This is a genomic window from Exiguobacterium sp. QJM3NY_9, from assembly GCF_056173545.1.
In genome coordinates this window covers 728,313-785,562 of record NZ_CM149679.1, presented here as the reverse complement: position 1 = coordinate 785,562, position 57,250 = coordinate 728,313, and the positions used below count along the sequence as shown (strand labels likewise).

The 57,250-nt window shown below is 44.0% G+C and carries 58 protein-coding genes (2 of these 58 only partly in view); 25 read left to right on the top strand and 33 right to left on the bottom strand.

The genetic code is table 11. The features are described 5' to 3' along the window. From AC0VYQ_RS03925 to AC0VYQ_RS03895, 7 genes are all read right to left on the bottom strand, one after another. A protein-coding gene (locus tag AC0VYQ_RS03925; protein WP_159172707.1) for an SDR family oxidoreductase crosses the window boundary here: on the bottom strand, positions 1-376 show its beginning. It extends 512 nt beyond the left edge of the window; only the first 376 of its 888 coding nucleotides appear in the window; its start codon is at positions 374-376; its stop codon lies off the left edge, out of view. 51 nt (positions 377-427) lie between these two features. Beyond that, the gene (locus AC0VYQ_RS03920) at positions 428-1,417 is read right to left on the bottom strand and encodes a lipoate--protein ligase (RefSeq protein WP_029332843.1); all 990 of its coding nucleotides are present in this window, start codon (positions 1,415-1,417) and stop codon (positions 428-430) included. A gap of 33 nt (positions 1,418-1,450) precedes the next feature. Beyond that, positions 1,451-2,134, bottom strand: a complete 684-nt coding sequence (locus AC0VYQ_RS03915) for a DsbA family oxidoreductase (RefSeq protein WP_475404286.1) — start codon at positions 2,132-2,134, stop codon at positions 1,451-1,453. 561 nt (positions 2,135-2,695) lie between these two features. Continuing rightward, positions 2,696-4,369 carry a glycerol-3-phosphate dehydrogenase/oxidase gene (locus AC0VYQ_RS03910; protein WP_475404285.1) on the bottom strand — a complete coding sequence of 558 codons (1,674 nt, stop codon included), beginning with the start codon at positions 4,367-4,369 and terminating at the stop codon, positions 2,696-2,698. A 137-nt stretch (positions 4,370-4,506) separates the two neighbouring features. Beyond that, entirely contained in the window at positions 4,507-5,997 is a 1,491-nt protein-coding gene (gene glpK / locus AC0VYQ_RS03905; RefSeq protein WP_029332840.1) for a glycerol kinase GlpK, read from the bottom strand. A 28-nt stretch (positions 5,998-6,025) separates the two neighbouring features. After that, complete coding sequence (locus AC0VYQ_RS03900) at positions 6,026-6,850, bottom strand: MIP/aquaporin family protein (RefSeq protein ID WP_214802676.1); 825 nt, start codon at positions 6,848-6,850, stop codon at positions 6,026-6,028. Between the two features lie 189 nt (positions 6,851-7,039). Then, positions 7,040-7,603: a glycerol-3-phosphate responsive antiterminator gene (locus tag AC0VYQ_RS03895; RefSeq protein WP_088836476.1), complete on the bottom strand. Its 564-nt coding sequence runs from the start codon at positions 7,601-7,603 to the stop codon at positions 7,040-7,042. 155 nt (positions 7,604-7,758) lie between these two features. On the opposite strand from AC0VYQ_RS03895, the gene AC0VYQ_RS03890 reads away from it, so the two are divergent. Then, the gene (locus tag AC0VYQ_RS03890) at positions 7,759-8,400 is read left to right on the top strand and encodes a YczE/YyaS/YitT family protein (protein ID WP_251137150.1); all 642 of its coding nucleotides are present in this window, start codon (positions 7,759-7,761) and stop codon (positions 8,398-8,400) included. 44 nt (positions 8,401-8,444) lie between these two features. On the opposite strand, the gene AC0VYQ_RS03885 is transcribed toward AC0VYQ_RS03890, so the two are convergent. Continuing rightward, entirely contained in the window at positions 8,445-9,188 is a 744-nt protein-coding gene (locus AC0VYQ_RS03885) for an ABC transporter permease (protein WP_088836474.1), read from the bottom strand. Further along, positions 9,166-10,083: an ABC transporter ATP-binding protein gene (locus tag AC0VYQ_RS03880; protein WP_214810688.1), complete on the bottom strand. Its 918-nt coding sequence runs from the start codon at positions 10,081-10,083 to the stop codon at positions 9,166-9,168. Before AC0VYQ_RS03880 ends, AC0VYQ_RS03885 begins: the two co-directional genes overlap by 23 nt. 155 nt (positions 10,084-10,238) lie before the next feature. On the opposite strand from AC0VYQ_RS03880, the gene AC0VYQ_RS03875 reads away from it, so the two are divergent. From AC0VYQ_RS03875 to AC0VYQ_RS03865, 3 genes are all read left to right on the top strand, one after another. Beyond that, entirely contained in the window at positions 10,239-10,730 is a 492-nt protein-coding gene (locus AC0VYQ_RS03875) for an N-acetyltransferase family protein (protein ID WP_475404284.1), read from the top strand. A gap of 42 nt (positions 10,731-10,772) precedes the next feature. Then, on the top strand, positions 10,773-12,371 hold the full coding sequence (locus tag AC0VYQ_RS03870; protein WP_475404283.1) for a cache domain-containing sensor histidine kinase: 1,599 nt from the start codon (positions 10,773-10,775) through the stop codon (positions 12,369-12,371). Between the two features lie 86 nt (positions 12,372-12,457). Beyond that, the gene (locus tag AC0VYQ_RS03865; RefSeq protein ID WP_214892906.1) at positions 12,458-13,921 is read left to right on the top strand and encodes a glycoside hydrolase family 32 protein; all 1,464 of its coding nucleotides are present in this window, start codon (positions 12,458-12,460) and stop codon (positions 13,919-13,921) included. A 167-nt stretch (positions 13,922-14,088) separates the two neighbouring features. Here the strand turns inward: AC0VYQ_RS03865 and AC0VYQ_RS03860 are convergent, their stop codons facing one another. Then, positions 14,089-14,586, bottom strand: coding sequence for a GNAT family N-acetyltransferase (locus tag AC0VYQ_RS03860; RefSeq protein WP_088836469.1), 498 nt, complete (start codon positions 14,584-14,586; stop codon positions 14,089-14,091). Between the two features lie 266 nt (positions 14,587-14,852). Here AC0VYQ_RS03860 and AC0VYQ_RS03855 point away from each other — a divergent pair, with 266 nt between their 5' ends. After that, entirely contained in the window at positions 14,853-17,015 is a 2,163-nt protein-coding gene (locus AC0VYQ_RS03855) for an ATP-dependent helicase (RefSeq protein ID WP_088836468.1), read from the top strand. A gap of 75 nt (positions 17,016-17,090) precedes the next feature. Here the strand turns inward: AC0VYQ_RS03855 and mscL are convergent, their stop codons facing one another. The 7 genes from mscL to AC0VYQ_RS03820 all read right to left on the bottom strand — a co-directional run bounded on the left by mscL (position 17,091) and on the right by AC0VYQ_RS03820 (position 23,883). Next, the gene (gene mscL / locus AC0VYQ_RS03850) at positions 17,091-17,477 is read right to left on the bottom strand and encodes a large-conductance mechanosensitive channel protein MscL (RefSeq protein ID WP_029332829.1); all 387 of its coding nucleotides are present in this window, start codon (positions 17,475-17,477) and stop codon (positions 17,091-17,093) included. A gap of 12 nt (positions 17,478-17,489) precedes the next feature. Then, positions 17,490-18,374: a Cof-type HAD-IIB family hydrolase gene (locus tag AC0VYQ_RS03845; protein WP_159172715.1), complete on the bottom strand. Its 885-nt coding sequence runs from the start codon at positions 18,372-18,374 to the stop codon at positions 17,490-17,492. 116 nt (positions 18,375-18,490) lie between these two features. Beyond that, the gene (cls, locus tag AC0VYQ_RS03840; protein ID WP_088836467.1) at positions 18,491-19,954 is read right to left on the bottom strand and encodes a cardiolipin synthase; all 1,464 of its coding nucleotides are present in this window, start codon (positions 19,952-19,954) and stop codon (positions 18,491-18,493) included. A 111-nt stretch (positions 19,955-20,065) separates the two neighbouring features. Then, positions 20,066-21,472, bottom strand: coding sequence for a protoporphyrinogen oxidase (gene hemG, locus AC0VYQ_RS03835; RefSeq protein WP_029332826.1), 1,407 nt, complete (start codon positions 21,470-21,472; stop codon positions 20,066-20,068). Next, entirely contained in the window at positions 21,462-22,394 is a 933-nt protein-coding gene (gene hemH / locus AC0VYQ_RS03830; RefSeq protein ID WP_029332825.1) for a ferrochelatase, read from the bottom strand. The genes hemG and hemH overlap by 11 nt, the downstream gene beginning before the upstream one ends. Next, entirely contained in the window at positions 22,391-23,437 is a 1,047-nt protein-coding gene (gene hemE, locus AC0VYQ_RS03825; protein WP_029332824.1) for a uroporphyrinogen decarboxylase, read from the bottom strand. The genes hemH and hemE overlap by 4 nt, the downstream gene beginning before the upstream one ends. A gap of 143 nt (positions 23,438-23,580) precedes the next feature. Continuing rightward, entirely contained in the window at positions 23,581-23,883 is a 303-nt protein-coding gene (locus AC0VYQ_RS03820) for a MerR family transcriptional regulator (protein ID WP_088836463.1), read from the bottom strand. Between the two features lie 117 nt (positions 23,884-24,000). Here AC0VYQ_RS03820 and AC0VYQ_RS03815 point away from each other — a divergent pair, with 117 nt between their 5' ends. Beyond that, entirely contained in the window at positions 24,001-25,296 is a 1,296-nt protein-coding gene (locus AC0VYQ_RS03815) for an ammonium transporter (protein WP_475404282.1), read from the top strand. A gap of 97 nt (positions 25,297-25,393) precedes the next feature. Here AC0VYQ_RS03815 and AC0VYQ_RS03810 read toward each other — a convergent pair whose 3' ends face one another. After that, a complete protein-coding gene (locus AC0VYQ_RS03810; protein WP_475404281.1) occupies positions 25,394-26,530 on the bottom strand; it encodes an ABC transporter permease in 1,137 nt (378 codons plus the stop codon). Then, a complete protein-coding gene (locus AC0VYQ_RS03805) occupies positions 26,527-27,261 on the bottom strand; it encodes an ABC transporter ATP-binding protein (protein WP_088836461.1) in 735 nt (244 codons plus the stop codon). Before AC0VYQ_RS03805 ends, AC0VYQ_RS03810 begins: the two co-directional genes overlap by 4 nt. A gap of 338 nt (positions 27,262-27,599) precedes the next feature. On the opposite strand from AC0VYQ_RS03805, the gene AC0VYQ_RS03800 reads away from it, so the two are divergent. From AC0VYQ_RS03800 to AC0VYQ_RS03780, 5 genes are read left to right on the top strand one after another with little or no spacing between them, the layout of a single operon-like run. Then, positions 27,600-27,848 (top strand): GlsB/YeaQ/YmgE family stress response membrane protein, encoded by a 249-nt coding sequence (locus AC0VYQ_RS03800; RefSeq protein ID WP_088836460.1) that lies wholly within the window; start codon positions 27,600-27,602, stop codon positions 27,846-27,848. 44 nt (positions 27,849-27,892) lie between these two features. Further along, positions 27,893-28,144 (top strand): GlsB/YeaQ/YmgE family stress response membrane protein, encoded by a 252-nt coding sequence (locus AC0VYQ_RS03795; protein ID WP_159172722.1) that lies wholly within the window; start codon positions 27,893-27,895, stop codon positions 28,142-28,144. A gap of 44 nt (positions 28,145-28,188) precedes the next feature. Further along, on the top strand, positions 28,189-28,440 hold the full coding sequence (locus AC0VYQ_RS03790; protein WP_475404280.1) for a GlsB/YeaQ/YmgE family stress response membrane protein: 252 nt from the start codon (positions 28,189-28,191) through the stop codon (positions 28,438-28,440). 42 nt (positions 28,441-28,482) lie between these two features. Further along, positions 28,483-28,734 (top strand): GlsB/YeaQ/YmgE family stress response membrane protein, encoded by a 252-nt coding sequence (locus AC0VYQ_RS03785; protein WP_159172723.1) that lies wholly within the window; start codon positions 28,483-28,485, stop codon positions 28,732-28,734. 51 nt (positions 28,735-28,785) lie between these two features. After that, a complete protein-coding gene (locus tag AC0VYQ_RS03780; RefSeq protein ID WP_475404279.1) occupies positions 28,786-29,037 on the top strand; it encodes a GlsB/YeaQ/YmgE family stress response membrane protein in 252 nt (83 codons plus the stop codon). 65 nt (positions 29,038-29,102) lie between these two features. Here the strand turns inward: AC0VYQ_RS03780 and AC0VYQ_RS03775 are convergent, their stop codons facing one another. Further along, positions 29,103-30,179, bottom strand: a complete 1,077-nt coding sequence (locus AC0VYQ_RS03775; RefSeq protein ID WP_475404278.1) for a TcaA second domain-containing protein — start codon at positions 30,177-30,179, stop codon at positions 29,103-29,105. Between the two features lie 114 nt (positions 30,180-30,293). On the opposite strand from AC0VYQ_RS03775, the gene AC0VYQ_RS03770 reads away from it, so the two are divergent. The 4 genes from AC0VYQ_RS03770 (at position 30,294) to AC0VYQ_RS03755 (ending at position 33,020) form a co-directional block, all read left to right on the top strand. Further along, positions 30,294-30,719 carry an HIT family protein gene (locus AC0VYQ_RS03770; RefSeq protein WP_214765547.1) on the top strand — a complete coding sequence of 142 codons (426 nt, stop codon included), beginning with the start codon at positions 30,294-30,296 and terminating at the stop codon, positions 30,717-30,719. 127 nt (positions 30,720-30,846) lie between these two features. Then, entirely contained in the window at positions 30,847-31,188 is a 342-nt protein-coding gene (locus AC0VYQ_RS03765) for a hypothetical protein (RefSeq protein ID WP_029332814.1), read from the top strand. Positions 31,189-31,272: 84 nt separating this feature from the next. Then, positions 31,273-31,842, top strand: a complete 570-nt coding sequence (locus tag AC0VYQ_RS03760) for an HTH-type transcriptional regulator Hpr (RefSeq protein WP_029332813.1) — start codon at positions 31,273-31,275, stop codon at positions 31,840-31,842. Between the two features lie 263 nt (positions 31,843-32,105). Beyond that, positions 32,106-33,020, top strand: coding sequence for a peptidylprolyl isomerase (locus tag AC0VYQ_RS03755; protein WP_475404277.1), 915 nt, complete (start codon positions 32,106-32,108; stop codon positions 33,018-33,020). A 161-nt stretch (positions 33,021-33,181) separates the two neighbouring features. Here AC0VYQ_RS03755 and namA read toward each other — a convergent pair whose 3' ends face one another. Further along, positions 33,182-34,204, bottom strand: coding sequence for an NADPH dehydrogenase NamA (namA, locus tag AC0VYQ_RS03750; RefSeq protein WP_214767934.1), 1,023 nt, complete (start codon positions 34,202-34,204; stop codon positions 33,182-33,184). Positions 34,205-34,226: 22 nt separating this feature from the next. Beyond that, positions 34,227-35,147, bottom strand: a complete 921-nt coding sequence (locus AC0VYQ_RS03745; RefSeq protein ID WP_029332810.1) for an HD domain-containing protein — start codon at positions 35,145-35,147, stop codon at positions 34,227-34,229. 103 nt (positions 35,148-35,250) lie between these two features. Here AC0VYQ_RS03745 and AC0VYQ_RS03740 point away from each other — a divergent pair, with 103 nt between their 5' ends. From AC0VYQ_RS03740 to AC0VYQ_RS03730, 3 genes are all read left to right on the top strand, one after another. Then, on the top strand, positions 35,251-36,156 hold the full coding sequence (locus AC0VYQ_RS03740; protein WP_214807433.1) for a magnesium transporter CorA family protein: 906 nt from the start codon (positions 35,251-35,253) through the stop codon (positions 36,154-36,156). 62 nt (positions 36,157-36,218) lie between these two features. After that, positions 36,219-37,298: a DNA polymerase IV gene (gene dinB / locus AC0VYQ_RS03735; protein WP_251132114.1), complete on the top strand. Its 1,080-nt coding sequence runs from the start codon at positions 36,219-36,221 to the stop codon at positions 37,296-37,298. 56 nt (positions 37,299-37,354) lie between these two features. Beyond that, entirely contained in the window at positions 37,355-37,576 is a 222-nt protein-coding gene (locus AC0VYQ_RS03730; RefSeq protein ID WP_088836449.1) for a YhzD family protein, read from the top strand. Between the two features lie 135 nt (positions 37,577-37,711). Here the strand turns inward: AC0VYQ_RS03730 and AC0VYQ_RS03725 are convergent, their stop codons facing one another. Together AC0VYQ_RS03725 and AC0VYQ_RS03720 are read right to left on the bottom strand one after the other, a co-directional pair. After that, positions 37,712-38,089: a YlbF/YmcA family competence regulator gene (locus AC0VYQ_RS03725; RefSeq protein WP_029332804.1), complete on the bottom strand. Its 378-nt coding sequence runs from the start codon at positions 38,087-38,089 to the stop codon at positions 37,712-37,714. 20 nt (positions 38,090-38,109) lie between these two features. Continuing rightward, positions 38,110-39,246 carry a DUF445 domain-containing protein gene (locus AC0VYQ_RS03720; RefSeq protein WP_475404276.1) on the bottom strand — a complete coding sequence of 379 codons (1,137 nt, stop codon included), beginning with the start codon at positions 39,244-39,246 and terminating at the stop codon, positions 38,110-38,112. 73 nt (positions 39,247-39,319) lie between these two features. Here AC0VYQ_RS03720 and AC0VYQ_RS03715 point away from each other — a divergent pair, with 73 nt between their 5' ends. The 5 genes from AC0VYQ_RS03715 (at position 39,320) to AC0VYQ_RS03695 (ending at position 43,276) form a co-directional block, all read left to right on the top strand. Then, a complete protein-coding gene (locus tag AC0VYQ_RS03715; protein ID WP_475404275.1) occupies positions 39,320-40,150 on the top strand; it encodes a helix-turn-helix domain-containing protein in 831 nt (276 codons plus the stop codon). A 119-nt stretch (positions 40,151-40,269) separates the two neighbouring features. Next, complete coding sequence (locus tag AC0VYQ_RS03710; protein WP_029332801.1) at positions 40,270-41,376, top strand: ABC transporter ATP-binding protein; 1,107 nt, start codon at positions 40,270-40,272, stop codon at positions 41,374-41,376. Positions 41,377-41,536: 160 nt separating this feature from the next. Next, positions 41,537-42,298 (top strand): transporter substrate-binding domain-containing protein, encoded by a 762-nt coding sequence (locus AC0VYQ_RS03705; RefSeq protein ID WP_475404274.1) that lies wholly within the window; start codon positions 41,537-41,539, stop codon positions 42,296-42,298. Further along, the gene (locus AC0VYQ_RS03700; protein WP_088836445.1) at positions 42,295-42,945 is read left to right on the top strand and encodes an amino acid ABC transporter permease; all 651 of its coding nucleotides are present in this window, start codon (positions 42,295-42,297) and stop codon (positions 42,943-42,945) included. The genes AC0VYQ_RS03705 and AC0VYQ_RS03700 overlap by 4 nt, the downstream gene beginning before the upstream one ends. A 142-nt stretch (positions 42,946-43,087) precedes the next feature. Then, a complete protein-coding gene (locus tag AC0VYQ_RS03695) occupies positions 43,088-43,276 on the top strand; it encodes a hypothetical protein (RefSeq protein ID WP_014969669.1) in 189 nt (62 codons plus the stop codon). A 359-nt stretch (positions 43,277-43,635) separates the two neighbouring features. Here AC0VYQ_RS03695 and AC0VYQ_RS03690 read toward each other — a convergent pair whose 3' ends face one another. Then, positions 43,636-44,532 carry an aldo/keto reductase gene (locus AC0VYQ_RS03690; protein WP_475404273.1) on the bottom strand — a complete coding sequence of 299 codons (897 nt, stop codon included), beginning with the start codon at positions 44,530-44,532 and terminating at the stop codon, positions 43,636-43,638. A gap of 147 nt (positions 44,533-44,679) precedes the next feature. Beyond that, on the bottom strand, positions 44,680-46,416 hold the full coding sequence (locus AC0VYQ_RS03685) for a phospho-sugar mutase (RefSeq protein WP_475404272.1): 1,737 nt from the start codon (positions 46,414-46,416) through the stop codon (positions 44,680-44,682). 91 nt (positions 46,417-46,507) lie between these two features. Between AC0VYQ_RS03685 and AC0VYQ_RS03680 the strand changes: the two genes are divergently transcribed. After that, positions 46,508-47,320, top strand: a complete 813-nt coding sequence (locus AC0VYQ_RS03680) for a sulfurtransferase (protein ID WP_475404271.1) — start codon at positions 46,508-46,510, stop codon at positions 47,318-47,320. Between the two features lie 39 nt (positions 47,321-47,359). On the opposite strand, the gene AC0VYQ_RS03675 is transcribed toward AC0VYQ_RS03680, so the two are convergent. Genes AC0VYQ_RS03675 through AC0VYQ_RS03660 form a run of 4 tightly spaced genes read right to left on the bottom strand, consistent with a single transcriptional unit; the run spans position 47,360 to position 53,551 of the window. Then, positions 47,360-49,783 (bottom strand): glycogen/starch/alpha-glucan phosphorylase, encoded by a 2,424-nt coding sequence (locus AC0VYQ_RS03675; protein ID WP_475404270.1) that lies wholly within the window; start codon positions 49,781-49,783, stop codon positions 47,360-47,362. Between the two features lie 28 nt (positions 49,784-49,811). Beyond that, the gene (glgA, locus tag AC0VYQ_RS03670) at positions 49,812-51,263 is read right to left on the bottom strand and encodes a glycogen synthase GlgA (RefSeq protein ID WP_214767946.1); all 1,452 of its coding nucleotides are present in this window, start codon (positions 51,261-51,263) and stop codon (positions 49,812-49,814) included. Positions 51,264-51,276: 13 nt separating this feature from the next. After that, positions 51,277-52,377 (bottom strand): glucose-1-phosphate adenylyltransferase subunit GlgD, encoded by a 1,101-nt coding sequence (gene glgD, locus AC0VYQ_RS03665; protein ID WP_029332793.1) that lies wholly within the window; start codon positions 52,375-52,377, stop codon positions 51,277-51,279. A 13-nt stretch (positions 52,378-52,390) separates the two neighbouring features. Further along, the gene (locus AC0VYQ_RS03660; protein ID WP_029332792.1) at positions 52,391-53,551 is read right to left on the bottom strand and encodes a glucose-1-phosphate adenylyltransferase; all 1,161 of its coding nucleotides are present in this window, start codon (positions 53,549-53,551) and stop codon (positions 52,391-52,393) included. A gap of 207 nt (positions 53,552-53,758) precedes the next feature. On the opposite strand from AC0VYQ_RS03660, the gene AC0VYQ_RS03655 reads away from it, so the two are divergent. Next, complete coding sequence (locus AC0VYQ_RS03655) at positions 53,759-55,540, top strand: transglycosylase domain-containing protein (protein WP_475404269.1); 1,782 nt, start codon at positions 53,759-53,761, stop codon at positions 55,538-55,540. 3 nt (positions 55,541-55,543) lie between these two features. Here the strand turns inward: AC0VYQ_RS03655 and AC0VYQ_RS03650 are convergent, their stop codons facing one another. From AC0VYQ_RS03650 to AC0VYQ_RS03640, 3 genes are all read right to left on the bottom strand, one after another. Next, entirely contained in the window at positions 55,544-56,110 is a 567-nt protein-coding gene (locus tag AC0VYQ_RS03650) for a DUF5366 family protein (protein WP_029332790.1), read from the bottom strand. A gap of 246 nt (positions 56,111-56,356) precedes the next feature. Continuing rightward, a complete protein-coding gene (gene trmL / locus AC0VYQ_RS03645; protein WP_029332789.1) occupies positions 56,357-56,830 on the bottom strand; it encodes a tRNA (uridine(34)/cytosine(34)/5-carboxymethylaminomethyluridine(34)-2'-O)-methyltransferase TrmL in 474 nt (157 codons plus the stop codon). Continuing rightward, positions 56,830-57,250, bottom strand: partial view of a methylated-DNA--[protein]-cysteine S-methyltransferase gene (locus AC0VYQ_RS03640; protein ID WP_475404268.1) — the 3' portion only. 65 nt of this gene lie beyond the right edge of the window; the window shows 421 of its 486 coding nt (coding positions 66-486); its start codon lies off the right edge, out of view; it ends in the stop codon at positions 56,830-56,832. Before AC0VYQ_RS03640 ends, trmL begins: the two co-directional genes overlap by 1 nt.

The window sequence follows — 57,250 nt, the reverse complement described above, 5'->3', positions numbered from 1 at the left end:
TGTCGATTGTTTTTTGAACGAGTTCTTCACAATAAGCTGCGTCTCCAATGTCTCCTTTAGACAGGAGCACTTCCCCACCAAGCTCTTCGACACGCGCTTTCGTTTCTTCCGCGCCCTCTTGGTCGCCATAGAAGGCGATCACGATTTTCGCACCTTCAAGCGTATAGGCAAGCGATACGGCACGTCCGATTCCGGAATTACCACCAGTGATGATTGCGACCTTGCCTTTTAATTTCCCGGCCGCACGATAATCGTCACGTTCATAGTAAGGGAGCGGTTGATTATCCTCTGTTTTTGGTAACCCTTCTGAGACCTGTTCAAAATTGATGAAATCCTCTAACGTACCTTCTAAAAAGTTATCTTTATTGTAGCCCATAAAAAAAGCTCCCCCTATGCAAGTTGATAGAGAGAGTTTTCCCAAAAAAGCTTATGCTAAAACGTCGAGTACTTCGTCTAGTTCGACAGCACCAAAATATTTTTTTAATTCATACTGACTTAATACTTCCCGTAGTGACGCACGGTCGTATCGTTTTCCTTCTAATGCTTGAGCAATTTCCGAGGCGTCCGCGACACCAAAGAAATCTCCATAGATTTTCGCTTCTTGAATGATGCCCTTCGTAACATTAAGCCGGAAATCAATCGTTCCGATCGGGAAACGTTTTTTATGGATGACATCAAACTTCGGAGACTTGCCGAAGTTCCAGTCCCAGTTGCCATACCGTTCTGCTGAAATCGCATTAACCTTTTCCCAGTCTGCTTCCGTCAACGTATAACGCTCGATTTCTTTTCCTTCATAAATCGAAGCGAGCAGATGATCAACGAATTGATCCATCGTCAACGGTTCAGTTAAGAATTCAGAAATATTGGCGACACGACTACGAACTGATTTGATTCCTTTTGATCGCATTTTTTCTTCGCTGACGACTAACGCATTGACGACTTCTTCAATATTCGAATCAAGCATCAATGTCCCGTGGCTAAACATCCGCCCACGGGTCGTAAACTGAGCATTCCCACTAATCTTACGCGTTCCGACATGAATATCGTTTCGCCCAGATAGCTCAGCTTCCACGCCCAGTTTGTGAAGGGCTTGCACGACAGGCTCCGTGAACTTTTTGTAGTTATTAAACGAATCACCGTCATCTTTCGTCAAGAAACTGAAGTTCAAGTTTCCTTCGTCGTGATAAACCGCTCCACCACCAGATAGACGACGCACGACGTGAATGCCATGATCCTCGACGTACTTCAAGTTGACTTCTTCATTCGTGTTTTGATTTTTTCCGACGATGATGGAAGGACCATTGATATAAAATAAAAAATAGTCTTCTTCATTGACGTTCAAGTTATTCAAGATGAATTCTTCGACAGCAAGGTTAATCCGCGCATCTCGAATTTCAGGGTGAAAGATAAGTTTCATGTAGGGTACGTTCTCCTTTTGTTAGCCTAGATTTTAGTTACAACCATCGACTCCGCAAGCATCACCATCTGCTACGACTTCAATCTTTTGTTCCGCTTGAATCCGGTCCATCACTTGGCTAAACGCTTCAACGGGTTGCGCACCTGAAATCGCATATTTACGATCAAATACGAAGAAGGGAACGCCTGTCACACCAAGTTCGCGTGCCATATCTTCTTCTTCCCGGACTTCAGTTGTTGAAGTATCTGATGCAAGGAATGCCTCAACCTCTTCTGAGTCGAGTCCGACTTCCTGCGCAACGCGCGTCAAGATTGACGGATCGTTCAAGTTCTCCCCTTTCATGAAGTAAGACTGAAAGAGTGCTTCCGATATCTCATCCATTTTACCATGTTTTTTCGCGAGTTGAGTCAAGCGATGAGCTTCAAATGTATTGGCAGGAACGACACGATCCATTTCGTACATTAATCCGTCAGCTTTCGCTGACTCAACGATGCCTTGTGACATATTGCGTGCTTCATCGACTGTCGTCCCGTATTTCGAAGCAAGAATTTCATATAATCCTTTCGTCGGTTCAGCCGGTGCATTCGGATCGAGTTCAAAACTTTTAAATTCGACCTCGACATTTTTCATTCCATTCGCTTCAATTGCTTTTTCTAGACGTTTTTTCCCGATATAACAAAACGGACACGCGTAATCTGACCATACTTCTACTTTCATTTCATTCCAACTCCCTTTGATTTTTCAGTATGGACTAAGCATAATCCTCAGCGACACCTCTTGCAATTAATCTGATTTCAAGTCATGGAAAAATGCCCCCGACGTATTGTAGGGAGCATTACAACGTGTAGATAAAGTAATCTCGAGAGATAAAAGCGTCTTTTTTCGTTGCTTTCCTCGGGTGAGGCGCAAGCCATTGCGCCTTGATCCTAACGGACAACGAGAAGGGTCTTGCCTGCCTCTGAAAGTGCGTTAAACACGCACTTTCACCCGTAGGAGTCAACGACACGTGACGCTTTTTAGGTGATACCGTGAGGGAAAGGCATGCATACGGTTTAGAGCACAATCCGTCTTGAATCGCTTTAGACCGCGAAAAGCAATCGGTCGCGCTCCTGCAACTTTGCTGTAGCGGCGCGACCGATTGCCACTTGGAAGACGAGGCGGGACAGGGAATCGCGAGTTGATAGCATCTCGATATCGCATGTTCACGCTTCATAAGCGTTTGTCTACAACCTCAAATGCCCCCGACATCTCGTCGGGGGCATTACACACTTATTTCATTCAGTTAGCGGCAGAAGCTTTTTCAGTAACGAGTGCGTGTGACGCATCGTTAATTTCAATTTCTAATTCTTCTGTATACTGTTTCGTTTGTTCTTCCGTCCAGTTCAAGTGTTGTTTCATCTCTTCGATGACTGCGTCTTTATACTGACGTGCCCAAGCGATATTGAAGAAAACAGCTCCGGTCCGACGAATAAAGAAATCGATTGGACGTGCGACCATTTCTTGCTCAATTCCATAATGGAGCTGTGCATAGACATCACGCGGAAGTTTTGTTTCTGCTTGATCGTAAGCTGCAGCATACGTCAATACTTCAGAGATGTTTGATCCGTAACGTTGCGCAAGGAACAAGACTTCTTCTGAAGTGAGTCCGTTTGCTGGTGCTTGCGATTTCAAGAACCGTTCGAAACCTTTTGCTCCGTCGACATGTCCACCTGAGATCGGCATATTTTTTGTTGAACAACGCGCATAGGCACGGTTCGTTTCTTCTTTTAATAGTTTCGCGACCAGGTTGACAACATGCTCTGCCATTTTGCGGTATCCTGTCAATTTACCACCTGCGATTGTGATGAGTCCTGACTCTGACTGCCATACTTCATCTTTCCGTGAAATTTCAGAAGGATCTTTCCCTTCTTCATAAATCAATGGACGAACACCAGCCCAGCTTGACTCGACGTCTTCCGCCGTGACTTTGACTTCTGGGAACATGTAGCGAATCGCGTCTAAGACATAATCTTGATCTTCGACAGTGAATTTCGGATGCGCTGTATCTTTATCGAAGAACGTATCGGTTGTTCCGACATATGCTTTACCGTCACGTGGAATCGCGAAAATCATCCGACCGTCTGGTGTGTCAAAATAGACTGCTTGTTTGAGTGGGAACTTAGATTGGTCGATGACAACGTGAACCCCTTTTGTCAGACGAAGTTGTTTCCCGACTTTTGAACCATCTTTCTCACGTAACTCATCGACCCATGGTCCTGTTGCATTCACAACTTTTTTAGCACGGATTTCATGAACATCTCCTGTTAAGAGATCTGTCACACGCATCCCGACGACTTTACCTGCTTCGTAGATGATTTCTTCAGCTTTCGTATAGTTGACGACACGTGCTCCGTGACTGACGGCTTCTTTCATGACTTCAATCGTCAATCGTGCATCATCTGTCCGGTACTCGACGTAATAGCCGCCACCTTTTAATCCGTCTTGTTTGACTAACGGTTCTTTTGCGAGTGTTTCTTTTGCAGATAACATCGAACGCCATTCTGAACGTTTGACACCCGCTAGGAAATCGTAGACACGGAGTCCGATTGACGTACTGAACGGTCCGAATGTACCACCTTTATGCATCGGTAGTAACATCCACTCCGGTGTCGTAACATGTGGTCCGTTCTCATAGACGATTGCTCGTTCTTTCCCGACTTCAGCGACCATTTGAATTTCAAATTGTTTCAGGTAACGTAAACCACCATGGACGAGTTTCGTTGAACGACTTGACGTCCCGGCTGCAAAGTCTTGCATTTCAACGAGACCGATTTTCATGCCGCGTGACGCAGCATCGAGTGCGATTCCTGCGCCTGTAATTCCGCCACCGACGACGAGTATGTCAAGTTCTTCACGTGTCAATCGATTGTAGACGTCTGTACGGTTTTTGCTTGAAAAAGATTGGTTAGCCATGAATAGTTCCTCCTGTTAGGTTCGAAAAAGAAAAAAAGAGACCACAACGAACAAGCTGACTATGCCAACTGCTGTTGTGGTCTCTCCATATTCTCCGACCGGTTTATTAACTTATACCCAATATAACATATGTCACATCATTTAAACAACATCGTAGCTTGGACAGCTTTTTTCCATCCGTCATATAATGCATCGCTTTCTGTTTCATCCATCTCTGGTTCGAAACGACGATCCATTTTCCAATGTGCCGCGATTTGCTCTTTGTCCTTAAAGAATCCGACTGCGAGTCCTGCAAGATATGCAGCACCAAGTGCCGTCGTCTCATTGATTTCCGGACGTTCAACTGGTGCATTGATGATATCGCCTTGGAACTGCATTAAGAAATCATTTTTAACAGCACCACCATCAACACGAAGTGCCGACATTTCAATTCCTGAATCTTGCTCCATCGCCGTCAAGACGTCGCGTGTCTGATACGCAAGCGACTCGAGTGTCGCACGAATGAAGTGTTCTTTTTCTGTTCCACGCGTCAGGCCGAAGACTGCTCCACGGACGTCGCTATCCCAGTAAGGTGTCCCGAGTCCGACGAATGCCGGAACGACATAGACGCCGTCTGAAGAAGTGACACGTTTTGCGTAAGCTTCCGTTTCCTTCGCATCATTAATGAGACGTAAGCCGTCGCGCAACCATTGAATTGCTGATCCGGCAACGAAGATGCTTCCTTCGAGTGCATATTCGACTTTTCCGTCGACACCCCAAGCGATCGTCGTCAATAAGCCGTGATCCGAAACGACTGGTTTTTCTCCTGTGTTCAACAACATGAAGCATCCTGTACCATATGTGTTTTTCGCCATTCCTTTTTCAAAACAAGCTTGACCAAATAATGCCGCTTGCTGATCGCCTGCTGCTCCAGCGATCGGAACCGACTCACCGAAGAAATGATAACCTGCTGTATTCGCATAAATTTCAGACGACGGACGGACTTCAGGAAGCATGGCTTTAGGCACATCAAGAATCTCAAGTAATTCGTCATCCCACTTCAGTTCATGAATGTTGTACATCAATGTCCGACTGGCATTTGAATAGTCTGTCACGTGCGCTTTTCCACCTGACAACTTCCAAATCAACCACGTATCAATCGTTCCGAATAAGAGTTCTCCTCGTTCTGCACGTTCTCGTGACCCCTCGACGTGATCGAGGATCCACTTGACTTTTGTACCTGAGAAGTAAGCGTCAATTAAAAGACCAGTTTTTGAACGGAACAATTCACCATGACCCGCTTCACGTAACTCTTCACAGATTTCAGCTGTCTGTCTGGATTGCCAAACAACTGCGTTGTGAATTGGCTTACCCGTTTCTTTTTCCCAAACGACTGCTGTTTCACGTTGGTTCGTAATCCCGATTCCAGCGATTTGATTCGCTTTTACGTTCGCTTCTGTTAAACATGTTGCGACAACTGCAAGGACTGTACCCCAGATTTCATTCGCATTATGCTCGACCCAACCCGGTTTTGGAAAATACTGCGTGAATTCACGTTGGGCGGAATGAACGATTTCCCCTGCTTGGTTAAACAGAATCGCTCGTGTACTCGTTGTTCCTTGGTCTAATGATAAAATGTAGTTCTCCATCTCTTCCCCATCCTTTGTATCTAGTAAGTTAAGCTGACTTTGACGCTACTGACGTTTCTTTATTCGGACGAATACCGAATTTATAGCATAAACCTAAAATGACAATTGTCACAAGTCCGACGATAATGAAGGCCGGTGTATCCTTGCCTGAGAAAACAGACCGATAAAATAATCCACCTAAGCTTCCGCCTAATACGGGACCGAGTACTGGAATCCAAGCGTAACCCCAATTCGATGATCCTTTTCCTGCAATCGGTAAAATGAAGTGTGCGATCCGCGGTCCTAAATCACGTGCCGGATTCATTGCATAGCCTGTCGTTCCCCCGAATGACATACCGAGACTAACAATCAAAAAGCCGACGATGAGTGGATTCAAACCATCTGAGAACGTATTAGCACCAATCGATAAGATTCCGACGACGAGCAGGAACGTAGCAATCAATTCGCTGACAACGTTTGCGAATGTATGTGGAATAGCGGGTGACGTTGCGAAAACACCCAATTTTGTTGCCGGGTCTTTTGTTTCTGCCCAGTGCGGTAAGTAATGAAGATAAACGATACTGGCACCGACGATTCCACCTAAGACCTGCGCGATCATGTATCCTGGTACATCTGCCCAAGCGAATGAACCGTCAAAGGCTAATCCGAGTGTGACGGCAGGGTTCAAGTGGGCTCCACTGAACTGACCGACGGCATAGACGGACAACGCTACCGCAAATCCCCAAGCAAACGTAATGACAATCCATCCAGCGTCTTTAGCATACGACTTTGATAGCGAAACCCCTGCCCCGACTCCGTTACCTAACGCAACAAGTAAGGCTGTTCCTAAAAATTCTGCTAGTACTGCTGACATGTTCTATTCCCCCTTTTATAAAAATAGCAACAAAAAAAGAGATTCACACTTCCTCCCTCTTGAGAATTACTCAAAGGGAATAAAAGCGTGAATCTCCGATTTCTCCGTCACTGTGTATTAACTTAATGTCACTATAACAATCGATGAAAACGCTGTCAAACACTTTTTGTGCGTTTTATCATAGCGCTTTCATCGTTCAGGTTCAAAATGTCGCCACAACTCTTTATTGGACGTCGTAATACTCGACGCACCCGCTGCGATCGCTTGTTCTACTTCCTCGACCGTATCAATCAACCCACCCGCAAAAACGAGTCGTCCCGTTTTTCGTTTAACTTCTTCAATGTATTTTGGCATCAATCCGGGTAACACTTCGATATAATCAGGCTGAGTCCGCTCCATCAATTGATAACTTTTTTCGAGTGAACTGGAATCGAGCAGGAACATCCGTTGCATCGTTTTAACTTTCTTTTGACGCGCCTTTAAGATGACGCTCGCTTTCGTCGAAATGACACCATATGGCTTTAATTCCTGACAGACGTACTCCGTCGCGTATTCATCATTTTTTAGTCCTTGAACTAAATCCATATGCAAAAACATTTTTTTATCATATCGATTGGCTAATTCATAAACCGACTTTAAACGCGAGACGTGCATCTCGAGTAACACCCCGTATTCATACGGACTTTTCAGCATTTTTTCAAAGTCCTCAAGTTTCCTGACGGACGGTAAAATTTTCTGACCAAAATAAGTCATCGTCTCTCCCCATTTCTTTGAATTGTTTTCAGTATGTCGTGTCCAGTAAGGGTTTCGCAATGGGATTTCCTGAATTTCCATGAAAAGAATCAACACTTTTAGGGTATACCTTAACGTAAAACTGTCTGAAAAGGAGGTGAGAAGCGTAGCATCACTTGCTACGTTCCACCATGAGTCAACAAAAACGAATTACGATTTACTTATTTTCCATCATCATCAACGCCTTAGGGAACAGCTTTATGGTCACCGCCGCAATCGGGAGTGCTCCTTGGACTTCCGCCAGCGAAGCTTTAGCGAGAATTTCACCTTTAACGGTCGGGTTAGCAATCGTTTGTCTGCATATCTTCGCGCTCGGCAGCGCTCTCGCTTTAGGAAGTCGTTTTAGTTGGTGGACAATTATTTTAAGTTTTTCGCTCGTCGTTTTATTTGGTGTTGCGATTGACTTTTTCTTAGCTATTCATCAGCTACTCTATGTGCCATCGAACCTTGTAACCCGTTCGGTTTATATGATAATCGGGATGCCGATGATTTCATTAGGTCTCGCCCTTTATCTACAAATCGGTTTCGTCTTAATGCCGCCTGATTACTTGATGAAATCGTTAATCAGTCGTTTCAAGAGTACGACAATCGGTGCGACGATCAGCTTAGCAATCCCTTTCCTCATCGCAAGTGTTCTTTCCATCGTCGAACACGAATTGATTGGGATTGGCGTCGGAACCTTTGTGTTCTTATTATTGAATGGTCCGTTAATTGAATTTTTCCAGCGGATTTTCCCGATTTCCAATCGAGTGAAGTAATTAAAAAATCCCGCCCTCGCGAATCATTTGAGGACGGGATTTTTTTACGTATATGATTTCTTTTGGAAGATTAAAATTGATCCACCGAGCAATACTAAGATATGCGCAAGTACAAAGAGCACGGAGAATGTCAATGTCGTATCCATTTGATTAGCCATCTCTGCCATTAGTGAACCATCGAAGTACATCGACCAATCGAGGTGCATGAAGACGATCCATTTCGCGATTTCTGGTTTAAAGGCAAGCAAGACGTTCCCGGCAATCGAAGTAAAGAACTGAGCAAGTACAGTAAAACCGATGATCATTCCGACGGAGCGGAAAACGAGCGAAAAGAATAACGTCATGAAAATCGTAAAGATTGGACCTACCAGTTGTAACCAGGTATCCCGCATGACGAGTGGGTCTCCAGCTTCAGAGAACGTAAATGACAATGCGTATGAAAGCAGGACGATAAACAGGAACTGACCGAGCATGATGAGAACGGAAAACGCTAATTTCGAGAAATAAATCGTCATCCGGGAATATGGACTCATCAATAAATGTTTCATCGTATCATACCGGACTTCATTACCGATCGCTTCAGCTGTGAAGACGATTGTGATGATACCAAGCAGTGCAATTAAAACCATCGACGTGATTGAATAAAATTCACTTCGCGTAAAATCGATATCATTTGTCTTTGCGATTATGATGATTCCAATCGTAACGAGTACATACAAGGCCAATACGATTTTCGATTTTTTCATCGTCCACCATTTCATCCATTCATTTTGTATGAGTGAAAGCATGTGAATCCCCCTCTTTTTTCGTGACTTGCAAGAATTGTTCTTCTAACGTCATCCGTTTAATGGTTAACTCGTGTAAATCAGCAATCGGAACGACTAGGCGAGCAATTGCCGGGCATGCCGTTTCAGGAGCCGTAACGACGATTCGATCATTCCACAGATCCGCTTGATAGTTTGCTGCTTTAAGTGCTTCAAGTACGTCTTCCGTTTCTTCCGTCGCAACACGTAATAAAATTTTCGATCCCGTCTCATTGCGGACGGATTCGACAGATTTGATGACACCTTGATCGATGATGGCATACCGGTCGCTAATCTGCTCCATTTCACCCAACATATGACTCGATATTAAAATCGCAATCTGTTGATCCCGAGCCATCGCCCGTAAATATTCACGCAGTTCTGCGATTCCGGCTGGGTCAAGCCCGTTCGTCGGTTCATCGAGAATGAGAACACGCGGATTATGTAATAAAGCGCGGGCAATTCCTAAACGTTGTTTCATCCCAAGAGAATACTCGCCGACTTTTTTCGACAGCTTCCCTTCCAGCCCAACGAGACGGGAAAGTGCCTCGTAGTCGACTTCACCTAAACCTGGAATTAAGTTTTTCGCATGAACGAGGTTTTGCTTCCCTGTCATATATGGATAAAATGCCGGATTTTCGACAATCGCTCCAATTTGCGTCAATGCTTTCGAACGCTCCTCGACGACATCGTGTCCATTCACGGTCACTTTACCTTCGTCCTGCTCTAACAACCCTGTAATGATTCGAATTGTCGTCGTTTTCCCTGCACCGTTCGGACCTAAAAATCCAAAGACTTCTCCGGGTGCAACTTCAAAGCTGACATCTTTTAAGATTTGCTCTTTTCCGAGCCGCTTCGAGATATGTTCAATCTTCAACATTTTTTTCGCCTCCTCATTTCTTTCACTCTACCTTTACATTGTACGGGAAATAAAAGAAAAAGTTCCTTTTCTTACAATTATGTAATCAAAACCCACTTGCTCTTTGTATAATAAAAGCATTGAGCGTTACGAGATTGATGAAAGAGAGGTTCGACATGGACGTTACGTTTATTGAAATCACCCCAGAGCACTTTAAAGATGTTCAAACCATTTTTAATCACAACCTGGCATATGCTCAGCTAGAAAATCGTCAACTTCCTTTAACTCGTCAAGCATTCACAGAAGAGTTCCTTAACCCCGAAACCGTCAGTCTTCTATATCGAAGTGATGTGGGACCTTTTGCAATTATCGACTATTTGCCTGAACATCCACGGGACGGATCAACTTGGATTGGTCTCTTTTTGATTGATGGCCGCTATCATCACCAGGGAGTCGGTACAATCCTTTATCATACTTTTCATGAACGTTATTTAAAGAACAAAGACGTCATTCGTTTAGCTGTTCTTCCAAAAAATCAAATCGGACAATCTTTTTGGCGGAAACTAGGTTATATTTTCGAACAGAAAAGTATTTCTAATACGAACCAGGAGGTCGAAGTTTTCGTCAAATTTCAAGACACGTCGAGGAACTATGATAAAATAAAGTAGAATACGTCATCGTATATTTACAGGTGAAATGGAGCTCACTAGATGCAAAAGTTATCAATTCGTTTTGATGTGTTACTTGCAATGCTAATTGCCCTACTCTTTTTTACAGTGACCTTATGTTTGACCTTTTTTATTAGTGACCGTGCAACAGATCGCCTAAAAGAAGAAGTCGGAATGACGTTGTCTGCGACTGCCTACCAGTTGTCTGATAAACTCGACCATTACATGTGGTCACGGGCAGCAGAAGTTAATCTACTTGCTACGCTTCCGACGCTTAAAAATTCAGCAGACGTTCCTGTCACGCGAACGACGTTAGAACAACTCCAGCAACAAATTCCTGATTTCTCTTGGATTGGTCTACTCGATGCGAACGGTACAGTGCGTGCTTCGACGGATCAAATCTTAGAAGGGCAATCGATTCAATCACGCCCCGTCTTCCAAGAAGCGACAGAACGCCCATTCATTGGTGATGTCCATGATGCCGTCTTGCTTGCAAAACTGCTTCCCAATCCGAGTAATGAACCTTTACAGTTCGTTGATATCAGCACCCCTTTATTCACTGATGGTCGATTGACTGGCGTCCTTGCAGCGCACCTGAGCTTCGCCTGGGCAAAAGAAATCGAACAAAGCTTTAAGAGTTCAACCAAACAAATCGAGGGTTTAGAATTTTTCATCGTCAGCGAAAATCAACGGACTGTTTTACTCGGACCGAATGAGTGGCGCGGTAAAGCGCTCCCACAGAATCTCGTCGAACCCGTCGAGTCCGGTTATCATGTATCGGAATGGTCTGATGGAAATGTCTATTTGACCGGCTCGACTAAAAGCCAAGGCTACAAAAACTACGATGGTCTCGGCTGGACGATTCTTGTCCGTCAACCAAGTGAAATCGCCTTTAACGACGCCATCCTATTGAAGAAATTTATTTTTTTCGCTGGACTGATTGCTTCCATCGTTACTGCCGTCATCGGTTGGTTCATCGCGCAACTCATTACGAAACCACTCAAGAAAATTACACTGGCTGCTGAGCAGATGCAACACGATCATTCAATCTCAATCCCGTCCCATAAAGGAATTCGAGAAATCACCGTTCTATCGGTTGCCTTACGTCAACTGATTGCTCAGCTGTCTGATACAGAACAGCAACGAACGACGTATGAGACGTTAGCGCTCATCGATCCGCTGACCGGTTTACCGAACCGAAACGGACTGTCGAACTACTTACATGCGATTTCTTTAAATGAAACGCCCGAAATCTATCTCTATATTGATTTAGATGGCTTCAAAGCAATCAATGATCGATTTGGACATCAGACAGGTGACTTATTATTAAAAGAAGTAGCTGAACGTTTGAGCCAGATGAGACGCCCGAACAGTATGATCGCACGACTTGGCGGAGATGAATTTTTAATCGTTTTGAACGATGTCGTATCCTTCGATTTACTCGATCAGTACGGAACAGAAATCATAGCGTATCTTTCAGATTCCTATGTCATCGATCAATCCACACTTCAGATTGGGGTAAGTATCGGAATTGCGACGCGACGATTAAACGAATCGGTTGAACAAGTCATCCACCGTGCTGATATTGCACTATATGATTCTAAAAAACTTGGTAAAGGTCGATTGACGTTCCATCGCTAACATTAGACATTGACAAGAGGGAACGCTCTCCGTAATGTAAGCAAATAGAAGAAAAAATATAAATAAATGCATAAGGAGCTGTCAGCATGAATCAGTGGACACGCGAGGCACGCTATCGCCCCCTCTCAGATATCGCACCGGAAGTTTATCAAACAATGAAGGAAGAAGTAAGAAATTCTCCTTGGCGGTTTTCTTACCATATCCAACCTCCAACCGGTCTCCTAAACGATCCGAACGGTTTTGTATATCACGACGGAACGTATCATTTATTTTATCAGTGGTTCCCACTTGGCCCTGTTCATGGTCTAAAGTATTGGTATCACATGACATCAAAAGATTTAGTCCATTGGTTTGACGAAGGCGCGGCACTTATTCCGAACGATGATGCAGATTCCCATGGTGCATACTCAGGTAGCGGCTTCATTAAGGATGGTGCTGTCCATATTATGTATACAGGAAACAAACGCGATGCAGATTGGGTACGGCATCCAAGTCAAATCGTTGGTCATTTGCGTTCGGATGGTCGCATCGACAAGCACTTACCTCCTGCGATCCCGAACGTTCCTGCAGGTTACACAGAACATTTTCGCGACCCGAAAGTCTTCCAGGAAGCGTCTGGTACATGGTATTGCATCATCGGAGCTCAGCGCGACGATTTAACGGGATGCACCGTCCTCTATCAGTCGGAAGATGCTGAAACATGGACGTTCCTCGGAGAGTTGAAGACACAATACCCTGACTTTGGCTACATGTGGGAATGTCCTGATTACTTCGAGCTCGACGATAAAGGTATTTTATTATTCAGCCCACAAGGCATTGAGCCGGACGGGGACGCTTATCAAAACATTTTCCAATCCGGATACATGATTGGGGAAAAACTAGCTTTGCCTGAGTTAACGTATCAACACCATGCCTTCTCAGAACTCGATTTCGGGTTTGATTTTTATGCCCCCCAAACGACGCAAGCAGCAGATGGACGCCGGATTTTAGTCGGATGGATGGGCTTACCAGACATTTCATATCCGAGCGACATGTATAACTGGGCTCATGCATTAACACTTCCACGTGAACTGACGTTGCAGGAAGGACGTTTGAAACAACTGCCTGTCCGTGAACTCGATCTTCTTAGAAAACGTACAATTTACGCGCAATCTACTGAAATTAATCATGCGATGGTGATTGCCCAAGCAGAGACATTTGAACTCGATCTATCAAACTTAGCACTTCAAACAACGCAGTTCGAGATACATGTTCGAGCCGCTGACCAGGAAGCAACCGTCCTAACTTATGATGCGATGACACAACGCTTTACGCTTGATCGTAGTCGTTCTGGCGCTGAAGTTCCTGCTGTCGATTACGGTACGACACGTACTGTTCAATTAGAACAACCGTTACATCAACTACGGCTATTCGTTGATCGCTCATCAATCGAAATCTTTTTGAATGACGGTGAAGCTGTCGCTTCCACTCGCATTTTCCCGAAATCAACGAGTCAGGATATTACGTTAATCGGTGATTTGACAGCGGATATTGCGATCTACGAATTGTAAATATAAAAAGCACAGCACTTTTAGACCGAGAGTCCGAAACACGTGATTTGCTCTAAAAAAAATTAAAGAAGGGATTGCCATCTAAAATCGATGCGCAATCCCTTCTTTAATTTCGTCCTGTTCAAAATCATCCGATTGTATTGTATCTCAAGCCTTTTCGATGGTACTCAACGCTCTAATTGCGTTTCTTTTTGCAAGCTAAAAGCGAGTATGTGTTGTTCGCCGATTGGTCCCATGACTGATTGGAGCGTATCTACATAACCGGTTTTAAAATATAACGATTTAGCCGCGATATTTTTTTTATTGACAGCTAATGTAATGGCAGTTACTTGTGGAAAGTGTTGCTGAACGAATTTTGGTAGCTGCAACATCGCTTCTTTGGCATACCCTTGTTTTTGATGTTTAGCATCAATCGAAAATGCACGTAAGAGAACACTTTGTTCTTCTGTCCGATGCGTTTTTGGGGGGTTTAAGTGCAAGATGAAAAAGCCGACGACTTCCAAGTCTTTTTTGATGACGACAGGAAACTTATCTGGATTTTCTAACGCTTCCGTTACGACACGAGTCGGGAAAGTCGTAAATTGAACTTGTTCTTCCGGAAGTATAAAGGCATCGCATTGCTCATAGTGTTCATCCGTATACATAAATAATCTGATTTGAGACATGGTTTTTTCATCCTTCCGTCTATTTCAAAAAGAGCTACTTTAGCTCACTAGACTTACATCAATTCCCATTTTACACTGATTTTAAGTTTTATCCTATACATAACTCACCGAAAAACAAAGTCACTTCTCATTCTTTCTCATATCAAGATTTCTGTTTCGTTCTAATATTATTCCACTTCTTTTACTTCCTTAATCAATTATGATGTCGGAAATGCTAAACTAGGGAAAGAAAATCGAGTTTACAGATGTTAGAGGTGAAGATTGACATGTCCGATGATTTCTTTAAAAAAATGGAGCTTGAAACTGGTACGAAGTTGAACCCCGTCCAACGTGCTGCGATTGAGCATGATGAAGGTCCGCTTCTGTTACTTGCTTCCCCCGGGTCTGGTAAGACAACTACCTTAAACTTTAAAATTGCTTATTTAATCTTAGAAAAGAAAGTAAATCCACGAGCGATTCTAGGTTTGACGTTTAGTAAAGCAGCAGCCCATGAAATGGCGGAACGGTTTCACGGTTGGTTTCATCATCTTATTGGGACGACCGCGTCCTTTTCCACCATCCATAGTTTCGCTTTTCAGGTCGTACGCGATTATGCGTCATTGAATCAGTTACAATATACGATCATCGAAGGTGCTTTGGAAAAGACAGCGAATCAGCCGATGCATAAACGAATGGTATTACGTCGTATTTTCCAGGAAATAAACCGTAGCGTCATCACAGAAGATCAAATGGACGAGTTGTTACGGATGATTTCTTTTGTCAAAAACCGTCTCCTCGTCGAAAAAGATATTCGTACATTAAAAACAACGATTAAAAACTTCACAGAAATCTATCTTGCATATGAACAATTTAAACTGCGCGATCCCTCACATCCTTTGATGGATTTTGATGACATGTTGACGTATGCCAATACAATTCTTGCTGACGATGCTTCTTTGTTAGCTAACTATCAACGACGTTTCGAATATATATTGACGGATGAAAGTCAGGATACCTCTCTCGTCCAGCATCAACTCGTTGAAAAATTGGCTCTTCCGCATAACAATCTCTGTGTCGTCGCTGATGATGACCAAACTTTATATAGCTGGCGTGGTGCCGATGTTTCGAAGATTATCCACTTCAAGGACACGTACCCGGATGCAACGGTTTTGTATATGGAACAAAATTATCGTTCGTCAAAAGAAATCGTCGAAACGGCGAATCAATTCATTCAACGGAATAAAGTACGACATCCGAAAAAAATGTTCACAGAAAATCCATCCGTCCGTCCGATTACGATTGAACAGCTTGCTTCTTATGAAGATCAAACGCGATATGTCATCAATCAGTTGCGGCAGGAAACGAACTTTGAGGAAGTCGCGATTCTTTACCGGAACAATGCATCGTCAATCAATGTCATGAATGCACTCGATTTAGCAAATGTTCCATTTTACATTAAAGATGTCGATCATAAATTCTTCAGTCACTGGGTCCTAAAAGATATTTTACATTTTATCGAATTCGCCCAGGATCCTTCCGACATCGATGTATTGGCACAAATTCATACGAAGTTTGCCGGCTATATTTCTAAAGTCCAGTTGCAACGCCTCTATGAATTACGTAATGGTGAACATGCGTTTGACTTGTTACTTCAACATGTCGAGATGAAGTTTTACCAAAAGAAACAATTAAAAACGATGAAAACTGTTTTCGCTTCGATTCAAACTGCCCGTCCGGCTGCTGCTCTTGCTTTGATTCGTAATGAACTCGGATACGAAAAAAACTTACGTAAGATGAGTGACAGTCTTGGATTCAGTATCGATTATTTACTTGAGATGTTGAACACGATTGAAAATGTCGCCAGTGACTTACCGACCGCTCTCGCATTCAAGGAGCGTATTGTTCACTTAGAGCAACTGATGCGTGATGCCAAGTCCAATAAACATCAAAACGCAGTCACGCTTTCCACGTTCCATAGTGCAAAAGGACTCGAATTTAATCGTGTCTTCATGATTGATTTAATCAATGGCGTTTTACCATCATCAGATAATATCAAATCCTATAAAGATGGTCAGCTCGAAGAAATGGAAGAGGCTGCTCGGTTGTTCTATGTCGGCATGACACGAGCACGTCATGAACTCCATTTGATTTCGTATCGCTACAAATCAAAAGTCGTCGAAGAATCGATTTTTGTTGGCAACGTGCGACAAATCCTGAATCCAGATGCCGCTAAACGACAAAAACAGCAAGCACAAGTTCGACCGAGTATGCGTCCTCCAGTAGAACTATTACCAATCGAGGAAAAGATGCGGATTGCCCATAAATCATTTGGCGAAGGGACTGTTCTTCATTTAACAGGAGACGTTCTCGATGTTCAATTTGATCAAGGTGTCGAAAAACAATTTTCCCTTCAAGTTTGTTCAGAGAATCAACTCATTTCCATTTTATAAGAAAAACCCGCTGCATTTTCTACTGCTACGACGAGTAGAAAAGCTGACGGGTTTTTTCTTGATTTAATTTTCTACTTAAATACGATCATCGTTTCGACTTACGAGTGCATCTCGAATTTCTGTAAGCAGTCTTTCTTCCGTCGTCGGTTCCGGGACTTCTTCCGTAACTTCTTCTTTACTTCGAAAACGATTGATAGCTTTGACGAATAAAAACAACGCAAAGGCAATTAAGATGAATTCAATCGTTGCTTGAAGAAACTGTCCATACAATAATTCTGCACTTCCGACGGACACTGATAATCCTTTTACATTTACTCCACCAACCACGATGCCAATCAACGGCATGAAGATACTGTTGACAAGCGCCTTGATGATACTACTAAATGCTGCCCCTAAGATGACACCAATCGCTAAATCAACGACATTTCCGCGAAAGGCAAACTCTTTAAACGCTTTAAACATATTATCCTCCCGTTAAGACCACGTTCCGGCTGCAAGTTGACTGATTGCATGACCGACACCATGTTCATCGTTTGTTTTCGTGACGTGAGCGGCAATCGCTTTTGCATCTTCATGTCCATTCCCCATCGCAATCGCAACACCTGCGACTTTGAACATCGGAACGTCGTTTAAGTTGTCACCGATGACTGCGACCTCATCGATTGATACACCTAAGTGCTTCGCTAACGTTTTGACAGCTGTTCCTTTATCGGCACCGACTGCCATGACTTCGATATTATCGTGACCAGACGACGTCACATAAATGCCGTCAACTTTTTCTTCGACTTCTTTCCAAATCTTATTCATTAAGTCTTGATCGAACGAGAATGAGATGAATTTAAAGACTTGTCCCGCCTGATTCCGGATGAAGGAACGGAACCCATCAATCATTTTTACATCTTCATTGACGTAATAGCGTTTATAGAAAAAGTCGAGAACTTCTTTCGCACGGTCACTTTCACGACTCATATCTTTTAATGAGTCATACGCTGCATCGATTGTTGCGCCTTGCGCTGTTACGAGACCTTGATCACAGAACATCTCGAAAAACACTTCATATTGGCTGATGATACTATAAATTTGTTGCGCTTGTTCAGCCGTCAACGTCGTTGCGCTCAGTTGTTCACCCTCGCGCGTCATGACACGTGCACCGTTCGATGCAATGATTGGACAAACGATTCCTGCTTGATCCGTTAATTCCTTCGCATTTAAGTAGTTCCGCCCTGTTGCAATCGCAAAATCGACGCCTTGTTCCTTTGCCGCCTTAATCGCATCAATCGTTTCCTGTTCGATTTTTTGATTACTCGATAAGACCGTACCATCCATGTCGGAAATCAATAACTTGATTGCTTTTGCCACTTCATCCACTCTCCTTTATCTTTTTCAATCCCACTATACCATTTCTCTTTTTCTTTGCCTTCTCAAACCTATTTCGAACGAATCGTGACCAAAGTCATAGCGTTGCTTTTTCTTCCTTACAAAATCGGAGACAACAATCTAGAAATGCTCTCTTTAAATTTAATCAGCCTCGACCGTTCTGCATATATTTCAGCAGTTAACAACTTTGATACTTCACAATCAGCGAGAAATAATTGTTCTAACTCGAGCGCAGTCGCTCGATCATATACAATCGAGTTCATTTCAAAGTTCAATCGAAAACTCCGGGCATCAATGTTCGTCGTTCCGACCGAAGCAATCTCACCATCCACTACAATTGTCTTTGCATGAAGAAACCCTGGTTCGTACGTATAGATTTTCGCTCCATAGGCAATCAGTTCTCCCGCTGCGGCTGTCGTCGCCCAGTAAACGAATGGGTGATCCGGTTTATTCGGAATCATGATTCGAACATCGACACCAGACAATAGCGCCATCTTACACGCATCCATGTAACTGGCATCTGGTATGAAATAAGGCGACTGAATCATTACTGATTTCTTAGCGAGCGAAATCATTTTAATCAATACATTTTTTAAATGTTCTGTCTCAGAATTTGGTCCGGATGTGACAATTTGCATGGGTAACGGCTGATTGATTTCGTGAGATCCATAATAAAAGAGCGTTTTATCCGTGTAGATGTCATTCGCTTGATTCCAATCCAAAATAAATCGATCCAATTGATCGTGAACGACCTCACCTTCTAGCCGAAAATGTGTATCACGCCAATAGCCGAATTTCTCATCAATTCCAAAATACTCCGTTCCGACATTAAAGCCTCCGATGTAACCAATCTGCCCATCGACGATACAAGACTTACGATGATTCCGGTTGTTCATTCGAAAATTAATGACTCCAAACGTCGGTGGAAAAAACGCAAACACTTCTCCACCATGATGAAGTAAGTCTTTAAAATCTTGTCGTTTCAAATCACGAGAGCCTACTGCATCATACAATAAACGGACTTTGATTCCTTGACGCGCCATCTTCGTCAATGCGTCAATCAATGCTAAGCCAAGGGAATCTTTTTGGATGATGTAATACTGGATATTGATTTCATGTTTGGCATTCATGATGTCTGTCATCATTCGATTAAATTTTTGTTCACCATCTGATAGAATCGTCACTTCATTTTTCAGGCTGAGTAATGACCCGTTTGATTTCAGATTCATTTGAATCAATTGATTGTATCGTTCGATCAACGGATATGTCCGTCGAAGGTCACCCAAATGGTTCAATTCTGCAATCTGTAGCTCGACACGTCGTGACTGTTCCAACCGCTCCTCTTCTTTAACATGATAAAAATCCTTTTTCTTGAGTAGGCGTCCAAAAAATAAATAAATTAAAAATCCAACGATCGGAATGAAATAGAGAACGAGCATCCAGGCCCATGTCGCACCAATATCACGCCGTTCCAAGAAGATGACCGTCAACACTGCAAGTAAATTCATGATTCCCAGTCCAAACAGTAAGACAACTGTAAACGTGCTAAGTACATCCATCATATCCATCCCTCCTCTCCTTTCTATTCCCCAGCATCCATTCTTTAGTCCCTCTGCCGTTCATCAAAAAACATGCCTGAAATTCAGTAGTAACTGAATTTCAGGCATGTTAGTTTAAGCGTTCGATTGTTCGTGTCCGTGCTGTATAGCGATTTCTTCGACCATCGTTTTCGCACTGGCAACACAATCCGGTAAACCGACGCCATCATAAGCCAATCCCGCTAAATACACACCAGGATACTTACTCATGACTTCGTCACGGACAATTTGAATCCGTCCTGCATGACCAACCGTATAAGCTGGTAAACCATCAACTAACCGGCTGATGATGACTTGTCTCGGTGCAAGCGTTTGACCACAAATTTGTTCTAAGTCTTTTAATACTGTTTCCTTGATGACATCATCCGTCTCGTGAACGAGCGCATCATTACCTGGACGACCGACAAAAGCGCGTAAAACCGTATGATCCGGTGCAGAATGACTCCACTTTTGATCGATCGCCGTACATGCCGTAATCGAATACGGGGCACGTCGATTGACGACAAAACCCGTACCTTCGATGGGTAATGTCGCTTGTTCATCGAAAATCAGCGTAACCGTCGCCGTCGAATGGGTCTTCAACTGCTCAAGTTCCCGTAAATCGGCATCCGGAAGTAAACTGACGACTTGAGGATGAGGAATCGTCAAGAGTACATAATCGGCATACTCAGGACCGTGATCTGTTTTTAAGCGATATCGTTCATTTTCACGCGCAACTTCGAGTAAAGGCGTTTCCAGACGAATTTCAGTCCGTTCAAGCACTTCTTCTAAACGTTCGACTAGCGATTCAAGCCCCGTTGAAAGTGACAGGAACTGTCCTGTCGTTGGTTTCGTTTGCCCTTGAACTTGAGCAGTCGGACGCATCAAACGCATCCCTTCGAATAACGATCCCGCTTTTTGCTCATTCGCAACGAACTGCGGATATGTCGCGAACGTACTCATTTGATCAATGTTCCCAGCATAAATTCCCGACAATAACGGTTCGATCAACTTCTCGACCAGCGCATCCCCGAGGCGAGGACGCAAGTAACTACCGAGCGGAATATCTTCTTCAGGAATCGTCAATTGATCAGAAGGATGAAGCAACAATCGTGCAACCTCCGCTTTTTCCGCTTCCGTCAATAACGTCGTCTCTGAAAATAAATTTAAATCGGTCGGGATTCCCATTACAGACCCTTTCGGAATCGGATGGAGACCACCTGGATCTAAAATGAATGCTTGCGACGTGTTGTTTCGAACCAACTTATCGCCTAATCCAACCGCTTCAATTAAATCGGTCAAGATATGTTTGCGCGCGACGTAAGAATCCGGACCACGCTCAATCATGAAGCCGTCTTCTCGATAGGTCGCGACCTTACCACCAAGTCGCTCACCTGCTTCTAGGACGGTGATATTTAAATCAGGAAATAAACGTTCTGCGAAATAGGCAGCGGCAAGACCAGTAATACCACCGCCGACGATAACGAGACGTTTACTTGACATAGCTACCAACTTGTTTTGCGACGGCTTCCGTGACTGCCTCCATGAAAGCCGGCTCCGCATTTGGCATACCTGGTCGAGCATAGTGGATACCGAGTTCGTCACATACGACTTTACATTCGTAATCATTATCAAACAAAACTTCTAAATGATCGGCGACGAATCCGACTGGTACGTATACGAATGCTTCATACCCTTCTGCTTCATACACATCACGCGTTAAATCTTGAACGTCTGGTCCGAGCCAAGGTTCAGGCGTTTGTCCCGCGGATTGCCATCCCGTGATCATATGTTTGACACCAGCACGTTTTGCAATCAACTCTGCTGTTTCTTTCAATTGATCCGGATACGGGTCACCGTTCGCAATGATTTTCTCAGGAAGACTATGCGCTGATACGACGAGGACTGCTTTTTCTTCCGGTACAGGCAAGGCATCGAATGTTTGACGAATCGCTTGTCCCCACCAGTTGATGAATGCTTCTTCTTGGTACCATGATTCGACAGAAGCAAGCTGAATTCCGTGTTTGTCTGCGACTTCTTTTGCTCGTCCATTGTATGAACGAATGCTGAATGTCGAATAGTGTGGTGCTAAAACCACCGTTACTGCTTCCGTGATGCCGTCTTTTGCCATTTGCTCGACCGCATCTTCGACAAACGGTTCGATATGCTTGAGACCTAGGTAGAGTTTGAACTCAATTTCGCCCGCGTATTTTGCCGACAATTGACGATGTAACTCTTCTGCTTGGTCAATCGTGACTTGTGCAAGTGGCGAGACGCCACCGATTGCTTCATAACGCTCCGTCAGTTCAGCGAGTGCTTCAGGTGACGGTTTACGCCCACGACGGATGTGCGTGTAATACCGTTCGATATCTTCCGGTTTATACGGTGTTCCGTATGCCATTACGAGTAATCCAAGTGTTTTCATTTTGCTACCTCCATTTTTTCTTTCGAATAATCATGGATAAATGCAGTCAAGCGTTTTAAGACTTCTGGATCGACTTCCGGGAAGATTCCATGTCCTAAATTAAAGATGAATCCAGGACGTTTCATTCCCATGTCAAGAATCTCTGTTGCTTTCGCTTCTAAGATTTCCCATGGTGCAAGTAAATAAGAGGGATCAAGGTTTCCTTGCAACGTTTTTGTCAACCCACGTTCGCGTGCTTCGTCGATCGATAGACGCCAATCAAGTCCAACGACGTCGAGCGGTAAATCATGCCACTCTTCTGCTAAGTGACTTGCACCGACACCAAACATAATCATCGGAACGCCTGTTTCTTTTAATTCCGTGAAAATCCGTTCCATTGTCGGTTTGATGTAGAGGACATAATCTTTCTGACTTGTCGTTCCGACCCATGAATCAAAAATCTGAAACGCTTGAATGCCCGCATCAACTTGAGCTTTAATGTAGTCAATCACCATGTCTCCGAGTTTCTCCATTAATGCATGCCATACATCCGGATGTCCATACATCAATGCTTTCGTTTTATGGTAGCCTTTTGAAGGTCCACCTTCAATCATATAGCTCGCAAGTGTAAACGGTGCGCCTGAAAACCCAATCAATGGTACTTCTAATCGTTCCCGTAATAACTTGATGGTCTCGAAGATATATGGAATATCTTCTTTTTTAAACGGTTGTAGCGCCTGTACATCTTCCATCGTTCGAATCGGATTCGCGATGACCGGACCGATGCCACTTTTAATTTCAACATCAACACCCATAGATGGTAATGGCGTCATGATGTCTTTGTACAGAATCGCTGCGTCAACACCAAGTTGTTTAACCGGCAATTCAGTGACGTATGCGCATAGTTCTGGATCATGTGTGATTTCGAACAGCGTACGCGTCTTTTTAATTTCACGATATTCCGCTTGATAACGACCTGCTTGTCGCATGTACCAGACAGGTACGTGGCCCACTTGTTCGCCACGGACCGCCCGTAAAAACGTATCATTGAAGTTTTTCATCATAACTACCCCTTTATACTCTTACTAACGCCCCAAAATAACGTACGATAAGTTTGTGAACACAAAAACATTATATCTGAAATGAAGAAGTCTGTGCCAATAAATCGGTTACAAAATTACAGTTCCTTATCCAGTTCATTAAATGTTCACCGTTTCTTGTAAAGACCAAACGCAGCATTCAATTGTCCCCGAATTAAATCAGTTCGTTGCTGCTCCGTTACTTTCCGCTCTTTTTCACGGATTTCATGCGTCCGCCAACCATCTTCGATTTTTTCTGCAACTTCAACTAGTCGTTCAATATCTGTAAATGAATATTTTCGTGTTTTCCCGTTCGTACGCTCCGGGAAAATAAGTTTCCGCTCTTCATAGTAACGAATCTGACGTTCCGATAACCCTGTCAATTCACAGACAATCCCGATCGACATCACTTTCTTTTCACGGTAACTCATCTTCGTCACTCCTTTTGATAAAAATACCATGTCAGATTTTCTGACACAAGTCGTTCCTTAAAAACAATTTCCGTTTAAAGTAAACACATACTTTAAATTGATAAAGGAGGAACGACGATGAATCTTGAAGAAATGATCATTTCAGTTGATACGTTTTATGTCTTATTCGCTACGCTACTCGTCTTTACGATGCAAATCGGTTTCCTATTACTTGAGACGGGAATGTTACGCGCCAAAAATGCAGGGCACGTCGCCGTCAAACAGCTCATTAGTTTTTCCGTCGCCGCGTTAGCTTTTTGGGCGATTGGGTTTGGACTGACGTTCGGAGACGGACCTGGTCTAATTGGAACGGAAGGATTCTTCTTACAAGGAGGGTTCTCAAGTCTCGACTGGTCAAATGTTACAATCGATGTTAAGTTCCTCTTCCAACTCTCATTCGTCGCTGTTTCCTTAGCGATTGCCTGGGGCGGGTTTGCTGAACGAGCTAAACTATCTGTTTATCTGCTGTTCGGAACATTCTTCGTCGCCATCATTTATCCAATCATCGCTCGCTCCGTTTGGGCAGGTGGTTTCCTCGGTTCACTCGGTATGCAAGACTTCGCCGGTTCGACCGTCGTCCACTTACAAGGTGGAATCGCCGCTCTCGTCGCCGCGTTAATTTTGAAAAAGCGGATTGGCGCTGAAAAAACGCCGCTCCTTGGTCACAACGTCATCTATTCTGTCGTCGGCGCCTTCATTCTTTGGTTATGCTGGTTCGGCTTCAACGCTGGATCGACCTTGACGATTGCCGACGGGTTCTTCAGTTATGTCGCCTTGACGACGTTACTTGCGACAGCTGCCGGCGCACTCGGCGCACTCGCTATTTCTTTCTGGCATCGTCGCGTGGCAGACATTCCTTCGATCATCAACGGCGTACTCGCAGCACTCGTCGCGATTACTGCAGCCTGTGCATTCGTTGAACCGTGGGGTGCAGTTGTAATTGGTTTCCTCGCAGGTATCATCACGTACGGAACAAGCATTTTACTCGCGCGCCGTGTCGATGATCCATTATGCGCCTTCTCTGTTCACGGTGTCGCCGGGATTTGGGGAACACTTGCTACCGGGTTCTTCGCCTCACCACGCCTCGTTGAAATCACAGGGATTGGACAAGCTGGTTTATTCTACGGGGGTGGCTTTAGTCAACTCGGTGTCCAAACACTCGGTGTTGTCTTCGCTGTCATCGTCGTCAGTGTCTTAAGTTATGCTTTCCTCAAACTCCTCGATGTAACGATCGGCCTTCGGATCACGCGAGAAGATGAACTCCGCGGACTTGATGTCGCTGAACACGGACAAGCTTCATATGACCTCCCCGCTCCAATCAGTAAAGAACTAAAAGCAACGTATGATGCTGAAACTTCTGAAAAAGTGAATTAACCTCTCGTTTTCTTAAACAAGAAACTAACCCCCGATTTCTCGTACCTACTTAGGAACGAGAAATCGGGGGTTAGTCTGTCATACATTACATTACATTTCATTTTCTGAGATACATTTCACTAACGGCAATGGCGATGATTGCCCCAACCAAGACGATAGGCTGCCCGTTCATTAATATAGCGATTAATGCTAATGCGATAATCTGAAGGATTGACGCGACCCGGATGACTTTTTTACGAGATCTATCCGCATCTCCAAAAGGTAACAAGCGCGTTAACAAATGCGAATCGATTGCACGTGTAAATGGTGCTAATTGAAAACTCGTCAAACCACTGAAGGCAGGAATTGCAAACGTGACAAGCCACGGATTATCTTTTCCGAGCCAGATGAAGACTGCTCCAATCAATGTGAGCCGAACAATCAATCCAATTCCGTCTGTGCTACGAATGAGTTGCTTCATGTAAAGGTAGTCGAACGTTTGTTTTTTATCAAATTGAATTTTTTCGACGAGTTGGCTTAAGATACGGCGTTGTTTATACGTCTTCGATAAGCGTGGAACATCAACGAACCAGTTCGCAATCCGGTAGAAACGATCACGCGACTCCTGCTCGATTGCAATCCATTCCATCAGCGGTAACTGCTGATATTTTTTTAAGTGCAGCGTGACGAGCAGTAAGCTCGTAATCACTATACTGAAAAGCGGCATATCAATCATCACTAAAATCCCTGCGCCCACTGCATACAAAACGACAAGCCGGTGCGGAATCGCTTCTAGTTTCGATAGGTTCGCGCTCGCACCAATCATCGCGAGAGCGAAAAATAATACGATCATCTCAAGCGGACTCGTTGATTCCGTTCTTACATAAAGGACAGCGATTGCTAAAAACGGAATGACAACTCGAACCATTCCTAAAAAAGCATTGTACAGTCGGACCCGCTTCATATAAGAACTAAGTTGCGGCAAGTTCGGCAATAAAAATACTTGGTCAGCCTCGACTAAGAACGTTCGTGCCGTCCGATAAAAGGCGATGATAATGAATAAACCGCCCATCAGCAGATTTCCAGGAAAGTCGCCATTGATTTGATTCAGAAACCGCCCATAGACGACGAGAGCATACAATACGACGAAGTAGACCGTAAATAACAACCCACCGTTCGCCATGTACTTCGTGTACTTGGTCATTTCCGACATCGCAGCTTGATAGCGTTCTCGCCATAAGGTAGCACTCGTCATCCTTCTGCCTCCTCAATGGCAGCTACATAAATGTCATCAAGCGAACTATCCGTTAAATCAAAACGTTTCCGCAATTCCTCGGTCGTCCCCTCTGCTGCGATATGTCCATCGTGAAGGAGAATAAATCGATTACAATGCCGCTCCGCAGTCTCTAAAATATGTGTGGACATTAAAATACCTTTTCCATCGGTTTTTAATTCACTAAAAATATTCAACAATTCCCGGATCGCTAGTGGATCGAGACCAACAAACGGTTCGTCAACAATCAATAACTCACTGCCTGTGATTAAAGCACAGAGAATCATCGCCTTTTGTTTCATTCCTTTAGAAAATACACTTGGAAACCATTCCAGCTGTTTCGTCATCCGCAATCGCTCTGTGTAATGTTCGATTCGTTCTTGTGCTGTTTTCTCATCGACATCATACCCTTGCGCCATTAAGCGAAGGTGCTCTCGAAGAGTCAACTGTTCGTATAACATCGGCTGTTCCGGGATGTATGCCACTTGTTTCCGGTACGTTTGTTCATCAGCTGACAGACTGACACCGTTAATCAAGATTTCACCTGACTTAATGGGTAACAATCCTAATATGTGCTTAATCGTCGTCGATTTCCCGGCACCATTCAATCCAATCAGTCCAACTAACTCCCCTTGCTTTACTGCTATATCAATATGATGCAACACTGTTTTCGATCCATATCCACCTGAAAGATCTTTAATTTCTAATAACAAATCTAGCCACTCCTCTCATTAACTATCCTAGACAATTCATCCTTGTTTTTCTACTGTTGATGATTTTTTTTAAAAGAAAAGGTTTCAATACATCTTATTACGGCAATTACTCTAAGTGTAATCGTTACATCAATATATGAAAAACGATTTACAAAAATTGAAAGTGTATGTCACATCAAACGTTTTATAGAGAAGTAACTGGTCTAATCGTCTAGCTATCTTATCTACTTGTATTGTTTTACTTCTCATCAAAAATTACGTTTATGAGTCATTCATTTTCAAAGTGTTTATAACAACCTGAAAACAGGTAAATCTAAGTATGAAAAGGAGTGTTTCAAATGGGATTCTTATGGGCTTTAATCGTTGGTGGACTAATCGGTTGGGTAGCAAGTTTAATCATCGGGAAAGACGTTCCTGGTGGCATCATCGGTAACATCATCGCTGGTTTCATCGGCGCAATCATCGGACAGTCAATCTTCGGTTCAATGGGACCTGATCTTGCCGGGTTCGCAATCATTCCTGCAATCTTAGGTGCAATCATCTTAATCTTCATCGTGTCATTGATTCTTCGTGCCATTCGCAAGTAATCATTATCATCGAATAACAATTTAAATTAGAGGAGTGTTTTTAAATGGGATTTTTATGGGCTTTAATCGTCGGCGGTTTAATTGGTTGGGTAGCGAGCTTAATCATCGGGAAAGACGTTCCTGGCGGCATCATCGGTAACATCATCGCAGGTTTCATCGGTTCAATGATCGGACAAGCCATCTTCGGGGACATGGGACCTGACATCGGCGGTTTCGCGGTAATTCCTGCAATCATTGGTGCAATTATCTTAATCTTCATCGTGTCACTCGTTCTTCGTTCAGTAAATAAAAAGTAAGTAGCAGTAACCACTAAAACTAGTAATTCAAAGGAGTGTTTTTAATGGGATTTTTATGGGCTTTAATCGTTGGCGGTTTGATTGGTTGGGTAGCGAGCTTAATCATCGGGAAAGACGTTCCTGGTGGCATCATCGGTAACATCGTCGCAGGTTTCATCGGTTCAATGATCGGACAAGCCATCTTCGGGGACATGGGACCTGACATCGGCGGATTCGCAATTATTCCTGCAATCATCGGTGCAATCATCTTAATCTTCATCGTATCGTTGATTCTTCGTTCAGTAAACAAAAAATAAGTAACAGTAACTACAACTACTAATTCAGAGGAGTGTATTTTAATGGGATTCTTATGGGCTTTAATCGTCGGCGGTTTAATTGGTTGGGTAGCGAGTTTAATTATCGGGAAAGACGTTCCTGGCGGCATCATCGGTAACATCGTCGCTGGTTTCATCGGTTCAATGATCGGACAAGCCATCTTTGGAGACATGGGACCTGACATCGGCGGTTTCGCAGTCATTCCTGCAATCATCGGTGCAATCATCTTAATCTTCATCGTATCACTCGTTCTTCGTTCAGTTCGTAAACGGTAATAAAAACTAATTACTTGAGACCTTATTCAAACTAAAAAAGGAGTGTTTTAAATGGGATTCTTATGGGCTTTAATCGTCGGTGGTATCATTGGTTGGTTGGCAAGTCTTATTCTTGGTAAAGACGTTCCCGGTGGTATCATCGGTAACATCATCGCAGGTTTCGTCGGGGCCATGATCGGTCAAGCTCTCTTCGGTAGTTGGGGACCTGATTTTGGAGGATTCGCCGTCATTCCAGCATTACTCGGAGCAATCATCTTGATTCTAATCGTTTCGTTCATTCTTCGTGCAGTGAACAAAAAATAATAAATGAAAGCACCGGTAACAGACTCGAAGTTCTCAAAGTCGTTACCAGTGCTTTTTTTGTACCATCAGCGCAATTCTAACCACATTTTATCCGAATGCTCGATTACTCTTTTTTCTGACCGTAAGTTAAGCCACCCTAGTATATCTTCAAAGAAGCTCGTCGGGTACTCCCAGACGGTCCCGATCGATTCATTACTTTTCGATTCCGGTTTACCGGCGACTGCTTCAAGCTCAGACGGCGTCTTATTTAAATCAATCATGATGCTTTTTACATCATTGTTTGCATACGTCACTTCAAAACCGTCGTACACTGCACGATTTGCTACATTTGATGCTGGAGGTGATACTGGAGGACCAAATTCTTTTTCGAACGACGTACGGTCGCCTCCTAGATAAGTCGTCATCGTATCGATCGACTTGCCTGTTCGTGCCTCGACTTCAGTTTCTAACAATTTTTCGATGTCTAATCCATACTGCTCCGTGACGTCTGGTTTGATTTGCTTCGCTAACTTAAACGTTACTTCCGTTGTTTTTTCGTCTCCCAGTTGAACGGTTTGACGGTCTCGTCCTGTCTTACCATTGGCTTCGACACTTGCAAGTACATCGTACTCACCCGGGAAACGTTTGATTTTCAACGGCTCATCCTCCTGGACGCCTACTTCTTCATCATCTATGAAGACGGTCGTCTCTGGTACATCACTCGTTACTTGAAGTAGCTGTTTATTTAGATGAAGCACATATTCGTCATACCAAAAGCGCCCTGCTGTTTTTTTTAGCTCGAACAAATCCTGTTCATTTTTCTCTGCTGTAAGTTCAGGGTAGTTTTGCTGATCGGCTTTAATCTCCGCCGCTGCTCGGCTGAGACGTCCGTCCTCTGCCTGAAACCATTTCATCAAACGAGTTGCTTCCGCAATCGATACAACCTGATCGTCTTCATAGACGAGTTTTTGGAACGCAGCCCGGTCCTGATCGTTCACGGCTTTCACAAAAACAGCTTCTGTACGCTCTCGCTCAGCAGCCGGCTTGATTTGGCTTACGTACCCCCAGACTCCCCCTGCAACTAAGAGGAGAACGATTCCGATGATGAGCAAACGCTGATTTCGTTTTTTCCTTCGTTCATGTAACGTCATACGAGACGGCATCGTGAGTTCCCTACTTTCTTTAATCTTGTGTATCTAAGTGTAAAAACGTTTGATTACGTTGTCAATCACACTTAAGATGGAGATAATTCTATTTTTATAAAAGGAGTAATCCCTATGCAAAAAGATAACTGTATTTTCTGCAAAATTGCTAAGCACGAAGTACCTAGCCATAAAGTGTTTGAAAATGATGAGGTTCTTGCATTCCTCGATCTTTCTCAAGTTACAAAAGGTCATACATTAATCATTCCAAAACAACATGCAGATCACGTATACGATTTATCGGTCGAAGATGCTCAATCAGTCTTTGCCGTAGTTCCGGAAATTAGTCGTGCCTTACAAAAGGAAACACAAGCTGCTGGCATCAACATTCTATCGAACACGGGCAAGGTCGCTGGACAGTCCGTATCACACTTTCATATTCATTTAATCCCACGGCATGATAAACATGATGGTTTTGGCGCAAAATGGGAAGTTCATAATGAAGACTACACGGCTGAAGAGCTTGCCATTTTAGCAAATTCAATCTCGACTCACCTGTAAAAAGACCTTCGAATGCATTATTCCATACACCCTTTTTTAGAAATATTGTCAAAATAGGTTTCCAATATCGGATTTTCGGTAAAATAATATGAAACAAATATTTTAATATTAAAGAAGGAGGTAAACTATGTCGAAGCGTCCCCAACGTAACTGGGTCGCTTTTGGTGCTACGCTGTCGCTTGTGACTTTTTACGGTTTGAAGGCGCTTCGCCAAGGTACTAAAAGTGACTCTTCGAATGGTAAACAACGTCGAAATTCTTATTCTACAATCGTAACGAACGTGCAGGATTTAACACAGGAGGGCAAGAACTTAATAGAGACAGCTAAAATTTCCGGTACAACCTTCAAAGATGAAGTTACGAAAGATGTCTCTGTGTATCAAGCCGAGATTCAAGAATCCATTTCGCGTATCCAAGAATTAGCTGATGAGGCGAAACAAGATGCGGATCACCTCTCTCCTCAAAAGTAAGGTCCATTGCTTCGATTTGTTTTTTGTATAGTTTGCATTTTGCGTTTTTTAGCCATCGTCACCTTTCGAAAGGATGAGTCAGATATGGAACATGAAAAATTATATCCTGGACAAGAAGCACTGTTATACAGTCATAAAATTGTCCAGCTGAGCAAAGCACTATGGAAAACGGTAGAAAAAGATTGGCAAAATTGGATTAAGCCCTTTGATTTAAACATCAATGAGCATCATATCCTCTGGATTTCACATGCTTTAGGTGGTGCTTCGATTTCTGAGATCGCGAAGTACGGTGTCATGCACGTTTCAACGGCGTTTAACTTCTCTAAAAAATTAGAAGACCGTGGTCTGTTGACATTCTCGAAGAAAGAGACGGATAAACGAAATACGTACGTCCAGCTTACACCAGCCGGCGAAACGTTATTACTTGAAACCATTCAAGCGTTCCGCCCGGAAGAGAATGGTGTCTTCCGTGCCTCACTCCCGCTTCAAGAATTATACGGGAAGTTTCCTGAGCTGACGGACATCTCTGCGATCGTTCGTCGTTTATACGGAGACAGCTTCATGGATATCTTCGCTGAAACGTCGAAAATGATTACAGAAGAAGCTGATCGTCGCCCGCAAGACCCTGTCATCGATTCAATCAAAAAGGCATAACTCGATGCTTTTAAAAATCAGGCGTTCTAGCCTCTGCCTAGAACGCTTTTCGTCTGTTTTGTGGAGTGACGGTCACATTACTAGTCTGTGTCAAAGACAGAATTCCCTTCACAATTTCCCATAAAAATAGTCATCAACGCGGATCGTGTATGTGATAGCATAGAAAGGAGCAAACATCTTTTGAAAAGGTGTGCAGCTGTCAACCTAGCCAGGATATGATATGATAGAACGGTTGAAATAAATGGTAAATTAGGGGTGTATGTATGAAGAAGAAATTTTTAAGTGCAGCAGCAGTCGCAAGTGTTTTCACACTAGCAGCGTGTGGGTCAAATGATGAAGCCGTCATCAACTATAAAGGTGGCGAAGTGAACAAGGCTGATGTCCAAGAAGAGGCCTATGAAAAAGCGGGTGCACAAATCGCTTTCCAACAAACAATGAACGAGCTTCTTGAAAAAGAATATGGCAAGAAAGTAACGGATAAAGAAGTAGAGGCAGAAGTCAAAAAAACAAAAGACCAATTCCCGGATGAAGAGCAATTCAACTCTACATTGGAAACAGCCGGTATTAAAAGTGAAAAAGAATTCGAAAAAGTTCTTCGCACACAAATGCTCTTAACAGAAGCAAAATCTGCAAAATCTAAAGTAACAGATAAAGAAATTGAAGAACGTTTCGATCAAGAAAAAGTTGAAGTAAAAGCAAGCCACATTCTTGTCGAAAAAGAATCAGAAGCAAAAGCAATCAAAAAAGAGTTAGATGACGGTGGAGACTTCGCAAAAATCGCCAAAGAGAAATCGACAGATACAGGTAGCGCTACGAAAGGTGGAGACCTCGGTTACTTCACAAAAGGTAAAATGGTCGAGGAATTCGAAACGTATGCCTTCAAAGATGGCGTTGAAGGTAAAATCTCTGATCCAATCAAAACGCAATTCGGTTACCACATCATCAAGGTAACGGATCGTAAAGAGAAAAAAGATTTCACACTTGAAAAAGAAAAAGACCGGATCAAAAAAGAACTTGCTGAAGAAAAAGCAGCACAAGTCAATCCGAACGATATCTATCGTGCATTGATTAAAGAGTACGATGTCAAAGTCGAAAATAAAGACTTTAAAGACGCATTTGATCTCGATAAACAAGAACAAGAACAAATGCAGCAACAAATGATGCAACAACAGCAGTAATCAAAAAACGCCGATGATTCCGTTTTCTATACGGAGTCATCGGCGTTTTCTATACATATTTTCTGAACACGGCGGCCAAGTGCGTAGATGAAGCAACTCCCCCGCCTGAAAAAAGCGCATGTGCGAAAGCGTGATTCCTTTTTAAGTCCGTTCTTTTTTGATCAACGAATGGGCGCACGTTCGTATTGCTTCGGAAGGATGACCTCATCATGGAGTTCTGCCGCTGCATGATGAACCCAGTACGGTTGCCGTAAGAGTTCACGTGCGAGTAATACGACATCAGCACGTTGACTCCGTAAAATCTCTTCTGCCATCGTTGCTGTCGTAATTAATCCAACTGCCCCTGTCTTGATTCCTGTCGCTTGCTTGAGCTCTGCAGCATAGGGAACTTGATAACCAGGGTATACGTCTGGAACTGCATTAGCGACGACGGCACCGGAGCTACAATCGAGTAAATCGATACCTCGTTCTACTAATGCTTGCGCGAGTGGAATATAGTCCGTCGCTGTCATCCCACCCGGTGCGTGATCAGCTGCTGAAATCCGGACCCAGAGTGAGATATCCGATTTTGCTTGAATACCTTCGATGATTTCAAGTAAGAAACGCATCCGGTTTTCAAGCGATCCGCCATACTGATCGTTTCGCTCATTTGATAACGGTGATAAAAATGTATTGATTAGATAGCCATGTGCCCCATGTAATTCAATGAAATCGTACCCTGCTTGTTCAACGCGTAATGCTGCATCGATAAATTGTTGCTGAATTTTTTTAATGTCTTCTATAGATAACTCGGCTGGACTTCCATATGAATCATCAAAGGCAATCGGACTCGGTGCGACAGGAGGACGTGCTGTCGTACTTTTCCGTCCCGCATGTGCTAGTTGTACGCCAGCTTTCGCCCCTGCTGCTTGTACTTGCTCCGCAATCCGTCGTAAGCCTTCAATTTGCGAATCTGACCAAATTCCTAAATCGCCTGCTGAAATCCGTCCGTCAGGTGTCACAGCTGTCGCTTCTAACATGACACCTCCGACACCCCCTACTGCTCGGGACGCGTAATGTGTCACGTGCCAATCCGTCACCTTACCGTCTTCTTTCGCGCTATACATACACATCGGTGCCATGATGACACGATTACGAAACGTCACATTCCCAATTTCGATTGCTTCGAATAATTTTGCCTTCATTTTATTCTCCCCCTACCGCTGATTATAATTTTGGTCGATAAAACGAACGGTTATCGAGTGCAAACGAACGTTCAGAGAATTGTCCTGGTTCCACGTATTCAAGAAGACGATCCATCATCGTCATTCGTGCATCCAAGTTATCAATTAAGAACAACACTTCTGCTTCGCGCATTTGAGGTGCTACTGCCGATCCCCACTCAGGACGACCGTGATGACTGAGCACTAGATGTTGTAAGACCGTCAACACTTCAGCATCAATCTCGAGTTCTGCTCCGACTTTTTCAAGTTCTGCGACCATTAATGAAATATGACCGACAAGTTTTCCAGGAAGCGTATACTCTGGCGTGACAGGATCTGATAACTCTTTTATTTTTGCATAATCATGTAACACGACACCTGCTACGAGTAGATCGCGATTCAATGTCGGATAGAGCTTCGCGATTTGATCGGCAAGCTTCAGCATCGACAGTACGTGGTACGATAACCCTGAATAAAACGCATGGTGGTTCTTAACAGCCGCCGGATGCGTAAAGTAGGCATTAAAGTTTTTAGTGACAAGGTGTTTGACGATTTTTTTCATATCCGCTTGTTGAATCGACTCGATGTACTGGAGTACTTCTGTTTCGATTTGTTCCCGCGGGAGCGGTGCTGCCTGAATGTACTCTTCAACATTGGTCTCATCGAGTACCGTAATTTGTTTTAGTTTCAACTGTGTCCGGCCGCGATAATCCATCACTTCACCTGCCGCATGGACGATGAACTTAGGTGCATACTTTTCGACATCACTCGTATCCCACATCTTCGTCTCAATTTCACCTGTCTTATCTGCTAAAATCAATGTGAGATATGGTTTTCCGTTCGCCGCGATGCCTTTCATCGACTGCTTAATCATCACACGTTGATCAAGCATTTCTCCAACTGCCAGTTGTCCAATACCTTTCATTTCACAACACGTCCTTTATTTTAGAAGTTAATCGTATCTTTAATATTTTTCATTATGCTTACTGCAATTCACTTATTTATTCTACTATATGGGAGCCTTAAACATGAAATTCGATTCGCACTTTAACTGGTACCGCTACATGACTGTATCAGACTACGACCAACAACTAAATAACGAAGAGACCGTCAGTCCCTCAAAAATTGAGTGGGTTCGTCAACTTCGTACAAAAGATGTCAACTTTACCCGAGCAGAACTCGGTGTCTTATACGGTTCAATCGTGACTTGGCAAAATCCTGATGATAAAAGCGACCGTCGCTTCATCTGCTATTACATCACGCCTACTGAACTCATCACGATCGGACTCTCTGAACATATTATGTCACTGACTGCACCGTTTGACTCAAAAACAGCTTTTGATGCCTTTTATGCGATTCTTTCGTTACAAATGAATACGTACTTTTCAGGCATCGATGACTTTGAAACGGAACTCTTTTCTCGACAAGATGAACTCCGGGGCAACATCAATGAGAATTCACTCGATAGCATCTTTGCCTTACGCGATACAATTGAGAACTGGTCCGACTTAATCGTCCCTTTTCAAGAATTGATTCTTGCAGGCCAAGAAGCCTTCGTCGCAGTCACTGATTTTGAACAACATCTTCCGTTTCGCCTTGCCAAACGACGTGTCGAGCGTTTATTGATGTTGATTGAACACTATCAAAAAGATATTGAGGTTCTGCTCGATTTATCGACGACCGTCTCGAACTTCAGGGGAAACGAAATCATGAAGGCCCTGACGATCTTCACGGCTGTCGCGACCCCGATGATGGCCCTCGGCGCGATTTGGGGCATGAACTTCAAGAACATGCCCGAACTTGACTGGAAATACGGTTACGCAGGTGCACTTACCCTGATCGTGATTACGACCGGTGGAATCTTTTATTGGATGAAATGGCGTGGATGGCTCGGAGCACTCGTTCGCATGCCTAAAAAACGTACAAAAAAATAGATATAAGAACATAAGTTCGTTATACTTAGTTTATCATATTTAGTTGGAGGAGGTGACTTTTGATGGGACGAAAAATCATTCATATCGATATGGACGCTTTTTACGCTTCTGTCGAACAACGCGATCGCCCTCACTTAAAGGGTGTTCCTGTCATCGTCGGTGGCCCTCCTCATGCACGTGGAGTCGTCGCGACTTGTTCCTATGAAGCACGGAAGTACGGTGTCCACAGCGCGATGCCATCTCGTCGTGCCTTTCAGCTCTGTCCGCGTGCCGTCTTCATCCGTCCCCGATTCGACGTGTATCGTGCAGTTAGTGCGCAAATCATGGAACTGTTTCTTGAAGTCACACCGCTTGTCGAACCATTATCACTCGATGAAGCGTACCTCGATGTGACGGAGAATAATTTAAATATGACGAGTGCGACCCACATCGCAGAGTATATCCTTGCTGAAATCAAACGCCGGACGGACTTGACGGCATCCGCTGGTGTCTCGAATTCGAAGCTCGTCGCAAAGATTGCTTCCGGTTATCAAAAACCGAACGGCTTAACCGTTCTCCCACCTGAGGAGGTACTTCCCTTTTTGTCTTCTTTACAAATCGGTGACTTGCATGGTGTTGGGAAAGTCACCGAGCAGACGCTTCGAAAACATGGATTTGAGACCGTCGCTGATATCCAACAGTCACCGGTCGAAGAACTCCGCGGGTTACTCGGTCGGGACCGTGGAACAGAATTGTATACGATGGCCCACGGTGAAGACGAACGTTTAGTCCGTCCCCACCGTGAGCGCAAATCGATTGGATCTGAAACGACCTTCGAAGAAGATACGGAAGATATTGATACGATTTTCGAAACCTTAAAGCGAGAGGCCCAATCTGTCGTCCGTAGTCTGCAACAAAAAGAACTCGTTTGTCGGACGGTCACCGTTAAGTGGAAAACAGAGACATTCCAATCACGTTCAAAACGTTTCACCTTTCTTGAAGAGACGAACGACGAAGATCGGTTACTCACGGTAACGACAAAATTATTTAATGAAATCGAATTCACGGGTCCGATTCGTTTAATCGGAATGAGTGTCAGTCATCTTGAAGTACCACCAAAGTCGAGACAATTAACGTGGCAAGATATTGACTCCTACTTGTAAAATGAATGACTATTCAGTACACTTGAATTAGTTATTTTATTAAAGGAGGAAGAGACATGCTCTATACACTTACTGTATTCGCGGACCGTGGAGAAACTTTACTCGATGATACGTTTGAATCACCTAACGATTCAGATGCAAGGGAGGAAGGGATCCGTCGTCTCAAAGAAGGAAAGTTCGAACATAAAGGCGCCCGCGTCACGCGTGCCGGTAAATTGATTCATTTCGAGCGTGCTTATTTACCTAAAATTGTGCCTGTTGCAGGCAGTTCAACATAAGTTCTTATTGAAATCAGAGTCATCTATGTACAAATTAAGAGGAACGCGACGAAAAAGAAAGAATCTTCTATTGTCTAATGCCACTTTGTCTACACACCGAGAGCCCCGGACATTGTCCGAGGCTCTGTTTACATCTTATTGCACGTCGTCTTGATTTTGCTCCATCATTGGCGCATAAAGTTCTTCGAGCGGCTTCATGATGATTTGAGTAACTTCCGTCAACATCGTATGCATCCGTTGTTCTTCTTGCATCAATTGACTGATGAGTGGATTGTTTTGAACTTCCAACATTTTTGCTTGAGCTGAAGCCATATCGTCAGGTGTGATTTCTTCACCTTCCATTTGCTTTTGTTGAAGCTCAAGTTGAACGTTACGGAATGAAGCAAACAGTTCATTCGATGCTGGATCAGCGTTCACTTGTGTGTATAAATCTTGTAATGTTGTGTACTCCGGAGTTTCTCGCAGTGCACGTTCGAGCGTATAGGCGTGGTCATACAAATTTGTTTCAGACATATTAAAACCCTCCAATTTAGTTAAGCAATCACGATGATTGCTTGTATCATCCCAATTAAACCACCTAACAGTCCTCCAAGCCAAGTGATAGCCCGGAATTCCTTCCGAGAAATCGATAAGACGATTTCTTCGAGATACTGTGTATCGAGTAGGTCGACCTCATCACGCACAATCGATTCGACGTCGAGTGTCGTCATGATTCGTTCTGCGTGTTTCACCGCTTGGTCAATCAACCGGTCGACAATCACCGGAACGAACTCGGTCCGCACTTTCTCATCAAACCGGCCGAGATAATGGTGTAAAGGCTTATCCAACGTTTCTGTTAGTGGGATCCGGTTGATGATTTCCGATTTGACGCGTTCGATGACTTGTTTCTCTAACTCTTCATCAAGGAGTGTATGAATCGGACGTTCCATCACGTGTTCGATTTCTTTCTCGACCATTTCAGTAATGAACTGACGCGTCGACTCTCCTTGTAATACCCGTTTGATTTCAGGTTGAATCATCTCCACCAAATTGATATTCGCAAGTAACATCCCGAACATTCCGCCTCCAAGTTTTCCTTGGATGAATCCGGCGGCCGTCTCCTCTAATTTCATCTTCCCTTCTGGACTATCAAAATAAACATCCGTTTGTTTTAACAATGCATCTACGACGTCAGGGATTGCTTCCTTGACTTTTAAGACTCCGCCTTCGCCGATGACTTCTTGAATCGTTGAGTTTTTCAGATGAATCACGCCGTCCATCAATTCATGTTCAAGCGTCTGTTCGATTTTTTTTCGCAATTGTTCTTCCGGTTGATTGACGAAGCGGCCGATCACTTCTCGAATCGTGACGGTTGAGTGTACCCATTTCATCAGTTCGGTCGTGACAAGATTTGTAACGGCCTCGTGCATCGCAGGTTGTCGAAGGCGTTTCCCGATTCCTTCAGGGGTCACTAAATGCTTGACAACGGTCCGTCCGAGATTGGCTGCTAGTTCATCGCGCCGTTTCGGAATTAGACCTGGTGTAAAAGGAATCCGGTACTTTCCGATATATTTTGCTTCTAGCGGTCGAAATAACATACGAATCGCAAGATGGTTCGTGACTGCACCGATTGTTGCACCTAATACAATCATTCCGATGATTTTTAAGATGGTCATGAATTCGATTTGCATAGCTCATCGTTCCTTCCGAATTTAGTATTGTGGTAAAGTCTGAGTATCACTTTTTATGTAGGAGAGATGTAACGTGCTACAGCAATTGATTTCCTTATTCAAAGATCAGTTATCGACAGACCCCACGGTATATTGCATGGATAATTATAGCGTATATCAGTTAGCGGATGGGCTTCGTTTCGGAATCGAAAGTTCCGCGTTGTCCGGGCGTGAAATCGACTTATTGAATTTAATCGCAGAACGCGTCGTCGTTTCAGGATCAACCGATACAACTTACTGGCATCAGCGTCTGGAATTATCGAGCGCCGTCGAGCACGAACCCTTCCGGATGACCCATTTCTTATTCAATCAACTCGATGATCGGACGACTGAAGATCTCGAACAGCTATTGACTTCTTTTTTCGACTCCTCGAGCATCTTTGTCCCCTTGACGACGACTCGACTGCTTGTCATTGAACGAGATGAGTTAGTAAGCGAACATGATTTAAATGACTTATTCACAGCTTTACAATCTGATTTTCTAACAGATGGAAAAGTATTAATCGGTCAACGCCGAATAAATGGAGATATCGCAGCCCAGTTCCGTCTAGAACAAGCAGCCCTTAACCTGCTTCCGTTCCGTGTCGAACGTTTCTTACCTGCCCTCACACGACTCGCTCTTTTATCGGAAACGGTCCGTGACGAGCTGACAGATCGCTTCATTGCACCACTCGAACCTGAATCGCGTGAGACGATTGATGCTTTCTGTCGTGCCAATCTGAATGTATCGTTGACAGCAAAACACTTATTTCTTCATCGTAACAGCCTCCAGTACCGACTTGACCGGTTGACAGAACAGACAGAAATCGATATTCGATCGTTTGAAGGTTCCGCCTTTTTATATACCTTGTTACTTCTAGCATAGTGCCCAAATGAAAACGGTTGCATTTCGTCATGTTGTCCATGTTCAGCTGATCCATTTTCTTCTATACTAGGGTTTGTAAGCGTTACATTAACCGATCACACTACTAGGAGGATATACACATGGCAGATATTCGTCTTGAACATATTGATAAAATTTATTCCGGCTCAGCAAAGGCCGTTGACGACTTTAACCTTCACATCCAAGATAAGGAATTCATCGTTTTCGTCGGACCATCAGGTTGTGGTAAATCAACGACACTTCGGATGATTGCCGGTCTCGAAGAAATCTCAGGCGGAGATTTCATCATCGACGGTAAACGGATGAATGACGTCGCGCCGAAAGACCGCGATATCGCGATGGTCTTCCAAAACTACGCACTCTACCCGCACATGAACGTGTTTGATAACATGGCATTCGGACTCAAGCTACGTAAGTTCCCGAAAGACGAAATCAAACAGCGCGTCGACAATGCGGCACGTATCCTTGGTCTGGAAGAGTACCTCGAGCGGAAACCAAAAGCATTATCAGGTGGACAGCGTCAGCGTGTTGCAATCGGTCGTGCCATCGTTCGTGATGCAAAAGTCTTCTTGATGGATGAACCCCTCTCGAACTTGGATGCAAAACTCCGTGTTCAAATGCGTAAAGAAATCATTCAACTTCATAAACGTCTTGAAACGACGACGATTTATGTTACCCATGACCAAACAGAAGCGATGACGCTTGCGACGCGGATCGTCATCATGAAAGCAGGTCTCATTCAGCAGGTCGGCTCACCTAAAGAAGTATACGATCACCCAGATAACATGTTCGTCGCCGGATTCATCGGATCGCCTTCGATGAACTTCCTAACAGGCAAACTGGCTGACGATGGACTTTTCCACGTCACAGGGACAGAAGAGAAATTCGAAGTCCCTGAAGGCAAAATGAAAGTTCTCCGTGAACGCGGCTATACGAGCAAAGACCTCGTCCTCGGAATCCGTCCGGAAGACATTCATGCTGAATTGATTTATCAAGACACAAAAACAGCACACCGTTTCCCGGCACACATCGAAGTTTCCGAATTGATGGGTGCAGAATCGTATCTCTATTCCAAGGTAGGTAATCAAGCCTTCACAGCTCGTGTCGACTCACGCTCACACGTCGAGATGGGATCAGATCTCGATCTCTTCTTCGACATGACAAAAGCGCATTTCTTCGACGCTGCAACTGAAGCGACAATTCGTTAATTTCAACTGAATGATTACTTTTCCAAGACTGTCCATTCGTGGGCAGTCTTTTTTATTGACAGACGTTCTTGTAACTTTGTATGATACTGCTTGTAGTCTTAAATTAATCCTATTCGAAAACTAGGAATTGAAATCATTTATTTTTAAAGGAGAGAGCGCTATGAAACACGGACTAAAGCTAGCAGTAGCAGCACTATCAACGGCGGGGGTGTTAGCAGCGTGCGGCGCTTCTAATGAAGAAGCAAGCAAAGACAGCAAGATGATTACGGTTGGTACTGAAGCGACATACCCACCATTTACGTATAAAGAAAAAGGCGAACTGACTGGTTATGACATCGATGTCATGAATGAAGTCGCTAAACGCGCCGGCTATAAAGTCGACTATAAAGCAATGGACTTTAAAGGATTGATTCCGGCACTTGATTCAGAACGCATCGATGTCATCGCGAACCAAATGGGTATCACGGATGAGCGGAAAGAAAAATATGCATTTTCTGATGCATATACGGTATCCGGATCAACAATCATCGTCAATGAAAAAACGGACGACATCAAAACACTTGATGATTTAAAAGGTAAAGTCGTTGGTTCGACACAAGGTTCACTTTATGCGAAGACAGCAGAAGATGCTGGTGCAAAAGTGAAGTATTATAAAGGTGCAAACCAAGTTTTAAAAGATCTTGAAGCAGGACGTGTTGATGCTGCGATGAACGATCGCTTGTTCGTTTTGACTGAACTCAAGAAAGCCGGTTATAAAGTGAAAGCAGTCGGAGAAACATTTGATAAAAATGAGTCTGGTTTCATGATGGCAAAAGATAGCAAGTATGCAGAGGACTTCAATGAAGCACTTGCAGAAATGAAAAAAGACGGTACACTTGCAGACATCGGTAAGAAATACTTTAACGAGGATATCAGTCAGTGACGGAATTGTTCACGATCGTTCGCGATAATGCGAACGTCTACGGAGAGGCGATTGGCATTACACTTCTTGCAAGTGGACTTGCCATCGTCTTTGCGCTTTTCCTCGGGTTGATTCTTGCCGTCATGCGTGACAGCCGCTTCACCGTCTTTAGCGGTTTCGCTCGATTGTATGTCTCGTTCTTCCGCGGAACACCTTTACTGTTACAGATTTTGATTTTATATAATGGTCTTGTCGCATTACAACTGACGGGCTTTCAGGCACTCGCTTTTGGATTATCACTGCACTTTTCCGCTTATATTTCGGAATCGTTCCGGGCCGCCATCGCTTCTGTCGATCGCGGGCAATGGGAAGCAGCTGATTCGCTCGGAATCCCGCGTCGGAAAACGTTCAAGGACGTCATCCTTCCTCAAGCATTATCACGTGCCATTCCGCCACTGTCGAATTCTGTCATCGATATCATTAAATCGACGTCACTCGGTACGCTTGTCGCTGTCGAAGAGTTAACGTATGTCTCCGATCAAATTTCTGCTACGACCTATCTCGTCATGCCACTTCTGCTGTTCTCAGCAGCGATTTACTGGATCATGTCGACGCTCGTACAGATGGTTCAACACCGCTTAGAAGTTCGCTTTAGCATCCCGAATTAAATGAAACCAACTTGGAATGGTCAGCACATTCCAAGTATTTTTTTGTTCTTTTTAAGGTTTAACACTAGGCAACGCGGGAATAATCAAGTATACTAATAAAAAATCAGAATTATCTGATAACTTTAAAAGGAGCGTGGCCAAGATGAAACAAGTAATTGAAGCTTTCCGTAGACAAGATGCAGAACAGCGGATTCCAGTGCTACGCCTCGAGATTGATTATGAGCTCAGCACACTCTTTGATGCTATCCAAGTCAGTGACCAAGCTGCCGTAGTTGCCAGTAAAGAACGTCTAGATAAATACCGCCAGGAGATGCTTCGCCTAGAAGCGTGACCCTATAGATACCCATCTCAAATCCCCCTTGAGATGGGCTTTTTATGCAAAAAAAATAGCCCGAAGGCTATTTTCAGGCTATGGCCAAACTCTAATGAAGGATTTATACCGATATGATCGTGTGTAACGCTTCCCTGTCTCGCCTCGTCTCAAAAAGCGTCACTTTTCCGTTGACTCCTACGGGGAAAAGTGCGTTTTTAACGCACTGTCAGAGGTAGGCAAGACCCTGCTCGTTATCCGCTAGGATCAAGGAGCAACGGCTTGCCTCTCGCCCGAGGAATGCAACGGAACAGGGATAAGCTTTTATCTCACCCTATGTTACTTCGGCTAGACGCTGAAAATAGCCCGAAGGCTATTTTTTAATCGACGTCACGTCCGCGAGACGCTTTCAAAATTTCGAACCACTGTTCACGTGACAACGTCAAACGCGTCGCATTGACCGCGGATTCAATCCGTTTGATTTTTCCTGAACCGACAATCGGCATGATGCGTGCCGGATGTTTCAAGAGCCACGCATAAGCGACTTCATCAATATCTGTCGCTCCGATTTGTTGTCCGATTTCTTCAAGCTTATCTCGTAAGACGCGATATTCTTCTTCTTTGAATAACCGTCCACCGGCGAGCGGACTCCATGCCATAAGCGGCATCTCGTTTTCGTGGCAAAGATCCACCGATCCATCTTCGAAATGTTTCAGTTCAGCAACTGAGAGTTCCAATTGATTCGTCACGAGCATGAACGGTAGACGTGATTGAATTAAACTTTGTTGAGCTGGCGTATGATTCGATAAACCGAACGTCCGAACTTTACCGGACTCTTTTAATTCAACAAACGCTTCGGCAATTTCGTTCGGGTCCATCAATGGATCCGGTCGGTGAATCAATAACGTATCAATGTATTCGACACCAAGTTCCTTTAATGAACGTGTCGCATTTTCAATGATATGTTCTTTTGTTGTATCGTAAAATGAAAGGTTTTGATCGGAATAGTAGTTCCCTTTCATCTTGATCCCCGTTTTCGTCACAATCTCCATTCGTTCACGTAATTCTGGTTTTAAGGCCAACGCTTCTCCGAACAAACCTTCATTCGTATAATCCCCGTAAATGTCCGCATGATCAAACGTCGTGATCCCGAGCGCTAAACATTGCTCAATCAAAGCAAGACGTTCTTCTGCCGTCATGTTCCACTCATTTAATCGCCATAATCCATGAATCACACGCGAAAATGACAATTCTTCTGTTAGTTGAATTCGTTCCATTCCAATTCATCCTTTCGATCTCGTACTTTTTCTGTCCCATTTAACTCTACAGGAAGTTGGTAACGGTTGCACGGATTTCGCTTTTCACAAAAAGGCACGAGATACCTGTCCGGTACTCGTGCCTTGATAATCATTTAGTCAACGGTCTTACTGAATTTGTTCCACTTCTTGCATCACTTCATCTTCAATCAGTTGACGTTTACGTGTCGTATCCGCCGCATCCGGTGAAGTTACACTGAAGTAAAACTTGATTTTCGGTTCCGTTCCTGATGGGCGGAGGCAGAACCATGAACCATCCTCAAGCGTGAACTTCAGCACATTCGATTTCGGAAGATTGATTGGCGATGGTTTGTGTTGAATCAAGTCGTGCGCCATGCTCGCATCGTAATCTTCGAACAAGACCACTTTCTCTCCCGCCACTTGTTTGGGTGGGTTTTCACGGAACGTGTTCATGATTCGTCCAATCTGTTCCACTCCGTCCTTTCCTTTTAACGTCAGTGAACGTAACGACTCTTCGAAGTAACCGAACTGTTCGTAAATGGCTTGTAATGCCTCATACAACGTCCGTCCTTCTTTCTTATGGTACGCTGCCATCTCTGCTGCGAGTAAGCACGCCTGGACAGCATCCTTGTCGCGACAGAAATCGCCGATCAAATAACCGTAACTTTCTTCATAACCGAACAGGTATTCATATTCACCTGACGCATTATATTGTTTAATTTTTTCACCGATGAATTTAAAGCCCGTTAATGTGTTTTCGACATGCAAATCGTAATGACGGGCAATTAACGCACCGAGTTCTGATGTTACGATTGTTTTCGCGACAAAGCCGTTCGCCGGTAATGTACCTTGGGCTGATTTTTGCGACAGGATGTAGTCGAGTAACAATGCACCCGTTTGGTTTCCTGTCAGTACCGTCCATTCCCCACTTGCATCGCGCGTCGCTACACCGACGCGGTCTGCATCAGGATCTGTTGCGAGCAGTACATCCGCGTCGACCCGATTCCCGTATTTGATGGCAAGTTCAAACGCAGCGTGTTCTTCCGGGTTCGGTGACGAAACCGTTGGGAACGCCCCGTCCGGTTTTGCTTGTTCTTCAACGACCGTCACGTTTTCAAAACCGTAGTTCTTTAGTCCGACAGTAACAGGAACAAGACCTGTTCCGTGAAGTGGCGTGAACACAATTTTTAATGAATCTTGCAACTCGTCTTGAATCGTCGGTAAAACACGAATCGTTTTTAATTTTTCTTGATACGCATCATCGATTTGTTCTCCGACACGAACGATAAGTCCATTTGCCCGAAGGACTTCTTCTGCTTCTAACACGATCGATAGTTCATCTTCCACTTGATCGACATACGATACGAGTTCATCCGCTTCTTTTGGCGGCAATTGTCCACCGTCATTACCGTATACTTTGTAACCATTGTACTCAGGCGGGTTGTGGCTTGCCGTAATGACGATCCCCCCTGCAGCGCGAAGCTCACGTACAGCAAACGATAATTCTGGTGTCGGACGTAGTCCATCGAATAAATATGCTTTAATGCCATTGCTTGCAAGCGTTTTTGCTGCTTCTAAAGCAAACTCAGGCGAAAAGTGACGCGAGTCATGTGCAATGACGATTCCTTGGGCAACAGCTTCTTCCCCTGCCGCTTTAATAAAGTCTGCAAACCCTTGAGATGCTTTACGGACTGTGTAAACGTTCATCCGGTTCGTACCGACACCGATTTCTCCACGCATACCGCCAGTACCAAACTCAAGTTCTTTATAAAAAGCGTCCTCTGCCGCTTTATCATCTGCTGCTAACGTGACGAGCTCTTCTTTCAATTCAGGCTCTAATTTTTCAAACTGATTCCACTTTTGATAGGTCTCTTTCCATGACATATTCATTCCACTCCTTTAATTTATCGAAGTCACACTTGCGATGAAGCGTCACCTTTCATATGATTAATCTAGAAAGGTCGAGGTGATTCAAATGTTTCCAACCATTCAAATGGCGGACTTACAACAACTCGTCCACTCGGATCAAATCCGTTGGTTCGATTGCCGCTACGATTTACGTGATCCGAATTATGGTCGTCTAGCTTTTGAGGACCAACATGTGCCTGGTGCACTGTATCTAGATTTAGCAAATGATTTATCAGGACCCGTATCCTCTACCGGCGGGCGTCATCCTTTACCGTCGAAAGAAAAATGGATTCAAACGCTAGAAGCGCACGGCATTAAAAATGATGACTTCGTCGTCTTATATGATGATGGTTTTCCTTATGCAGCACGCGCATGGTGGCTTTTCAAATGGGCCGGTCATGAACGCGTCGTCGTACTTGAAGGCGGCCTCTCCTCTTACCTTGCGTTTGACTATCCGATGACACAAGATTTGGAGTCCTTCGCGCCTTCTACATACGACGCTGAGTTCCAAGATGACATGCTCGTCGATTTTGACACAGTCAAAGGACGTTCGACGGATACGCTACTCGTCGACTCTCGTTCCCCTGACAGATTCAAGGGTCAGAACGAAACGATTGATGCTGTAGCTGGTCACATTCCCGGTGCTGTCAATTGTTTCTTCGAAGAAGCGATTTCACCTGACGGAAGACTGAAAGATGCAGAAGATTTAAAGGAGCTTTATGCTCCGTTACTTGAAGAAGCATCTCCGATCCTCTATTGTGGTAGCGGTGTGACAGCTTGCGTCAACATACTCGCATTACACTCGCTCGGTAAAAATGATGTTCGGCTATACGCTGGTTCTTATAGCGACTGGATTAGTCAAACGAACGATATTTCATAATTTTTTAAAAGCCTGATTAGATCAGGCTTTTTCTTATGATCAAACTTGAACCGGCTTGATGTTCCAAATCGCGTTCGCATATTCTTTAATCGTCCGGTCACTCGAGAAGACACCTGATTTTCCAATGTTCATAATAACCATTTGGTACCACTTTTCAGGGTTTTGATACGTCCGGTCGATTCGTTCTTGTGCCTGCTGATACGACTGGAAGTCTTTTAAAATCAAGTACTCATCGTTATACGTGATGAGCGAGTCATAAATCGCTTGAAACTCCCCAAGCGGGAATAATGAACCATCAACTAAGCTATCGACGATTCTCCGTAACTCCGGTTGTGAACTGTATTGGTCGTATGCATTATAGCCACCGTACTTTTTATAGTTCATGACCTCTTGCGGTGTGAGTCCGAAAATAAAGATATTTGCATCCTCGACCTCGTCCCGAATCTCAATGTTCGCTCCGTCAAGTGTCCCGATTGTCAAGGCCCCGTTCATCATGAACTTCATGTTTCCTGTACCAGACGCTTCATAACTCGCCGTCGAGATCTGCTCACTGACATCACTCGCCGGGAAGATTTTTTCAGCAAGCGAAACACGATAGTTTTCTAAGAACACGACTTTCATGTAAGAGCTGACTTCCGGATCAGAATTAATCAATTTTGCGAGTGCATTGATGTAACGAATGACTTCTTTCGCATAATGATACCCCGGCGCTGCTTTTGCTCCGAAAATAAAGGTCCGTGGTGTCATCTTGAAGGATTTATCTTCTTTTAGACGGTAATACAACGAATGGATATGCAAAGCATTAAGTAACTGGCGTTTATAGGCATGGAGACGCTTGACTTGCACATCAAAAATCGAATATGGATCGACAGTAATGCCTGTCTCCGCTTCAATCAATCGAGCAAGTTCCTGTTTATTTTCAAGCTTAATTTGTTTGATATCCTGTTGGAGTTGACGATCTTCCGACCATTTCGTCAACTTTTGCAAGTCTGACGGATGATTGATCCAGCTATCTCCAATCGCTTCCGTCACACGGTTCGCGAGTTGCGGGTTCGATAACAAGAACCAGCGACGATGCGTAATCCCGTTCGTTTTATTGTTGAAACGAAGTGGGAACATCTCGTAAAACAGACGCATCTCCCGTTGTTTCAGGATTTCAGTATGAATCTGTGCGACGCCGTTCGTCGAATGTGTCCCGACAACTGCTAAGTTCGCCATGTTGATCCGTCCATCGGCGATGATGGCGATTTCTTGCATGTGTGAAGCAAGGTGTGGATAGTTATCAAGGACGTCCTGACAGAAGCGACGATTAATTTCCTCGACGATTTGATAAATCCGCGGTAATAAATTTCTAAATAAGTCGACCGGCCAGCGCTCGAGCGCTTCGGCGAGCAATGTATGGTTCGTAAACGACATGACACTCTTCGTGATGCGCCACGCTTCTTCCCACTCATAGCCTTCCTCATCAATTAGAATTCGCATCAGTTCTGGAATCGCGACGACTGGGTGTGTGTCGTTGATATGAATCGCGATTTGATTTCCGAGCTGTTTAAACGATGCATTTCGTTTTTTGTGAGACAAGAGAATACTCCGTAAGCCGGCGGCAACAAAGAAATATTGTTGCTTCAAACGTAGGACTTTCCCTTCGTACGTTGTATCGTCCGGATAAAGAAACTCTGAAATCGTTTGAATCGATTGTTTATGTGCAAGTAAATCTTTATAGTTCCCGCTGTGCTGGTGCAACAGTTCATCATCATCATATGGAGATTCTGCGCTCCAAAGACGCAAGTTATTGACGACACCATTTTGATAGCCGACGATTGGCATATCATACGGGACGGCCCGGACAATTTCAGCTGGTTCATGATGGACACGGTACCCGCCGTCTACTTCCTCGAGCCAAACGTGTCCACCGAACGGAATATCGACTGCCTTATCGGGACGACGTATCTCCCACATGTTTCCGTTTTTGAGCCAGTTATCCGGGAGTTCGACTTGATAGCCGTCGATGATTTTTTGTTTAAATAAACCATACTGGTATCGAATTCCGTTCCCATGTCCAGGTAGACCGAGAGCTGCCAACGAGTCTAAGAAACATGCTGCTAATCGTCCGAGCCCTCCGTTACCAAGTCCTGGTTCCGGCTCTTCTTCCGTCAAGTCTGCTAGGTCGTAGCCAAGTTCCTCTAATCCCTCGCGAACTTCCTCGAGGACGTCTAAGCTCAGCAAGTTGTTGTACAGAAAACGTCCGAGCAAAAATTCGAGCGAGAAATAGTAGACTTGCTTACTCTTTTTATGGATATAGGTTTCCTTCGTGTGCATCCAATCTGATGTGACATATTCCCGGACCATGTAGGCGAGTGTTTGATACACATCATTCTCTGTTGCTTCACTCAGTGCTTTTCCGTGCATCGACACAAACCGCTCATTAAACCTCTTCTTGAACTTCTCTTTATCTTTAAACATGCCAAAACCTCATTTCTCTTAATCCCAATCAGTCAACAGATGGTGCGATGAGATGATAGAGTGCTAAATATTCATCGGCTGAGCGAATCCAGCTGAAATCTTCTTCCATTGCTGTCTCAATCAGATGCTTAAAGACTGGTTTATCTTGATAGACATCAATCGTTCGCTTGATCGCGTCAAGGAAGTCATGTGCATTATAATTCGAGAACGAGAAGCCATTTCCCTCTAATGTAAATTGATTGAATGGTGTCACCGTGTCTCGCAAACCACCTGTTTCACGGACGACAGGTAAAGAACCATACTTCATCGAAATCAATTGACTGAGTCCACACGGTTCAAAGCGTGACGGCATCAAGAACGCGTCGCTCCCTGCATAAATACGTTGAGCGAGTCCGACGTCAAAGCCGATGTATGAAGCCACTTTATCCGGACGAATTGTTGTCGCATGGTGGAACAAGCCCTCGTATTCCGCCTCACCTGACCCGAGAATGATAAACTGCGCGTCGAGTTCGAATAAATCAGGTAAAATGTGCGCAAGTAAATCAATTCCTTTTTGGTCGACAAGACGCGACACGAATCCGAAAAGTGGAACATCCGGATTGACCGGTAGACCCAATTCTTTTTGTAATGCTTCTTTATTTACTGCTTTTCCTTCTTCAGCCGTCTCAACATCATAATTCTCGACAAGATGCTCGTCTGTTTCCGGATTGAATTGACGGTAGTCAATTCCGTTTAAAATCCCACGAACATCGACTGCCCGGTGTTGCAAGATGGATTCTAGACTCTCGCCATAGTAGGGGTCCATGATTTCATCCCGATACGATGGGCTGACCGTCGTAATTTGATTGGCATGAACAAGTCCCGCTTTCATATAATTGACGAGACCATTATGCGCAAGTCCATCCATCGTAAAGTGTTCATGGCTGAGGCCAAGTAAATCGCCAAGAACTTCTTCTGGGAAAATACCTTGGTACTGCAAATTATGAATCGTAAAGACCGTCTTGATGTCTTGATAACGCTCAAGGTGTTGGTAATGAATTCGTAAGAAAGCTGGAATGACACCGGTCTGCCAATCATGACAATGAATGACATCTGGTACTTCCGCACGATCAAGGTGTTGAATCATCTCGAGGACAGCCCGGGAAAAGTATGCGAAACGCTCCGCATCGTCGTAATGACCATAAATAATCCCATCTCGATTAAAGTAGTATTCATTATCGATGAAATAAAATGTGACCCCATCCTGTTTCAGACGTAAGACGGCACCAAATTGTTGACGCCAGCCGACGGGTACGATGAAATCGAATAAAAATTCCATTTCCGACTTGAACTGTTCTTTAATTTGACCATAGTTCGGTAAGACAACGGATACTTCCGCACCCTCTTCAGCAAGCGCTAAAGGGAGCGAGCCGACGACGTCAGCTAGCCCCCCCGTCTTGATGAAGGGTGTCGCTTCTGTGGCAGCAAACCATACCTTCATGATGACATCCCCTTTAAACGATTGTTTGTTTTTTGATGACGATCGGTTCTTCCGCCGTTCCACGAATCACTTGTCCACGTTTGACAGTGACTTCTTTATCGAGAATCGCGTATTCGACGACTGCACCTTCTTCGATGACCGATTTTTGCATGATGATCGAATTTTTAACACGAGCATGTTTCCCGACTTTCACACCCCGGAATAAGATGCTGTCTTTCGCTGTTCCTTCTAATTTACATCCATTCGCGACGAGCGAGTTCTTGATCGTCGAGCCTGGGAGATAACGTGTCGGTGGTTCATGCTTAATCTTCGTGTAGACATGTTGGAAATCATTGATTGCTCCCCACTGCTCGAGCAATAGCATGCTCTCACGGTAATACGAGCGGAGCGAGTGGATGACTTGTGATGTGCCCTGATACTCGTACCCATGAACATGCAGACGGTTCAACTGCGAGCGAATGATGCTTTGAAGCAAATCATACTCGCCACGCCCGACTGCTTCGTCAACGAGACGGACGAACAGGTTTTTCGATAGGACGACTGTTTCCATATAGAATGTTTCGTCAGACGGTTCAAAACCGCGCGAACCAATCGCTGTCACTCGATTTTGATCACCAAAACGAATCGGACGGCAATATTTACATGGCAAGTCACGCTTCGTATAGACGACTGTGATGTCAGCATTCGATTCTTTATGTTCACGCAAGACATCGCGATAATCTACTGCCGATAACACATTCGAACCCGAAATCACGAGGTAGTTTTCTTTACTACGCAAGAAGAAGTCGCGGTGTAAATGGAAGTTTGATAAATCGCCCCGGAATTCATGAGCATCTTGTGATAATGCCGGTGGGAAGATATAGAGTCCCCCGTTCGAACGGTCAAGATCCCACTCTTTTCCCGACCCAAGGTGGTCCATCATCGCCCGGTACTTTTCAAGCGTAAAGACACCAATGTTGGCGATTTCATTTTGTACCATGTTCGTCAACGTGAAATCAATCAACCGATACCGTCCGGCGAATGGAACCGCGGCTAAATTTCGATGCTCCGTCAGTTCTTTAAAGAATCCTTCTTCTCCACTTAAATTAATGACACCCAATAGATCTGCTTTCATCGGTAGTTCCCCCTTATTGAATCGCTTCTTTTACGACTTCATTTTTCTTGATGACACTATTTGCCTCGATGACGAACACTTCGCCGCCCGGTGTACCGATTGTTGCGCCATCTTCAACGACGACGCCGTCCGCTAAAATCGCACGATGAATCGTGACATCTTTTCCGATTTTGACGTTCGGGAAAATGACCGAATCTTTCACGAGTGCACCTTCCGCAACATCAACGCCGTAGAAGAGAACGGAATGGTTGATTTCACCTTCAATGTGACAGCCTTCATTGATGATTGACGTTTCAATCGTCGCATTGTTTCCGATGTACTGTGGTTGCTGGTTCGGGTTAACGGAATGTACTTTCCACGATGGTTCATACAAGTCGAACTCTGGGTCCGCTTCAAGTAAATCCATATTCGCTTCCCATAACGACTGGATTGTCCCAACATCTTTCCAATATCCTTTAAATTTGTACGCGCGAATATTTAAGTTTTCAAACAACATATTCGGAATAATGTTTTTCCCGAAGTCAAAGCTTGACTCGGCATCCCCGGCGTCTTGAATAAGGTGACGTTTTAAAATATCCCAGTTGAAGACGTATATGCCCATTGAGGCTAAGTTCGATTTTGGATTTTCAGGTTTTTCTTCAAACTCATTGATTCGTAAATCATCATCTGTGTTCAAGATTCCAAAACGTGGTGCTTCTTCCCACGGCACTTCACGGACTGAAATCGTTACATCTGCCCCACCTTGACGATGCTCTTCAATCATCTTCTCATAATCCATCTTATAGATATGGTCTCCAGATAGGACGAGGACATAGTTTGGATCGTATTGATTGATGTAACTCATGTTCCGATAAATCGCGTTGGCCGTTCCTTCATACCAGTTCTTTCCGTTTTGGGCTTGATATGGAGGCAAGATCGTTAATCCCCCGTTTCGACGGTCTAAGTCCCAGGCACTCCCGATTCCGAGATAACGGTTCAATTCTAGTGGTTCATATTGCGTTAAGACACCGACCGTATCGATTCCCGAGTTCGTACAGTTCGATAATGGGAAATCAATGATTCGATATTTCCCTCCGAACGCGACTGCTGGTTTTGCAGTGTGTTTCGTAAGTGCCCCTAGACGTTTTCCTTCTCCACCAGCAAGTAGCATTGCCACAACATTCTTTTTAGCCATTTCGTCCCCTCCAGTTTATGCTCTTTCTTTACAGTCAGACCATGGTGTAGTTTTATACAGATACTCTTATATACCCACCTTTTCTCTTTTTAATATAACATTCCTGCAAAATAGGTTTATTAAAATACGAAATTCCGAAAAAACTTCTATTCCTTTGCTTAAAAGAGACCGATAATAAGAATGAAATGTCTTTTGAGAGGAGTTTTCATGAGAATTACGACTGGCTACCTTTTATTAATTGGACTTACTATCGGTTTACTTTTGACGTTGTTTTCCGTTCGCGACCAACTCGAGACGTCCCGCAAACTTTTCCATTGGGCAGATGTACAGACGACCCGTCAACCATTGACGTCGTACAAACCGATCACTGTCACATACGGCAAAGAGAAGGTAAAGTTGTACGATGGACTTCGCCGCGATGATTTAACAGCAAATGCGTTACCTAAAAAGGTCGAACAAACCTTCATCGCTATCGAAGATCAACGTTTCTATCAGCATGGTGGTTATGATATTACAGGAATTCTTCGCGCATTCACTGAAAATCAATCGACTGACCAAAAAGGGCAAGGTGGCAGTACGATTACACAACAATTGGCTCGAATGACGTATCTTTCAAACGAAAAAACATATACTAGAAAAATAAAAGAAATTTTAATCGCCATTTCATTGGAGCAAAAGTACTCCAAAAAAGAACTCTTAACGGCATATGTCAATCAAGCCTATTTCGCAAATAATATTTATGGAATCGAACTGGCATCATCGGCGTACCTCGGAAAAAAGGCGAACGATTTGACGTGGGCAGAAGTGAGTTATCTAGCAGCGATTCCGAACAACCCCACACTATACGATCCGTTACGTTCACCTCAAAATACAGAAAAACGTCAACAGCGGATTTTAAAAATTTTAGCAAATACAGACACGATACCAAAATCGATTAAAACAAAAGAAGTTGCATTGTCCTTCAATAAGCCGGTCATCCCATTCCCTGACTATATTGATGCAAGTGTCAAGGAAGCAATCCGTCAAACGGCCGCCATCAAAAAATTAGATTATGAGGCCGCACAACAATATCTGCATCAACATGGCGCGACGATTGCGACTTATTTGGATTCAACGGAGCAAACACGGGCCAAACAATCCATCGTGGCACTACCTAAGGAAATCGAAGGTGCTTATGTCGGAATTGATGGACGAACGCATGGTGTGACAGCACTTGTCGGCCATAAAACTGACTTACCTGGTCAATTCAATCGGGCAACACAATCCTTTCGTCAACCGGGATCCACATTAAAGCCCTTACTCGTCTACGGACCATACCTCGAGAAAACAAAAGCCACGTTAAGTAGTCCTCTTGACGGTCGTCCTGTTTGCTTTGACGGCTATTGTCCTGAAAATAGCGGGAACCGGATTCTTGGTGAAGTCACGCTTGCCGATGCCATTGCCTATTCCTATAACACGCCAGCCCTTCGTGCGTTTTCTGTCTCCTTCGCTGAAGGATTAAAAGCGATTCGTCCGTTTAAATTCAGCCAATGGTCGAAGCAAGACAATGCCTACACGAGTGCGTTAGGTGGATTAAAATATGGTGTTAGTCCTTACGAGTTAACGAATGCCTACACAACGCTTGCTAATGACGGCTTGTATAGTCCAGCATCCATGGTTCGAACCATCACCTTATCAAAAGGCGAAGGGACGCTGTATCGGCATACTGTTCAAAATGATCGCATTTGGTCGAGTCGGACAAACCAGGTGTTACGTAAAGGATTGACGAATGTCATGACATACGGAACAGGGCGTCTTGGTTATGATGCACGCCCCACTTATATCGGTGGAAAAACAGGGACGACGAATGATAATAAAGATATGTGGTTCGTCGGAATCAAAGATCAACACATAGGAGGGATTTGGTTAGGCGCAGACATCCCACGACCTTTCCCTGCCGAGGCCAACTCAACGCTTCAAGTAAGGACGTGGGCTAACATTCTACGCTGACGATCATTTCGGGAATAAAATCGCTTCGCCTAACGAATTGAACAAAGTCAATCCGACCCAGGCTAAGCCAGCCAGTAAGATGCCCCATGCAAGAAACAAAAAGACAATCAAGCCAATCGCTCCGGCCGCAGTCGTCATCTTGCTAATTTGAAAGGTATAAAAGAAAAAATAAATTAGGAATGAACTTGCTAATACGAGGCAGACGAGTGGGAACGATGTCATGAAAGCAAAGCTGATGCATCCACCGACGAGCAATAAAATGCTACCAGGTCGAAGCATACTGAGTGTCGTCCCAATCTGTTCCTTGATGAAGAAGGCAAACCCTAACTGATTGATTGTGTCTGAAATCAGTTTGAGCGTACTAAAAATCATAAAATAGACAATCAAAAAACCAAGCCAAACTAATAATTTAGTGTCACGTGCGCTCAAAATTTGTAACAATTCATTGTATACACCGACATCCTTTAGCCATGAGAGTGCTAACTCCGATGTCGCAATCGCAAGCGACGTACTGAACAACAGGATGCTAATCAACGGCGCATAACTTAACAGATAGACATTCGTCCGCATTTCTAATCTCCATTCATAGAAAATTCATATGTAGCACACAATTTCTCTTACAGGTATACTATAATAGATTATATCGGTTATTGAGACTGAAGGGGGAAGCAAAAATGGCATTTATTTTAATGATTGGTGTAAGTCTCGCTTTCTTGACAGCGATTTTCACTGCAGGCTACAACAAAAAACCTGAAGGTAACGAATAATAAAAAGGCGCTGATGCATCGAATATGATGCGTCAGCGCTTTTTTGTGTTTAAAGTAGTCCAGCGTACCCTTGCTGCCGTAATGCTTCATACACGATAATTGCAGCCGTATTTGAGACATTTAGCGAACGAACTAAATTTGACTGCGGTAATCGAATACAACGATCTGCATTTTGGTCGATGACTTCAAGCGGTAAGCCTTTTGTTTCTCGACCGAATACAAAGAAGTAGTCTTCCTCGACATTAGACAAATCAATTTGACTTGGATACTGTTCCCCATACTTCGTGATGTAATAAAACTTCCCTTCCGGGTGCTTCTCCCATAATTCTTCGAGTGAATCATGATATCTTACATCAACAAACTCCCAATAATCGAGTCCGGCTCGTTTCAACTGCTTATCATCCGTTGAAAAACCTAATGGACGGATTAAATGAAGAACGGAATGTGTCGCGGCACACGTCCTTGAGATATTTCCTGTATTTTGAGGAATCTCTGGTTGATACATTACAACATGAATTGCCATTATCTTCTCTCTCCTATCTCATGCGCAAGTAGCGCTTGTTTATGATCGATTCCACTCGCAAACCCCGTCAACTTTCCGGATGCCCCGATGATTCGATGACAAGGATAAATCAGCGCGATCGGGTTTCGATTCAGTGCCCCACCGACGGCTCGCGCTGCTTTTTCGGAACCCATCATTTTAGCTAATGTTCCATAACTCGCTGTTTCTCCGAATGGAATCCTTCGAAGATTTGTAAGAACACGCCGCTGAAAATCCGTCACGTCGAGGCGGCAACTAATGCGTTCTAGCGCATTTGGTAGACGATTTTCATAATCATCGAGAGCTTGTTTTAGATGCAGTGGAAGTGGCGCTTCGTACCGCTGTCCTTCTCGAACATATCGTTTAGCGCGCTCAGCATCAAGACCAAAATCTAAATAAACA

What these genes read in the sequence shown, in the direction of transcription:
- AC0VYQ_RS03880 (WP_214810688.1), bottom strand. Translation starts at nt 10,083, where the DNA reads ATGTTGAAGATTGAACATATCTCGAAGCGGCTCGGAAAAGAGCAAATC.
- AC0VYQ_RS03765 (WP_029332814.1), top strand. Translation starts at nt 30,847, where the DNA reads ATGTCGAAGCGTCCCCAACGTAACTGGGTCGCTTTTGGTGCTACGCTG.
- cls (WP_088836467.1), bottom strand. Translation starts at nt 19,954, where the DNA reads ATGATGGATGTACTTAGCACGTTTACAGTTGTCTTACTGTTTGGACTG.
- hemE (WP_029332824.1), bottom strand. Translation starts at nt 23,437, where the DNA reads ATGATGAAAAACTTCAATGATACGTTTTTACGGGCGGTCCGTGGCGAA.
- AC0VYQ_RS03775 (WP_475404278.1), bottom strand. Translation starts at nt 30,179, where the DNA reads ATGCCGTCTCGTATGACGTTACATGAACGAAGGAAAAAACGAAATCAG.
- AC0VYQ_RS03800 (WP_088836460.1), top strand. Translation starts at nt 27,600, where the DNA reads ATGGGATTCTTATGGGCTTTAATCGTTGGTGGACTAATCGGTTGGGTA.
- AC0VYQ_RS03675 (WP_475404270.1), bottom strand. Translation starts at nt 49,783, where the DNA reads ATGTTTAAAGATAAAGAGAAGTTCAAGAAGAGGTTTAATGAGCGGTTT.
- AC0VYQ_RS03790 (WP_475404280.1), top strand. Translation starts at nt 28,189, where the DNA reads ATGGGATTTTTATGGGCTTTAATCGTTGGCGGTTTGATTGGTTGGGTA.
- AC0VYQ_RS03745 (WP_029332810.1), bottom strand. Translation starts at nt 35,147, where the DNA reads ATGAAAGGTATTGGACAACTGGCAGTTGGAGAAATGCTTGATCAACGT.
- AC0VYQ_RS03780 (WP_475404279.1), top strand. Translation starts at nt 28,786, where the DNA reads ATGGGATTCTTATGGGCTTTAATCGTCGGTGGTATCATTGGTTGGTTG.
- AC0VYQ_RS03875 (WP_475404284.1), top strand. Translation starts at nt 10,239, where the DNA reads ATGGACGTTACGTTTATTGAAATCACCCCAGAGCACTTTAAAGATGTT.
- AC0VYQ_RS03655 (WP_475404269.1), top strand. Translation starts at nt 53,759, where the DNA reads ATGAGAATTACGACTGGCTACCTTTTATTAATTGGACTTACTATCGGT.
- AC0VYQ_RS03920 (WP_029332843.1), bottom strand. Translation starts at nt 1,417, where the DNA reads ATGAAACTTATCTTTCACCCTGAAATTCGAGATGCGCGGATTAACCTT.
- AC0VYQ_RS03895 (WP_088836476.1), bottom strand. Translation starts at nt 7,603, where the DNA reads ATGACTTATTTTGGTCAGAAAATTTTACCGTCCGTCAGGAAACTTGAG.
- AC0VYQ_RS03680 (WP_475404271.1), top strand. Translation starts at nt 46,508, where the DNA reads ATGTTTCCAACCATTCAAATGGCGGACTTACAACAACTCGTCCACTCG.
- AC0VYQ_RS03860 (WP_088836469.1), bottom strand. Translation starts at nt 14,586, where the DNA reads ATGTCTCAAATCAGATTATTTATGTATACGGATGAACACTATGAGCAA.
- AC0VYQ_RS03855 (WP_088836468.1), top strand. Translation starts at nt 14,853, where the DNA reads ATGTCCGATGATTTCTTTAAAAAAATGGAGCTTGAAACTGGTACGAAG.
- glpK (WP_029332840.1), bottom strand. Translation starts at nt 5,997, where the DNA reads ATGGAGAACTACATTTTATCATTAGACCAAGGAACAACGAGTACACGA.
- AC0VYQ_RS03770 (WP_214765547.1), top strand. Translation starts at nt 30,294, where the DNA reads ATGCAAAAAGATAACTGTATTTTCTGCAAAATTGCTAAGCACGAAGTA.
- AC0VYQ_RS03795 (WP_159172722.1), top strand. Translation starts at nt 27,893, where the DNA reads ATGGGATTTTTATGGGCTTTAATCGTCGGCGGTTTAATTGGTTGGGTA.
- AC0VYQ_RS03755 (WP_475404277.1), top strand. Translation starts at nt 32,106, where the DNA reads ATGAAGAAGAAATTTTTAAGTGCAGCAGCAGTCGCAAGTGTTTTCACA.
- AC0VYQ_RS03760 (WP_029332813.1), top strand. Translation starts at nt 31,273, where the DNA reads ATGGAACATGAAAAATTATATCCTGGACAAGAAGCACTGTTATACAGT.
- AC0VYQ_RS03785 (WP_159172723.1), top strand. Translation starts at nt 28,483, where the DNA reads ATGGGATTCTTATGGGCTTTAATCGTCGGCGGTTTAATTGGTTGGGTA.
- AC0VYQ_RS03690 (WP_475404273.1), bottom strand. Translation starts at nt 44,532, where the DNA reads ATGGAACGAATTCAACTAACAGAAGAATTGTCATTTTCGCGTGTGATT.
- AC0VYQ_RS03685 (WP_475404272.1), bottom strand. Translation starts at nt 46,416, where the DNA reads ATGTCATGGAAAGAGACCTATCAAAAGTGGAATCAGTTTGAAAAATTA.
- mscL (WP_029332829.1), bottom strand. Translation starts at nt 17,477, where the DNA reads ATGTTTAAAGCGTTTAAAGAGTTTGCCTTTCGCGGAAATGTCGTTGAT.
- AC0VYQ_RS03870 (WP_475404283.1), top strand. Translation starts at nt 10,773, where the DNA reads ATGCAAAAGTTATCAATTCGTTTTGATGTGTTACTTGCAATGCTAATT.
- AC0VYQ_RS03730 (WP_088836449.1), top strand. Translation starts at nt 37,355, where the DNA reads ATGCTCTATACACTTACTGTATTCGCGGACCGTGGAGAAACTTTACTC.
- AC0VYQ_RS03710 (WP_029332801.1), top strand. Translation starts at nt 40,270, where the DNA reads ATGGCAGATATTCGTCTTGAACATATTGATAAAATTTATTCCGGCTCA.
- AC0VYQ_RS03900 (WP_214802676.1), bottom strand. Translation starts at nt 6,850, where the DNA reads ATGTCAGCAGTACTAGCAGAATTTTTAGGAACAGCCTTACTTGTTGCG.
- glgD (WP_029332793.1), bottom strand. Translation starts at nt 52,377, where the DNA reads ATGAAAGCAGATCTATTGGGTGTCATTAATTTAAGTGGAGAAGAAGGA.
- AC0VYQ_RS03815 (WP_475404282.1), top strand. Translation starts at nt 24,001, where the DNA reads ATGAATCTTGAAGAAATGATCATTTCAGTTGATACGTTTTATGTCTTA.
- AC0VYQ_RS03660 (WP_029332792.1), bottom strand. Translation starts at nt 53,551, where the DNA reads ATGGCTAAAAAGAATGTTGTGGCAATGCTACTTGCTGGTGGAGAAGGA.
- AC0VYQ_RS03810 (WP_475404281.1), bottom strand. Translation starts at nt 26,530, where the DNA reads ATGACGAGTGCTACCTTATGGCGAGAACGCTATCAAGCTGCGATGTCG.
- AC0VYQ_RS03865 (WP_214892906.1), top strand. Translation starts at nt 12,458, where the DNA reads ATGAATCAGTGGACACGCGAGGCACGCTATCGCCCCCTCTCAGATATC.
- AC0VYQ_RS03720 (WP_475404276.1), bottom strand. Translation starts at nt 39,246, where the DNA reads ATGCAAATCGAATTCATGACCATCTTAAAAATCATCGGAATGATTGTA.
- trmL (WP_029332789.1), bottom strand. Translation starts at nt 56,830, where the DNA reads ATGGCAATTCATGTTGTAATGTATCAACCAGAGATTCCTCAAAATACA.
- dinB (WP_251132114.1), top strand. Translation starts at nt 36,219, where the DNA reads ATGGGACGAAAAATCATTCATATCGATATGGACGCTTTTTACGCTTCT.
- hemH (WP_029332825.1), bottom strand. Translation starts at nt 22,394, where the DNA reads ATGAAAACACTTGGATTACTCGTAATGGCATACGGAACACCGTATAAA.
- namA (WP_214767934.1), bottom strand. Translation starts at nt 34,204, where the DNA reads ATGAAGGCAAAATTATTCGAAGCAATCGAAATTGGGAATGTGACGTTT.
- AC0VYQ_RS03915 (WP_475404286.1), bottom strand. Translation starts at nt 2,134, where the DNA reads ATGAAAGTAGAAGTATGGTCAGATTACGCGTGTCCGTTTTGTTATATC.
- AC0VYQ_RS03885 (WP_088836474.1), bottom strand. Translation starts at nt 9,188, where the DNA reads ATGCTTTCACTCATACAAAATGAATGGATGAAATGGTGGACGATGAAA.
- AC0VYQ_RS03820 (WP_088836463.1), bottom strand. Translation starts at nt 23,883, where the DNA reads ATGAGTTACCGTGAAAAGAAAGTGATGTCGATCGGGATTGTCTGTGAA.
- AC0VYQ_RS03910 (WP_475404285.1), bottom strand. Translation starts at nt 4,369, where the DNA reads ATGGCTAACCAATCTTTTTCAAGCAAAAACCGTACAGACGTCTACAAT.
- AC0VYQ_RS03705 (WP_475404274.1), top strand. Translation starts at nt 41,537, where the DNA reads ATGAAACACGGACTAAAGCTAGCAGTAGCAGCACTATCAACGGCGGGG.
- AC0VYQ_RS03740 (WP_214807433.1), top strand. Translation starts at nt 35,251, where the DNA reads ATGAAATTCGATTCGCACTTTAACTGGTACCGCTACATGACTGTATCA.
- AC0VYQ_RS03650 (WP_029332790.1), bottom strand. Translation starts at nt 56,110, where the DNA reads ATGCGGACGAATGTCTATCTGTTAAGTTATGCGCCGTTGATTAGCATC.
- hemG (WP_029332826.1), bottom strand. Translation starts at nt 21,472, where the DNA reads ATGTCAAGTAAACGTCTCGTTATCGTCGGCGGTGGTATTACTGGTCTT.
- glgA (WP_214767946.1), bottom strand. Translation starts at nt 51,263, where the DNA reads ATGAAGGTATGGTTTGCTGCCACAGAAGCGACACCCTTCATCAAGACG.
- AC0VYQ_RS03725 (WP_029332804.1), bottom strand. Translation starts at nt 38,089, where the DNA reads ATGTCTGAAACAAATTTGTATGACCACGCCTATACGCTCGAACGTGCA.
- AC0VYQ_RS03695 (WP_014969669.1), top strand. Translation starts at nt 43,088, where the DNA reads ATGAAACAAGTAATTGAAGCTTTCCGTAGACAAGATGCAGAACAGCGG.